Source organism: Parasphingorhabdus sp., assembly GCF_048269915.1.
Taxonomy (GTDB): Bacteria; Pseudomonadota; Alphaproteobacteria; order Sphingomonadales; family Sphingomonadaceae; genus Parasphingorhabdus.
On sequence record NZ_JBLWTY010000001.1, the window covers coordinates 532,762 to 590,287 of the forward strand.

The window sequence follows — 57,526 nt, forward strand, 5'->3', positions numbered from 1 at the left end:
GCGGTTGCGGCGGCAAAGGCGCTGGTCAATCGATCTTCACATTTCGTGGGGAGCGAGGCCATACAGTTGCATGGTGGCATGGGACTGGCGAGCGAATATGCCGCCGGGCGTTATTTCCAGCGACTAACCGTACTCGAAAATATCTTTGGCGATACGGATCATCATATGGGCGAAGTCGAGCGCGGCGGAGGGCTCACGCTCGACTGATCGCTATTCTGCTTTGCCTTTGTTGACGACGTCGAGCAACATCCGTGACGCTGTAATGGATGCAGGCCAGGAGGCGTAGAAGGCAAGGTGTAGCATCGCTTCGCCCAGCTCTTCGACACTAAGACCATTTTTCAGCGCCAGCCCGAGATGCGCTTCCAGTTGCTGATGACGGTTTGCTGTCATCAATGCCGCTACAGTAAGGAGCGAACGGTCCCGCTTCGAGAGGCCTTCGCGTTCCCAGACCTCCCCATAGAGAACGCGGTCCGTTATCTCGGTCAGGCCAGGTACGACGGCTGATAGCTCATCACCTTTTTTGCCGCTGGGACGTTTCATAATGCACTCTCCTCGGGGTTAGACCACGGTTTTTGTCGGAATCAACATTGCAGGCTAATAATTTCTGTTACGGATGCCGATCGTCGGCGATTTGTCCTATTTCAATTGAAAGAAGGCTAGCCGTCGCGATCGTAGTTACCAAGGCCCGGCTTGAAGGTTTTTTCATCAAGAAACTGCTTCAAGCCCTGATCGCGGCCTTTTTCTACGTCCACAAATGTTGTCTGGTCGCCTTTGGCAGTCAGATATTCCGCGGCCAGCTCCCAGTCCATCTCGCGCGCATATTTATAGGCCATACGCGCCTGACGCAGCACGGTCGGGTTCTTTTCGAGCAGGATATTGGCCAGCTCGCGCGTACGTTCTTTCAGCTGCGCCGTGGGTACAGCCTCGTTCACCAGACCAAGTTCCCTGGCATGCCTGCCGTCAAATTTTTCGCCGGTCATCACATAGTAAAGCGCCTGCCGGTCGCCCATCAATGTGGAAATGGCTTTCGACACAACGCCGCCGGGAATGATGCCCCAGTTGATTTCCGAAAGGCCGAAGACAGCATCTTCATCGGTAATCGCAAGGTCACAGCAAATCAGCGGCGTAAAGGCACCGCCAAAGCACCAGCCATTGACCATGGCGATAGTCGGCTTGGCATAATGCATAAGCGTCCGCCATTGCCATGCTCGGGTTTCCCGATAAGCGCGATGTCGCTCGACATCGGTGATGGCGTCCGTGGAGCGGAAAAAGCCCTGAAGGTCCATCCCGGCGGAAAAGGCTTCACCACTGCCGGTCAGCACAATCACGCCGCAACGATCATCAATCTCCAGTGCGTCAAGGACGGAGTTCATCTCCCGCGCCAGCTCGACACTCATGGCATTACGCTTTTCCGGTCGGTTGAGATGAACCCATGCGATCCCATCCTCAAATTTGACCAAAACGGTATTGCCACCAGGAACAGGTTTTTCCTCTGTCATGCTCATCTTATTTCCTATCTGTTCTTGTTATTTGTAATATGTTGCATCACCGTGTGACGATCAGCGCATCGAGCGCGATTGCGCCATCACCCTCTGCAAAGACCATCAGCGGATTGATATCGATTTCTTCTATGCCGATACCTGCGCGCATCGCGGCCCCCAGTTTGATAACGATATCGGCTACAGCATTCACATCCCTTGCGGGTTTGCCACGGAAAGGGCCAAGCAGCTTTGCGCCACGCAAGGTCATGATACGCTCGACCGCGCGGGCGTGGGAAATATCAGCAGGCAGGAGCGTAGTGGCTGCCAATGCTTCGGTGAGAACACCGCCAAGGCCGACCAGTATAGACGGGCCCCAATCGGGATGATCCCGCGCGCCGACAATCATTTCGAGACCCGGCCTAGACATGCGCTCGACCAGAACGCCGTCTATTGGTGTATCGCCTATATTGGCCATGAGTTGCTGCCAGCCAGCGCGCAATGCATCATCGTCTTTGAGGTTGAGGATAACACCGCCCATATCGCTTTTGTGGGAGAGAGCGGCAGCCTGAACCTTGAGCACAACCGGAAACCCTATGCTCCGGGCAATTTCCGAGGCTTGCTGCAGATCGTGCGCGAGCTCGCCCTCGGGCGTAGCAATGCCGATCTTGCGGAGAAAAGCCTTGCCTTCATATTCGGTTTTGACGCCAGCTTTGCCCATAGCCTCGAGCTTCGCCGCTGGCGGTTTATCCTCATTAACAATAGCCAGTGCTTGCGCATATTTTCCGACAGCAGCAAAGGCTCTCATGGCGCGCTCCGATGACCTGAAAAGCGGAGTCTCGCTCTCCTGCATTGCTGCTACGAAGTCGGGATCGAGTGGAGACTCGTCGCCGGTGATTGCAACAGCCACCGGTTTTGACGATGCCAGCGCCACGGGAATCACTGCACCTGCCTTAGCGCGCTGCTGGGCAGGGGCGCCGCCTGCCATAGGAAGCAATACGCTGCCAACACTCGGGTCCGCCAGCATGGCTGTCGCAGCTTTTTCGAATATGTCAGCGTTGACAAAACCGGTGGTGCCGACATCAATCGGATTGTCGATCTCCATCCCATCGGGTAACATTGCGGCAAGGCTGGCAAGCGTATCGGAGCTGATATCCGCAAGCGGCAAGCCAATATCTTCGGCAAAATCGAATGTCATCCCGCGTATGGCACCTGAATTGGTGACAACCCCCAATGCGCCTTGCGGGGGAGCGGGGTATCGATGCAACAATGCAGCCGCATCATATAACTCGTCCATAGTGTTGACCGCGATGACGGCTTCATTTTCCACTGCTGTACGCATCAATGCATAGTCGCCGACCATCGACCCGGTGTGGGATTGCGCTGCTTCCTGGCCGCGCTTGCTGCGTCCCGGATGCATCAATATGATCGGGATACCGGCACCACGAGCCATCCGCGCTGCTTCTAAGAAGGAGGCCGGATCGTGGATCTGTTCAGAATAGAGCGCAATGGCGTCGGCCGCACGTTCGGCGATCACAAAGCGAATGATATCGCTTGCCGAGATGACCGCTTCATTGCCGGTCGCCACCGATAGCGATACGGAGATGCCGCGTCCGGTCATGGCAGACCTTATACCGGATGCCGTCGCCCCGCTTTGAGCAATCACGGCAACCGATCGGCGATCCTGCATGGCTTTGGGCTGGACCGGCTCGAAGGTTAGTGCGACATTATCCCGATAGTTGACGAAGCCCAGACAGTTTGGACCCAATAAGGCCATATTTGCCTCGCGACATATCGCGGCGATTTTTTCCTGTTGTTCTTTGCCTGCCTCCCCCGCTTCGGCGAACCCGGAGGCAAACACGATAATCGAACCGACCCCTTTTCGTGCACAGGCTTCTACAGACGGCAATATGGCGGCATAGGGGATGTTTAATATAATGGCATCAACGCCATGGGGCATATCATCGATGCTCTTTATGCATGGCCGACCATTTATATCCGATCGGGTTGGGCTGATAAGATGAATCGGACCCGGGAATTTAAAACGTTCGCAATTGGCGAGAATGGAACCTCCCATTGTTGCAGCATCCGGCGATGCGCCTGCAATAGCCAGCGAGCGGGGGCGCAACATCCGAGATATAGGCTTGGCCATAGAGACAGCGTCGATATCAGTCTGTTGTCTCTGCAATTCACCCTCCAACGCCCGGCTTGATTGCGGGTCTGCCTTATGTTCATCATGGAGGCATTAAAGGTCCAATGCCTATTTTATACTCTTACGATAGGATCGCGATATGGGTCTATGATTAGGCAATTGATACCTGTAGGTTATGAAGCGGCGGCCGATAAGGAAACAGGCCTTAGCCCAAAGGTTGCCGCCTACCGATCAACGGTGCAACACGGTTGGCACAATCCGCAATAGGGACTGGCTGGACAAGAGCATAATATAAACTGCCGGGTTAGCCTATATTTGAAAGTCCCGGCGATACTGCGCGATTGCCGCCGAAATATGACAAGCGATTCTATACAATCACCCACAATGGCGTTCAGCGCCATGTTGCTACAATCGTTTGTTTCGAGAAAGTCTGCCGAAGCAGATTCCGAGCGCTATGCTGCTAGCCGCGTCCAAGATAGGGCTGAGCAACAGGAAGAATGGTCGCAGTCAACAGATTCGCTTCGTCGGGCATCGCAGCCATCGTAACGACTGCACTAGCGACAGTCGCGCCGGCCATCGTCGTCGGCCCGACTCTGGAATGGTCCTCGGGCTTTCCGGCAAGTTCACTGACGGTCGAGCCGGGATGGATGACAGAGACTGTAATACCGTGCTCGCGTCCTTCTAGCGCAAGGCCACGTGTCAGGCCCTCGACTCCATATTTGCTGGCAGTATAGGCAATTGCATTGTTGCGGGGGGCCTGCGCCGAAATGCTCCCGATATTGATAATACGACCACGGTTACGGGGGATCATGAGTCTCATAGCTTCGCGTGCGCACAAAAAAGCCGCCGTCAGATTAAGGTCAATCGTCTGACGCCAAACCTCAATCGGCATATCGACTGCTGAACCATGGGTCGTCGAACCCGCATTATTCACAAGCAGATCAACCGTCCCAAAAGCTTCTGCATCGGCGAAAAGCCCCTGCACGTCTTCTTCGCTGGTAACATCCGTCGGGCGCACCAGCACATTGGCATCACCCAACTCAGTGGCTAGCATATCCAGTTTTTCACGGCGGCGCGCAGCCAATATAAGGCTGGCACCTTCGGCGGCGAAAGCGTGCGCAACTGCTTTGCCGATACCCGAACTCGCTCCGGTTATTATCGCAACGCGCCCTGAAAGCCGGTCTCCCATTATTTATTCCCCTACACCAAAAATATGACTTCCAACGTGATTCCGAAACTCAATACGGCTATTACGAATCGCATTCTATATAAGCACACGGCCGTATAACCAAATCCCGGAACCCTTGTCTGTATAAATATTCGGCCAATCCGCGCCGTGGATATACACCAACGAAGGCGGCGCCTCGCTCAGTATAGCTTTTTACCATGACAGCCTTTGCCTTACTCGCTATTATTCGCCTGGCTGATAATAGCGAAATCAGGAGAAGGATGATGGAGAAACTGCTGCCCACCACTTTGGTTGGTTCTTATTCGATGCCGGAATGGCTGATCGACCGCGCAAAACTAGCGGGTCGCTTCCCGCCCAGAGTTCGGGCGGAGGAATTATGGCGCCCCGCGCCGGAATATCTTGAGGAAGCACAGGACGATGCCACAATCATGGCAATCCATATGCAAGAAAAGGCCGGACTCGATATCATCACGGACGGGGAGATGCGGCGTGAAAGCTATTCCAACCGCTTTGCCACAGCGCTGGAAGGCGTAGACCTCGACAATCCAGGCACGGCGCTTGACCGTAGCGGTCATCCCAACCCTGTACCGCGCATCACGGGCAAGATCCGTCGTAAATACCCGGTCCAGGTCCGTGATATCGAGTTTTTGCGCAAGCATACGGATCGGAAGATCAAGATCACCGTTCCTGGCCCTTTCACCATGGCTCAACAGGCCCAGAATGACTTTTATGAGAGCGAAGAAGAGATGGCGCTTGATTATGCCGCAGCGGTCAATGAAGAAATCCGCGACCTGTTTGCCGCAGGTGCCGATATCGTCCAGATTGACGAGCCCTATCTCCAGGCACGCGCAGAGAAAGCCCGGCGCTATGGTCCGCAAGTGATCGACCGCGCGCTTGCTGGTGTTAATGGCGTAACAGCATTGCATCTCTGCTTCGGCTATGCCGCGATCATCCATGGCGACCGGCCCAAAGGATATGATTATCTGGCAGAATTGGCGAGCACGAAGATTGATCAGGTGTCGGTCGAAACCGCGCAGCCCAATCTCAACCCGGAAGAGCTTAAACCGCTCAAGAACAAGCACATCATGGTCGGTGTTCTGGACCTGAATGATCCCGCCATCGAGACACCGGAACAAGTGGCCGAGCATATCCGCCGGGCCATGACGGAAGTGGCCGTAGAGCGTATCATCGTCGCGCCTGATTGCGGCTTCAAATATGTTCCGCGCGACATAGCCTTCGGCAAGATGTGCGCCATGGTGCAAGGCGCGGCACTGGTCCGCGACAGTCTTTGAGACTCGCTAGGCAGGGTTAGGCGGCGCGCGTTTTGGACAGGCAAAGCTCGCGCTACCTTGTGGCCAGATGCTGCCTGAAAAAGGGTTTCGAGGCCTCAAGCAGCGGCCCGAAACTATGCGCGGCAGAGGGAACCAGTGCAAAGTCACAGTCCACACCGATATGCGCATAAGCATCGCGCAGCTTCATGATCCGCTGCTGCCGATTGCGGCCATAAGCAGCATAAGCCCTCTCATCCATCCCCATTTCGGCGGCGCTATATATTTCGAAATCCAGATTATCCTCCGCGCCACATAGCAATTGAATTGGCAGTCGACGAAGCGCTTCCATATCAGCAGGCTGGCCGAACCGCGCTTCAAAGTCGCCCATGCCAGTCCACCAATCATGCTGGGGGTCCGGCAGCGTAACATAGCTGGGTGCTCCAAGAGAGACAGCGGTGATACGAGACGCATCAAGATAGAGCAGACGCTGGGCGAATTGCGCACCGCCCGAAAAACCGAACAGGAATATCGACGTGAATTGCGTCTGGGTTGCTGCAGACAATTCATCGACCATCGCCCACAACACATGATCATAGCGCAGCGTGTCACCGATCAACTGCTTATATTCCTCGTCCGGCACCACGGTATCAAGATCGAGCGGAAACAGAGGCGCCAAAACGAAGCAGCCGTGCTCTTCAGCGAAACCGGCATAAGCATCACGCAAATCCTTGGGATTCCGGCTCGAGCCATGAACGGCGATGATCAGTGGTGCTTGCGACCGCGCTTGCGCCATATGCTCCACTGGCACATAGGGGTAATAGCTGGTCGACGGAAACGCCCGGCAGCTTACAGCCGCCAGCGCGCCGGCGATGGGCTGCATCCGGGTCTTCGAAAAACGCGTCTCCGGGTAGATCGTTCGCAAGACATCCGGCGTGGTCCATCCGCGCATTTCTGGCGTCAACCGATCGAGCAGCGATTTTGAAAGCTGGTTCACCGCGATGAACCCCCTATCGTCACGCAGCAACTCCATTGCCATCATATCGGGGATCATATCTGCAAAGCCAGCCAGCTCATCACCCAAAATCCCGCGCAGGCGTTTGCGATCTATCGTTTCCTTTAACTGCGGCAACAAGATTCTCCTGTCTGTCATCACGATTCCATATCCGAATCAAATTATAAGCCAGGCTAATACTATATTGTCAGCCTATCTTATGATATAGCCGTTCCCTCCCTAACGAATGTGCTTCCAGCACCTCTCGAAATGACAGGCGTGAGCGTCCACCAATATAGGACAGCGGCGCGCCCGATCTTGCACGCGTGGCCCTTACTCTTGTTCCCTGCATCACTTTCTACTGATGTATCAGATGTTATCTTCGACCAAGAAATATGGCTTGCGAAACAAGAGGGTGAACAGCGAGAAGTTGTGAGAAATTATCGGTCCTGAGGGACGAGAGCATAGGGATAGAAGTTTCCAAGATGAAAGGTGCGCAAGCGACAAATTTTCTCAGTTATGCATTCATCATTGCCCGCACGATCGCTTCTTATACCATCATAAAGCCCATAAATTCGGGGGATTCTAGTGGGTTTCAATTTTTTTTCATATAGCTATTGATATTAGTCATAAGCAACTGCTATTCGTTATTTCAGAATTTTGTTGGAACCGCGACCGAGCAAGTTCAATCTGATGCCCGGTTAACAAGTTGTTCGGCTCGATAAAATTAATGTTCGACGGCGACGCCAAAAATGGCGCGTCAAAATTATTCTGGGAGGGGGAAGCTAATGTCACGAACTATAAACACATGCTCAATCGAGGGGCTTAACCTGCTCTGGGCTACAACGGCAATGACAGCTGTCGTGTTCGCAGCCACACCAGCAACAGCACAAGACGCCTCAACGGAGCGCAGTGACGCAGCGAATGAGGAAATTGTCGTCACTGCATCGCGTACCGCCCAAAATGGTCTTGACGCACCAACCCCAACACAGATCATCGGCGCCGACGTCATCGATCGTCAGGCCGCAACCACGGTCATGGAAGTTCTGAACCAGAACCCTGCATTCAAAGCCACTCGCTCTCCGGGGGCCAACGCAACCAACGTGTCCAGCCCGGGCCAGGCAACTGCCGATTTGCGCGCTCTTGGTGGACAGCGCACGCTCGTTCTTGTCAATGGATCGCGTGTCGTCCCGTTCGCCCCGGCCAGCAACCTGGGTGTGCCGACCACGACCGACCTCAACCTTATCCCCACCAACATGATTGAACGGATAGATGTTGTGACTGGAGGCGCGTCGGCGCTTTACGGTTCGGACGCCATATCTGGTGTCGTCAATCTGATCATGAAGAAAAGCCATGATGGCATCGACATCAAAGCCCAAAGCGGCATTTCGGATCAAGGCGACTATCGTACGTTCCGCATAGGCGCAATCGCTGGTACAAGCTTTGGCGATGACAGGGGCGATATTATACTGAGCCTCGATTATTCCGACAATAGTGGCGTCGGCAGCATCTATACGCGTGACTGGGGACGCAAGGAGGAACTCATCGTTCCCAATTCCGGGTCGGCAACCAACGGGCTGCCTGCGCAAATCCTCGCCGGCAATGTTGTAAACGCCCTCGGCCGGGGCGGCGTCATCGTGGGTGGCCCGGCCGCCCTTCTTGATATGACATTTACAGCGGACGGTCAGTCCATTCGTCCATTCGACCGCGGCACCATTACAGCTGGCCGCGTGATGATCGGTGGTGAAGGTCGCTCACTGATCGAGGACACGAGCCTCGTTCCCCCCGTCGAACGCTTTACCGCTTATGGCAGCATCTATTATGATTTTTCCGATAGCCTGACCGGCTATGTTGAAGGTGGCTGGGCGCGCACTGTCGGCGAACTGAATGGCGTGCCAATCCGGCTTACCAGCCAGCTCATCAAAAATGACAACGCCTATATTCCTGCTGCTGTACGAGCGCTTTTACCAGCAGGCACGGACCTTCGGATCAGCAAATTTGCCTCGGACTTCGGCGTTAACCAATATCGCGTCATCAACGAAACCCCGCATGGCACGATAGGCTTGAAGGGGGAAATTGGCGGTTCGTGGAACTGGGATGCCCATACCAGCTATGGTATCAACTATTACAAACAGCGCGGTACGCAATTGCCGGTCAGGGCAAATCTCGCCCGCGCGCTGGATGCCGTTGATGAGGGTGCTTTCCTGACCGGCACGGCAAATGGCAATATTGTCTGCCGCGACACTCTCAGCTCTGATGCGGCGGTCAGTGCCGCTGCGGCGGGCTGTGCGCCACTGAACTTCTTTGGCAACAGCAACTTCAGCCAGGCGGCATATGACTATGTCTTCGCGGCCAATGACGTCAATGTGAAATATACGCAGTTCACAGCGGCGGCGAATATCGTCGGTGACGTGTTTACACTGCCAGCCGGGCCAGTCAGAGTTGCAGTTGGTGGCGAATATCGTCGCGAAACCCAAAATCTTACTGCCGATCCGATAGCATCTCTGAATGGTTATCTCGGTTCCGGTAATGGCGTGCCTTATCAGGGCAAGTTCAACGTCAAGGAAGCTTATATTGAAGCAACAGTGCCTGTCCTGGCCGACATGGCTGGGTTCCAGCGCCTGGACCTCAATGGCGCAATTCGCTATGCGGATTATAGCACTGCAGGCGGCCAGACTGCCTGGAAACTCGGTGGTATTTGGGAGCCGGTCGAAGGCCTGAACATCCGTGTTAGCCGCTCGCGCGATATCCGCGCACCTGCTATCAATGAACTGAACAGCCCTGGCAGCAACGTGAATTCTACCATCACATTGCAGGTGCCCGGCAATCCGGTCGCGCGTACTTATGTGATCCCGCAAAACTCTTCGGCGGGCAATCCCAACCTCAATCCCGAAAAAGCCGACACCTTTACCGCGGGCTTCGCTTTCAAAGGCACGGATTCGCTCTCCGGACTGGGCTTGTCGGTTGATTATTACCGCATCAAGATCAACGGTGCGATCTCTAACCTGACAGCAGCGGTTGTGGCGGGGCTATGCGGTGAAGGTGATACCTTCTTCTGTGACCAGTTCACATACGGCCCCGACCCGGTCAATGTGGGCGAGCAAAGGCCAATTGCTCTCGTGTCCGGAACGCTCAATATCGGCGCCTTTAAACAGGAGGGCATTGATATGACGGTTAACTATCGGACCGATGCAGACTTCCTGGGAGACGGTGGTTATTACAGCCTCGGCGCCAGCGGCACCTACGTACTGCATTCCGAAGTTGACCCCGGCACACCCGGTTCGTCAGCCGTTGACCAAGCAGGAGTACATAATCCCTATACGCTTGGCGCGATCCCGACTTTCCGTGGCAATCTGTCCCAGACAGTGGGCAATGATAAATGGAATGCCACCTTGCAAACCATTTTCATCAGCAAGGGCATACAGGACGTTCGCTATGAAAATGGCGTAGCAAACGACAATTCCGTGCCCGCAGTGGCCTATTTTAATCTCTTCGGCCGCTTTTATGCTGGCGATGAAAAGAAGTTTGAGCTCTTCTGGGCGGTCAACAATCTGCTCGACAAGGATCCGCCGACGACCCCTTATTTCATCCTGAACGCCCCGGTAAACGGCCAGTATTACGACAAAGTGGGCCGAAACTATATGGTGGGTGCGAGGGTTCACTTCTAAGCTTAGATTCGATCCTGTTAAACTCTGCGCCCCTTTTTTGGGGCGCATTTTTTTGGGTCTGAAAAAGCTGCGGTTACGGAGAATCTATTGATTCGCATTCCGCCTGCGCTGTGCTGCCCCGGACAGCGCAGCGATGACGCAAAAACGAAAGCATAGGGGACACAATTACAACCCTTCGATCTCCAGCGATTCTGCGCGTTTCAGATAGTCACGCCCGGGAACGTCGTTTTTTTGCAATTTGGTTGAATTTTAGTCTTGTCTATTTACAAATGTTCGTCATAAACAATCGTCATTCGTTATTTCATAACTCATGTCAAGCGGATGCAATTGTGAAACTTGAAGGGTTAAAGGCCGGCGGATGATCGGCCTGACATATAATTCTCAGGAAATCGCGCCAACCAACTAGGCCGAACCTGTTTCAGGGAAAGGAGAGAGAAATGCCTTGCATATTCAATCAACATAAACGGATTCGTTCCAGCCGATTAATGGTTACAACTGCGATGACAGCAGCTGCATTGATGACGACTGCAGCTAACGCCCAAGACGGAAACCCTGCAGTTGATACTGATGAAACAGCAACCGATGAAATCGTCGTTACGGCATCACGTACGGCACAAAATGGCCTCCAAGCGGCCACTCCCACACAGATAGTGAGCGCTGAAGTTATTGAGAAGCAAGCCGTTACAACTGTGATGGAAGTTCTCAATCAGAACCCCGCATTCAAGGCCACGCGTTCACCCGGTGCCAACGCCACCAATACCTCCAGCCCGGCACAGGCAACCGCCGATCTCCGCGCTCTGGGCGGTCAGCGTACATTGGTGCTGGTCAACCAGTCACGCGTTGTCCCGTTCGCGCCGGCCAGCAATTTGGGCGTCCCGACGACAACCGACCTAAACCTGTTTCCCACGATGATGATCGACCGGGTCGATGTCGTGACGGGCGGCGCATCAGCCCTTTATGGTTCAGATGCGGTTTCCGGTGTCGTCAACATCATCATGAAAAAGGAATATGAGGGTATCAATATCACTGCCCAGTCGGGTATTTCCCAGCAAGGCGACTATCGCACACAGCGTGTCGGCTTCATCGGCGGGACCAATTTCAACAATGATAGCGGCAAGTTCGTACTCAGCCTCGATTACTCAAAAAATGATGGTGTTTCGGATATTTATACCCGCGACTGGGGCCGCGAAGAGTGGATGATCGTAAGCAACGGCCAGCGTGCAACCAATGGCCTTACGGCTTTCATTCTGGCACCCAATGTTCATAATAATCTGGGCCAAGCCGGTGTGATATTGAGTGGTAGAACCACAACCGGTTCTACGGTCAATAATCTCGCTGGCCTCACCGGCATGTCGTTCAATCCCGACGGGTCGCTCCGTCCTTTTGACAAAGGGGCCATTTTTGGCGGTTCGACCATGATCGGCGGCGAGGGCGCTTCAATCATCAAGCGCACAGACCTTGTCCCTGCGGTAGAGCGCTTTACAGCCTATGGCAGCCTTTATTATGACTTTTCCGATACGCTGACCGGCTATATCGAAGGTGGCTTTTCCAAGTCTATTGGCACGCTCGACGGTGTTCCGATCCGCCTTTCGCGACAGACGATACAGGTGGACAATGCGTTCCTTCCGGATGATGTAAAAGCTTTGCTTCCGGCAAATATAGCAAGCTTCGATATCAGCCGCATCGCCTATGATATTCCGAACAACATCTACCGAATTACCAACGAGACCCCCCATGTCGTCGCTGGGCTAGAGGGCAAATTGGGCGATGTATGGAAATGGGATGCACATATGTCTTATGGCGTTAATAATTACGCCTCCGAGACCACCCGAAACCCTGTACGAGCCAATCTGAACTTCGCTATCGATGCCGTCGATCAGGGCCTCTATCTCAACGGTGTCGCCAATGGCAATATTGTCTGCCGCGCTGTGGCCGACGGCGATCCCGCGGCTGCCGGGTGCGTTCCCTTAAATCTCTTTGGCGAGGGAAATTCGACGGCTGCCAGCAACGAATATATCTGGGGCGAAGGCCTAGCCAAGGTAAAATATGATCAGGTCACAGCAGCCTTTAACTTGGTCGGCGAGCTCTTCTCGACGGGGGCGGGCCCTGTCTCTGTCGCCTTTGGTGGAGAATATCGCAAGGAAACACAGGAGCTGACCGCAGATGCAGTAGCATCCGCCAATGGCTTCCTTACGGCCGGGAATGCCGTGCCCTATTCCGGCAGCTTTAACGTCAAAGAAGCCTATATAGAAACCACGGTGCCCTTGCTGACAGACACTCCCTTTGCAGAATCATTGAGCCTCAACGGAGCGGCCCGCTATGCAGATTACAGCTCGTCTGGTGGGCTTACGGCATGGAAGCTTGGCGGCGTGTGGGAGCCGACAAATGGTCTCAACATCCGTGTTGCACGATCGCGTGACATTCGCGCACCTGCAATCAACGAACTGGCAAGTCCGGGCAGCAATGTCACCAACAATGTTACCCTGGTGGTGGATGGCGTGACCAAGAACGCCGTAATCCCGCAAAATACCAGCGCAGGAAATCCCAATGCCGGTGCGGAATTTGCGGACACGTTCACAGCCGGTTTCGCTTATCAGGGCAGCGGCGCGCTGCATGGCCTCGGTCTGTCGGTCGATTATTATCACATCAAGATCAAGGACGCGATCACCAACCTATCATCGGTCAATATTGCGAGCCTCTGCAGCAGCGGCGAACAGTCTTTCTGTGATCTGTTCAGCTATGGCCCGGACACGAACACGGCTGATCCCAATGACCGTATCCACACCGGCCTGGTCTCAGGTTCGCTCAATGTCGGCGCTTTCGAACAAGAGGGCATCGACATGACATTAAATTATGGCAGCGATGTCAATTTTCTGGGAGATGGTGGCCGGTACAGTATAGCTGCCAGTGGCACCTATATTTTTCACGCCTATGTAGACTCAGGAACAGGCGCTGCACCGATTGACCGCGCAGGAGAAAATGGCTGGGCCAATCTTGGAGCCATACCCACCTTCCGCGGCAATCTGTCGCAGACTCTGGGCAACAATGAATGGCAAGTGACCTTGCAGACAATTTTCATCAGCAAGGGCAAGCAGGATGTCGTTTACAACACCCTGCCGACCAACACGATCAACGACAATACGGTTCCGGCGGTCACCTATTTCAATCTCTTCGGCAAATTCTTCGTGGGTGAGGAGAAGGATTTCGAGTTTTTCGGGGCGATCAACAATCTCTTCGACAAAGATCCACCGCCGACTCCCTACATCATCCTCAACGGCCCGGTGAATGGCCAATATTACGACAAGGTTGGCCGCAATTTCATGGTCGGCGTGAGGAAACGCTTCTGATAAGTAGTTTTCTCGTTTCGGGGGGCGCTTCTTGATCGAGCGCCCCTTTTTTACCGGAGTATCGCAGGCAAGGATATGATCCATAGATCAGGCACCAAGCTGACCAGCCATATCGGCCTGCCCTTCCTCGCAATCTTGCTAGCAGGATGTCAGACCATGCAGAATGATGCGTCCCAACCACTTTTCGATACACATGCCCATTTCTTTAGCGATGATACGGGGCGCTATCCGATCAATAGTAAAGGTGCCAAGGAAGGCGCCGAAGCCCTGCGCCAACGCATCATATCCCACCCTTCTACACCGGAGAATATACTGGCCCTGTGGGATGCCAGCGCAGTAACAGGCGGTGCCGGCGTACAATATAGCAGCGCGTACAAAACCGATAACAGCTATCTGCTGGACAGTTCAGATGCGTATCCCGACCGTATATCGGCGGTTGTAATCCTTGATGCAACGGCCCCGGAAACTCCGGCAAAATTACGGGACATGGTTACCCGGCATGGCGTGACCGGCCTGCGCTTGACCGGCTTCGCGGCAGAGGACGGCAGCTATCCGTGGCTCAATTCGGAAACAGCACTCGCGACATGGGCCGAGGCCAACCGGCTCGGCATCGCTGTCGAGCTGATGCCCCTACCTGCGCGCACGGCCACGACCGCGCTCGGACATATCAAGCACCTTGCCCGGTCTTTTCCCAATGTAAAAATCATAGTCGACCATATTGGTTGGCCCGACCTCAAGGGCGCACCCGACTATGGGATTAGTGAAGCTCATCGTGCACTACAGCCGCTCGACAATGTCTATTTCAAACTGACAACCATCAACCTCAATAATCTCGATCGCGAAGGACTATCGTCATCACAATTTGTGCGTCACGTCATCGATATATTCGGTGCAGACCGGGTGATGTGGGGTTCGGATTATGGCAACACGCAAGGTGAGTTTGTCGATATGGTGCACCGTGCCCGCACAGCAACCGAGCTGCTGAACGCAGTGGAACGCCGCAAGGTACTGCACGACACTGGCAAAGCCATATTAGGCCGCAAGTAAATAAAGCCTCAGCTAAAATTCAATTGTTGGCCGCCCTTGAAAAGATTTTCCAGTTCGCGGCGCGTGCACAGCCATCGCTCTTCCCCCTCATCCCAGCGGAAAGTCTCGGTTGCACGACTGATCCGGGTCGGGGCCGTGCTTTCCAGCGGGGCTTCGCCATCGGCTGCCCATAGCAGCATATACCAATTGGCGGTCGCGCCGCCCTTCCCGTCAAATTCCGCGCGAAAATTGCTGAAACCGTGTACTGCCACACGCGCGCCGCGCGCCTCTCGCCAGCTGTAGAATTCTTGAATCGCTTCACGCCCCTCACGATTGAGCTTGCCGGATTTATAAACGGCTTCAGGCGCATAATATTCGCCCGCATGCCGCCCCCAATTGGTATCCACATCGTGCCAGAAATCCGCCAGACCCATCTCTAGCTCTGCTGTGGCGATTGCGCGTTCTCTTCGATTCATGACCAATACTCCATCATTCAAAAAATAATTTGCGTGCCGTCTCGTCGATCATGGCCCGTGTGGCAGGGTCAGGGACAAGGCTGTGATAATATGCCAGCGCACCCGGGTAGTCAGACGTGTCTTCATGGTTGATGAAAGGCGCATCGCTGCCCCACAAGAGCCGCCCGGGACCGCCTTCCGCCAACAGACGTTCGGTACATCGCGCTGTCACCTCTGCAGGAATGCGAAAGCCCGCAGAGAGCTTGACCCATGTTCTTCCCTTGGCAACGGCCCGTAGCATGGCATCTGTACCAGCGTCATCGCCTCCATTTTCCTGGGGAGGCACACCAAAATGATCGAGCACAACATCAACGCCCTGCTCCAAAATCGCAGGGAGAAGCTCGGGCAATCGTGCCCCACCCGCTAGCAATTCGACATGTAGCCCGCACTCCGCCAGATGGCGAAAGAAGGAACGCCATGGATCGGACCGGACATCTGGCAAGGACTCAAGCCGCCGCCACACCAATCTGACCCCGACCACTCCTTTCATCGAAACAGCCCGGATAGTAGCCAAAGGCGTGTCTGGCTCCAGAATGATCGTCGCGCGCAAATTGGGATGGGCTGCGAGGCATTCCAGCGTATAGTCATTATAGTCGCCAAACAGGCTGGCGGCGGCAATGACACCATGGGTTAGCCCATGTTTGGCGAGGTCCGAAAGAAATGCCTCGACCGGATATTCATAGCCCGGCCGTGAATGAGCGCTGGCGGCAAAAGGCATATCCCTGGTGAAAATATGCGCATGGCAGTCTATTTGCGGCGCACCTCCGCGCCTTGCCGCTGGTTCAGTGCCCGACATTGGACCGCGTAACCTTTGGCGCACCCGGCATGGTCATCAGCAGAAACGAGAATATCCCGGCGCTAGCCAGTGGTACGGCAAGCAACATGAACAGCCCGGTGGCACTCATCCCAGACGTAACGATATAGCCGTACATGGGCGCGAAAATAGAGGCGACCCGCCCGGCACCATAAGCCCAGCCTATGCCAGTGGCCCGAACCTTGGGCGGATAAAGCGCAGCGGCAAGGGCTGCGATACCAGCCTGTCCGCCATGTTGGAAAACCGCCATGAACGCCACGGCTACAAACATGCCCCACCCTGGTGCCAAGACCCCGATCATCGAGACGCCTATCGCCGCCAACCCGAATGCGAGCGGCATGACCAGCCGGAAACCAAGCCGGTCGATAAACCAGCCGATCGTCAACATGCCAAGGAAACCGCCAATAGTATTGGTCGCATTAATTGCCGCAACGCCCTGCCAGTCCAATCCGATAACATCTTTGAAAATCGTGGATTTCCAGACCCCTGCCGTGATGAAGACAAAGCTCGAAATGGCAACGGCCCACATCATGAGAGTTTTTACCAGTTGTTTGCGACCAAATATCTCGGCCATATTGCTGCCGACATGTTCCTGCCCGGCTGCAACCTGCGCCGTAATGGTTACAGGTTTTGCGCCTTTAGGCTGCATACGCGCGACAATTGACGGAATTTTCGGGTCATCGGGATTGCGCGCTACGGTCGAGCGAAGCGATTCTGGCAGGAACAGCCAGATCATCGGAAGCATGACAGCAGGCATGAGTGCCGCAATCCAGAATGCGCCGTGCCATCCATAATCCTCAAGAACGAAAGCTTGCATGGCAGCACCAAACAAGGCCCCGATCATCGTACCCGAAACCGTGATCGTACTCATCGTCGAACGCAAGCGCTGCGGTGCCGCTTCGGATGCCAGTGTCACCAATACCGGTAACATCGCAGTTCCGCACAATCCTGCAATAAACCGTAAAATAGCGAATGGCACGAGCGAGCTCGTATTCAGAATCGCCAGAGCACTAAGCATCATGCCCCCATAGCAGACCAGCAAAACCCGCGGACGCCCCATCTTGTCCGCAAGGGGAGGAATGAAGAAGGCCCCGATAAGCATGCCGACTTGCTGGGCAACCATAGCGGAGGTCATCGCTTCACGCGGAACTCCAAAATCTTCGGCCAGCAAGGGTAAGATCCAGCCGACAACATATAGTTCGTAGCCATCTATCGCTGCAAGCACGGTGCAAAGGACCAGGACGATCAGATGGAAACGATTGAATTTCAACCCATCGACAAATTCGTCGACCCCCATATCATGCGTTCCGTCACCTGCCATGGCCTGCTCTCCTCACTGATTATATTTATCCTACCGACTGAACAGTGCCAGAGCATCTATGTCAATCATGTTTAACATATGGCATTTGCTATATACAAATAAATGATCCCGCGCCATATAGAGTGAGATAAGAATTTTTAGGAACTGCCCAAGGCATTGCGGCAGCAAGAATGAGGATCAAATGCGTATGAACGCTGCCACCGCACCCGTATTTGATGTCATCGCAGACTGGGAAAAGCTGCCTGCAGATGTGTCTCATAAGGATGTGACAGGAGTGGCAGTCGATTCGAAAGACCGCGTGTATCTTTTCACGCGCTTCCCCCACCGCATATTGATCTACAATCGTGATGGACATTTCATAAAGTCATGGGGGGATGACCTCTTCACCATGGCGCATGGTTTGACCATAGGCCCGGATGATCGGGTTTATTGCGTCGACAATGGCGACCACAGCATCCGCGTCTTCACGCTGGATGGCGAGCCGGTCATGACGATAGGTACGCCAGGAGAGCCCTCCGACACAGGATATGAACGCCTCCCGAATATCGAGGTGCACGCCTGTGAATGTATTCAATATCCCGGCGGACCGTTCAACCGCTGTACTAACCTTGCTGTTGCGCCGAATGGCGAGCTTTATGTAGCGGACGGATATGGGAATTGCCGTGTGCATCGTTTCACGGCGGACGGCGAGCTCATCCAGTCATGGGGTGAAATCGGTGTCGGACCGGGAGAATTTCACTTGCCTCACGGCATCGCCTGCGATGCGCAGGGCCGTGTATTGGTCTGCGACCGGGAAAATGACCGCATCCAGATTTTCTCCCCGGATGGTGAATTTCTGGATCAATGGACCGATATTTATCGCCCAAGCGACCTCACCATAGACGCCGATGGGCTCACATATGTAGCCGAGCTTTGGCGACCCAAGGGCAAGAAGAGTTTCGTCCATGGAGAAATGATGGTCGATCACCCCGGCAGGGTCAGTGTGCTGGACGATACAGGCCGCGTCCTGGACCGCTGGGGCGGCTCCTCCGACGAGCGCCATATGCCGGGTAATTTTATCGCTCCCCATAGCATCGCAATCGACAGTCATGGCGACGTCTATGTCGCCGAAGTACCCTATAGTTTCGCACTACGTCCCGGCTGGATCGATGAGGCCCACGCCGATCACCAAATACAAAAATTCATCCGCCGGAGCTGAAACCAGGCCCGCTATTTTAAAGGAGAAGATAATGCGTCGTTCAACAGATCATATTTTAACCACTCATGGTGGCAACCTGCCCCGCCCGGATGATCTCAACGCCCTGCTCGCACAGGCAGATGAAAATCAGGAAGCAATACAACAGCGCTTGCCGCTTGCAGTAAGCGAAGTGGTCGACAAGCAGATCGAGTGCGGAGTGGATATCATCAACGACGGCGAATATGTCAAAGCCGCCAATATGGGTAGCTACACCAGCTATATAGCTGCGCGCGTTCAGGGACTGGAGGCCCTCCCTCGCGATCCCGACGCTCAGCCCAAACGCGCTGGCCCGGGCGAACGCGACCGACTTGATTTTCCCGGCTTCTATGAGTCCGGATTATGGTTTGCTGGCGCAGGCGGTCCGGTTCGCCCGGGATTCATGACCCCCGGCAAGAAACCGCAACCAAATCCGAATGAGAAAGTCTGTACCGGCCCGCTCAAATATGTCGGCCAAGAGGCTATCGGAAAAGATATCAAGGCGTTGAAAAAGGGCATTGAAGGCAAGAGCAATGTCGATGGCTTCATCGCTGCACTAGGTCCGCTCAGTACCGGCGCAGGCGGCCGTAACGCCCATTATCGCGATGAGCGCGACTATATGATGGCGATCGCGGAAACGATGCGCGAGGAATATAAGGCGATTACTGACGCCGGCCTGATCGTCCAGCTTGATGAACCGGAATTTGCCACGACATGGATGTTCTATCCCGACTGGTCGGTTGAGGATTATCGCAAACATCTCGAATTTGCTGTCGAAGTGATCAACCACTCTATCGAGGGCCTCCCTGAAGAGCAGATCCGTTTCCATATGTGCTGGGGCAGCGGCCATCGTCCGCATGTTCATGACATCGAATTCCGCCACATTGTGGACCTGATGCTCAAGATCAATGCTCAATGCTATACATTCGAGGCGAGCAACCCGCGTCATGCCCATGAATATCATGTATTCGAGGATGTGAAGCTCCCGGATGGCAAGATTATCTGTCCGGGCGTCGTTGGTCATTATACTGATCTGGTGGAACATCCCGAGCTGGTTGCCGAGCGGCTTGTCAACTATGGCAAGATCGTCGGCATGGAAAATCTGCAAGGCGGTACAGACTGCGGCATCGGTTCGCGTGTCGGACATGAAGAGATTGTCTGGGCCAAGCTCAGCGCGATGGCTGAAGGGGCGGCAATCGCCAGCGCGCGTTTGAAAGGCAAATAGACTTTTGCATTAGACAATCATCGGTTGATGGACATGCCTCCACGGGATAGCGCCATCAGCCGATGCTGTTAAATACTGGACACAAAGCCCATGTTCCTACAAATAGAAGAGCATGAGGAAATCAGATAGTCCAAAAATTACGGCCGATGCACCCTCAATCCTATATTTGATCAAGCAAGTCCAATACCGTGCCTTCGTTCAGCTGGAATCTGTGCTTCAGCCCCTTGGCATTACTGCCGTTCAGTTTCGCGTATTGACGACTATATCCTCTCGTCCGAGCATTTCCTCTGCCGAGTTGGCCAGAGTATATGATGTGAAACCGCAGACGATGATCAAGCAGATCGCGACGCTTGAATCCAAAGGCCTGATCGCTCGCCAGACCAGCGAGAAGAATAAGCGTCAACTGGATTTAACCCTGACAGACGCAGGAAAAGCATGCCTCGATACATGTCGAACGGGTGCGCAAGCTTTGGAGAAAAATCTCATGGCTCCGCTGAACGACGCAGAGCAGGACGAGCTCCGCAAATATCTGTTGCGCCTGAGTGAATCACTTGCTCCACCGCAACCCGAAAGCAGCCAACGAGACAATGAAGAGTTTAAACAGGAGTTTCGACGCGCCGGTGTGCAGCGTGTCTGACCTCCGCTTATTTTTATATCACCGCCCCGATAAGCGTTAAATATATCAAATCGCAACTCCAGCTATTATTCTGCACAATTTCCGAGCCGACAGGAATTTCCTAGCAGGCCCGGTATGGCTTCCTAGTGCGCAGGTGAACGATGCGCCGGATTCAGTGGCTTGATGGTTAGCAACAGCCATATGGCGAGCGCAGCCAGCGACAACGGGCCGGCAAGCAGAAAGAAATAGCCGATCGCCCCCCAGCCATGCTCCAGGGCAAGGGCTCCATAAACCGGGCCTATGATTGAGGTCATGCGCCCCGCCCCGTAGGCCCAGCCCACGCCAGTAGCCCGGTTGCGCGTGGGATAGAGAGTCGACGCTATCGAAGCGAGCCCCGCGTGGGCCGCATGTTGTGTCGCAGCATTCACCGCCAGAGCCACATACATGCCCCACGCAGGTGCTAACAGCCCCATTGCTACCGCAGCCAAGGATGCAGCGAAGAAATAGGTCGGTACGATCACCTTAAATCCAAAACGGTCGATCATCATACCGATAGTCACCATACCGATACCGCCAAAAACCGTGCCGATACCAGTAGCAAGACCAACCTGTTCCCAGTTCAATCCGATCACATCGTGAAATACCGTGGTCTTCCACAATGCAGCACTTATGAAACCGAAGCTCCCTATGAAGCCGAGCCAAAGCAATAATGTCGGGATCCTGAACTCCGGGCGAAGCAGGTCTGTAACAAGTCTCAAGCCGCTAAGTTTCTTGGTTCCAGCGGACGTCGCGACAGGGACAATCTCGATAGTCTCGCCCTTGGGAATAAGCGTCGATATAATCGTCATGATCCGGGGATCATGGGGATTTCGCGCAGCGAGAAATTTGGGTGACTCCGGCAGATACATGAAAATTATCGGCAACAGAAGAAGCGGCAACGCGGTGCCGATCCAGAAAGCAATATGCCATCCATAAGGTTCGAGCAGAAATGCCTGCATAGCCGACCCCAACAAGGCGCCGGGCATCGAACCCGCCAATACGATCGTGACCATAGTCGAGCGTTTTCGCGAAGGAGACAATTCTGAAGTCAAGGCGACCACATTAGCGATTACCGAACTCGCGAATATCCCCGTCAACAGCCGGCAGACGGCCAGCTCCATTACACTGGTCGTGAATATCGATAGGAAGCAGCTAGCCGAGACTGCCGCCAGGCACAGCGTCAACAAGCGCTTTCGCCCGACTCTGTCTGCAATCGGCGCTACAAAATAGGCCCCCAGCACCATGCCTGCCTGCTGCGTCATCAACACCCAGGTCAGTGACGTACGCGACACCCCAAAATCGTCTGAAAGCTTTGGCAGTACCCATGATAGTAACGCTAGGTCGAACCCATCGACCATCATCGCCATCGCACCAATGAACATCACCTTCCAGTGGAAGGGACCAAATTTAACATCATCAAGAAACGACTCGATATCTATGGACGTCTTCCCACCAAGCTCAGCCATTTTGAATCCTCTCATTCCTCATCGGCGGTGCCTCGTTGCAGCCTATGCGCGACTGAAAACACAAGCCTGAAGGCTTATAGGCACACCAAAATCAGGAGGCTCCCCCTCCCCGAAGGGTGTCGGAATTATCTCATTTCCCGATAGGGCTTCTTGCCCTCTTCACATATAACAGTCTGTCTGTTATAAGCCTGGCTGTCAACAGGTAGTTGGTGGCCGGAAAACATGGCAAAAATGCCGATAGGATACCGAGTCGCACTGACATTTTTACAAAGTGTCAAATATCAAGGAGGAGAGTAGCTATGCAATTCGGACTATTTTATGAGCATCAGTCGCCAGCGCCATTCAGCGCCGAGCAAGACCATCGTGTCTACCAGAACGCATTGACCGAACTCGAAATGGCCGACCAGCTTGGCTATGATTATGCATGGCTGGTCGAACATCATTTTCTTGAAGAATATTCCCATAGCTCTGCTCCAGAAGTCTTTCTTGGCGCGCTCAGCCAACGCACCAAGCGTATAAGACTTGGCCATGGCATTTGCGTCATGCCGCCATCTATTAACCATCCAGTCCGTGTCGCCGAGCGCATTGCGACACTCGACCTTCTGTCAAGCGGCCGTGTCGAATGGGGCACAGGAGAAAGCGGCACAGCAATGGAACTGGAAGGCTTCGGTGTGGATGTCGACACCAAGAAAGAAGCCTGGCGCGAAGCAACCGAGCAATGCGCCAATATGCTGACAATGAATCCTTACCCGGGTTATCAGGGAGAATATTTCTCGATGCCCACGCGCAACATAGTGCCCAAGCCCCTCCAAACTCCGCACCCACCGCTCTGGGTTGCCTGCTCACGCCGCGAGACCATTCTCGACGCCGCACGTAACGGCATGGGCGCCTTGGTTTTCGGTTTTGCTTCTCCGGAACAGGCCGGCAAATGGGTCAAAGAATATTATGATATTATCAAGTCCGACGAATGTGTCCCGATTGGCCATTCGGTCAACGCCAATTTCGCTATCGTGACGGCATTGTCTGTCAACGAAGATGAGCAGGAGGCCATAAATCGTGGCACTGAGGGCTTCAAGTATTTCGGCTATTCTCTCGGCTTTTATGCCTCTTTCGGCAAGATGCAGCCTGGACATTCGACGGTCTGGGAGAATTTCAAGAAAGCCGAAGATTCGATTGATGACAATCATGGCAACGGCGGGATCGGAACACCCGATCAGGTCTATGAACACTGCAAGGGCTATGCCGATGTCGGCGTGGACCAGATCATTTTCGTCCAGCAAACCGGTCCCGCCAACCATGAACATATTTGTGAATCGCTCACCCTGTTCGCCGACACGGTCATGCCGCGCCTTAAGCAGGATGAAGACGAACGGCTTGCGAAAAAAGCAGTCGAACTGGCACCTTATATCGAGGCGGCCTTAATGCGAAAATCCAAAATGAAACCGCTCAGCAAAGAAGAGATTGAAGAGGTTCGCTCCTTCGGGCTGCGCAAGAAGGAAGCGGGAACATTCGAAAATGTCCGCTCCGATCGTGGCGGTGGTGTCGCCGTGGTCGCGAACGATCCGCTAGCCCCGGTTGCCAACGCTCCCGAGAAAAAGCCGGCTTGAACCGTTCAGTCGCTTGGAAATGGCTCGTCAAAGCCAGCCGATTTAATGAAGTTGGCCAGCAGGGCGTAATAGCCGGCAATCGCGATCAATTCGGTCGCCCGTTTGCGGTCCAGTTGCGCCACCATGTCGGCCAGAAGGTCGGCAGGTGCCGCGCCACTGGCAGCGACTGCACGACACAGCGCAATGATCGCCATTGCCGGCTGGCTAAGCTGATTTCCGTCTATCGCCGCATCAGGTCTTGTTGCAGCGATGACGGTGGCATCTACTCCCGCAGCGACAGCAATAGGCCGGTGGTAATTCCATTCATAGCCACAGCCGACCGCACCAGCGGTGGCGAGGATGGCGACTTCCCGGTCGGCATCGCCGAGAGACGAAGAAAAGCGCAGCACAGCACCAACCTGCTGTATGGCTTCAGCAAGCAAAGGGGCATCCATCATAGCCAGAAACGGGAGTGGAACAGAACCGCGCGGCCCCGCTGTCATCAGTTCGATGAGGCGCATTTGCTCGGGGCTGGCTCCTTCGAGGTCCGGCGCCAAACCAATAGGAGGGATACTGCCGCCTGCATTGTCTTTTCTGCTCAACATGATCTCTCCTCCCGGCCCTCTTCTCTCATGATGGTCGCATAATATGCATAATGGAACCAGCCATAATCCCTCCTTGCTGCAATCGCTCGGCTATATTGGTGTAAAAACCGAACGGTTTGATGAATGGTCTGCTTTCGCCAAGGACTTGCTGGGCATGCAGGTCGACAGACCAAGCAAACGGAATATATCGCTGCGCGTTGACGACCACGCCCAGCGTCTTTTCATTGAGGATGGCCGTGATGAGAATGTCAGCGTCACGGGCTGGGAGGTTGCTGATGCGAACGCATTGGCCAAGCTCGCTGCCAAATTATCGGATGCGGGGCAGGAGGTCAGCCTTGAGCCAAGAATAATTGCCGAACAGCGTCGGGTAAGTGAGTTGATCAGCGCGAAAGACCCGCTTGGCAACCGGCTGGAATTTTTCCATGGCCCTGAACAAGCCACATCTCCTTTCGTGGCTGGCCGTGCCCTCAGCGGTTTCAGGACAGGACAGCTCGGCCTTGGCCATGCTGTGCTGACAGCTGAGAATCTCGACGCAGTCATGCCTTTTTACACGGATCTGCTCGGTTTTCGTCTGAGCGATTATGCCCTGCGCCCGTTCAAGGCCTATTTCTTCCACCTGAACAGCCGCCACCATAGCTTTGCCATTGTCGAGACAGGTGTGAATGGTTTTCATCACCTGATGGTCGAACTTAATTCACTTGATGACATCGGCCAAGCCTACGACCTTGCCCATCTGGAAGAGAATCGGATCGGCGTGACCCTTGGGCGGCACACCAATGACTTTATGACCTCCTTTTACGCCCGCACACCTTCGGGATTCATGGTCGAATATGGTTGGGGCGGTCGTTCTATCGACCCGGCCAACTGGCAACCATTTGAATGTGATTATGGCCCCAGCTTCTGGGGCCATGAGCGCTCATGGCTCGGTCCGGAAAAAAGAGCTGAGGCGTTGCAACTCAGGCTGGATGCCGCCGCACTAGGACGGCGCGCTCCGGATTTTGTGCGAGGAAATAAGTAAAAACCGCGGGAGAGAAGAATTATGAAACTGGCAAGTTTCGAGCTGGATGGGCGCCAAAGCTGGGGCATTGTCGACGATGCCCATATCCATGACATGGGCGCAGCAATGCCTGGAATCCCTTCTCTCAAACAGGCGCTCGATGAAGACAGGCTAAAATCCGCGAGCGATGCGCGCGCTTCTGCGCCGATAGTCCAGCTTGACGCCATCACATTCTTGCCGGTCATCCCGGACCCGGCCAAGGTCATTTGCTGTGGCCTGAACTATCATGAACACAGGATTGAAAGCGATAATCCGGAAATCGGATATCCCACCCTGTTTGTGCGTTTTGGCGACAGCCAGACAGGTCATCAATGCCCAATCGAATATCCGCAGCAGACCACAAAACTCGACTATGAAGCAGAGTTGGCAGTCATTATCGGGCGCCCAGCACGACATGTCGCACGCGAAGATGCGTGGGATTATGTCGCTGGCTATAGCTGCTATAATGATGTCAGTGTGCGCGACTGGCAAAAACACACTACGCAGATGACGCCAGGGAAGAATTTTCCCACGACAGGACCATTTGGGCCATGGATGGTGACGCCGGATGAAGCGGGCGATCTAGCAGGCCTCAGCATAGAATCACGCTTGAATGGCGAGGTGATGCAAAAGGCATATCTAGGCGATATGATCTTCGATATTCCACATCTGATCGAATATATTTCAACCTTTACCATGCTCTCGCCTGGCGATGTTATCCTCACCGGCACACCCGGCGGGGTCGGCTTGCGCCGCGACCCGCAAATCTTCATGAAACCGGGCGACCGGGTTGAGGTCGAGATTGAAAAAATCGGGCTATTGTCCAACCCGATCATATAATAGTCACTTCACGAAAGCTGCTATTCCGCCTGCATCATTGGCGAGCCCATGCGCTGGGAAATGGTTTCTGTTGCGTCCAGCAGCAATTTGCAAAATTGTTTTTGCCGTTCGCCGACAATAAAATCGGTAGGGCCGAGCAATGTAAGTGTGGCAGCTATCTGATGGCTATAATCGAACACCGGCGCAGCAATCCCAGCGAAATTGCGATGATGCATGTCAGCAGTCGAACCATAGCCGTCACGCTTGATCTTATCGACCCGCTCAGCGGTTGCCTTGGCCGATGGACCGGCGTCCCTCGACATACTTTTTCTGTAAGCAGCCTGTGCCTTCAATGCGCGGTCGACTTCTAGCTTTGGCAAATGTGCCAAAAAGACAAGCCCTGTCGCCGTTGTGGTCAATGGCAACACATAACCAAGCCGGATCGAGAAAGCGCCTTGCAACACGCCATCCGCCTTGGAAACGATGCATGGTCCCTGATCGCCCCACAATGACAGATAGACAGCACAGTCGGTCTCGTCACGAAGCTTCATCAATATATCTGCCGCAAATTCAACAACATCCAGTTGCCGGATTGCCGCAAGCCCAAGCTGAATGGCAAAATTCCCAAGACCATAATGGCCGGTCTTAATGTCCTGATATGCCATTTTTTCACGGACAAAACTGACCAGGTAGAGATGGGCTTTGCTCGGAGGCATTTCAGCGCGCGCAGCAATTTTCCGCAACGGCAGTGCGCCTTCGGCAGTCAACAAAACCCGCAAGACGCGAAAGCCCACTTCGATCGACTGGACCCGGCGCTGAGAATGCTCCGTATTTCCCTTGGCTGCTCTTACCACAAAAAGACTCCCACGATTCAAACCACTCTACTGCCGCATCACCAATATCATGTCTACCGGAATGGGCATTAAAAGAAGTATAGAATCATGAAAGACAATAGCTATGCTAAGTTATAAGTTAGCCTGCTGCGGCAAGCTTCCTTTTCTTCCAAGTCTCCAGAGTCTCATGTGCTTCAGAGGCAGCCTTGGCTAGGAAGCCCGGCTCTTCGGTCCGCGCCGCAATCTCCAAGCGAAGCCCGTTGGGATCAAAGAAATAAATGGACCGCACAAAGCCGTGATCAACAAGGGGTGTAGTCTTGACGCCATATTCAGCCAAACGCTGCTGCATCGCTCGCACGCTTTCAACAGAGTCCGTCTCGATCGCAAAATGCTGCACCCAGTCAGGCGTGTTCGGAGAGGGTTCGGGCAGTTCATTCCCCCCCAGATCAAAAAAGGCAATATAAGATCCATCGCCCATCTCGAAAAAGAAATGAACATAGGGCTGGTTTTCGCCGGTACTCGGCACAGTTTCGGACAACATGCAGTTGACCAGCGGAAGCCCTAATATATCCTCATAAAAATGCCGTGTTTCTTCTGCGTCGCGGCATGGATAAGCGAAGTGATACATGCCATTGAGCGGACGTGCCTTGTTCATCACTCTCTCCTTTCGATGGAGAAAATAGCAGAGTCCTGCCGCCACCATGTCACCCCGAAAGGGGGACAATTCTATGTCCCGCCCTTGCTATTCCGATACTTCCAAAGCACTGTGTTGCGCCATGACGTCGACAAAACGCTTCAAGGCCACCGATTGATCACGGCGGCGCCAGGCAAGCAAGACGTTGAATTTCAATCCCAGGTCGCTGATCCGTACCAGCCGGATATTCTGCGCCAGGGGTGCTGGCTCTGCTGCCGTCACAAACCCAATTCCCATGCCTACCGCAACAAGGCTGAACATGACGGAGTTAGTGGTACATTCCTGAACAATGTTCGGCGCGCTGCCGCTTTCCACGCAAGCAGACATCAGGCGATCATAATAGGTGGGTGCAGTCTTGCGTGCTGGTCCCAACATCGGTTCATCAGCCAGCTCCGCCATGCTCACTGCATCGCGGCTGGCAAATGGATGCCCCTCATGAACGGCAAGCATGGTTTCGCCCACGCCGATCTGCGCCGTCTGCAACAAATTGCCATCACCACTTTCGAGATGCGCATCATAGATGATACCCGCATCAAGCGTACCTTCATTAAGCGCCAGCACCTGCTGGATCGGCCCGATGGAGCGCAGGTCGAGCGTGACGTCCGGCGCGCATGCGCGAAAGTTGAGCAATCCGTAAGAAATAAAATCAAAGGCTGCGATAATTTCGCTCAGGCCCACGCGGATCGTACCCAAATGTCCGCTTGCAAGCCCTTTGGCTCGATCGACCGCGCGATCTACTTGTGATAATATTTCTTCCACTTCCTCCAGGAACACGCGCCCCGCATTCGATAGTCGTACGCCCCTGGGAAGACGCTCGAACAGCTCGACACCGAGCTCCTGTTCAAGGTCGCGTATCTGACGCGTAAGGGCAGGCTGCGCGATGCGCAAACTAATGGCAGCCCGACCAAAATGCTCTTCCCGACCAATAGCCCGGAAATATCGTAAATGCCGTAATTCCATAGGCGACCCATACTAATATGATATCAAAAGCTCAAGAACAAAGAATTGGACTTATCGGTTATAAAAAAACATCTTTTGCCCATAAATGACAGTTGAGGAGAGAGCGATGGAGACGGGGTGCCTGGACGAGTTGGACTTTGGGGAAATGTCGCGGCTGGACATCAACGGTACCGATATTGAAATGTTCATCGCAGGAACTGGCGCTCCCTTGCTATATTTACACGGCATAGATGGCGTGGAAGAAGCGGCAGATTTTCTCAAACCACTGTCGCAACACTTTACCGTATATGCCCCGACACATCCCGGTTTTGGAACATCTGCCCTGCCCGAGCGGTTCGACCGTGTTGATGATCTCGGTTATTTTTATCTGGACATGATGGACATCTTGTCCCTCGATCAGCCCGTGATCGTCGGAAGTTCATTTGGTGGCTGGGTCGCTGCCGAGATGCTTACAAAGGAAAGCAATCGCGCTTCCAAAATGATTCTGATCTCCCCGTTCGGGCTGAAAACCGCTCAGCGCCGCGAACAATATGTCGCTGACATATTCATGATGTCGAAGCAAGAACTGGGCACCAGCCTGCAGCTTGGCACACCCCCTCTGGGCAGCGACTTCCAGACATTGGCGAACTTACCCGAAGACCGGTTGCGACGGCTGATGCGCAATGACGAAGCGTTGAGCCTCTATGCGTGGACGCCTTATATGAACAACCCAAAGCTGGGCGATCGGCTGCACCGCATCCATTGCCCCAGCCTTGTTATTTGGGGTGCGGAAGACAGTCTGATCACGCCAGCCTACCGCGCGGCGTTTGGCAACGCCCTGCCCAGCGCCGAAACAAGTGTTTTCGAAAAGGCCGGCCATCGCGTGCATGCAGACCAGCCCGAAAAGCTGGCCGCGCAAATAGCCGCATTTGCAAACTGAAACAAAGACAGCACGGGAGAGTAAAATGATTATATGGCAGTTCAGCGAGCAGGCCTATTATCCTGCCTTTCAGGTGCCCGGCGCAATGCGGGTTACCTTGCCGCAGCAACATTGTGATCCTGTGGAAGCGGGGCAGCTGCTCAATCGCTATCTTGACGAATATATGCTGGCCGATGAGTTGGGGCTCAATATCATGATCAACGAGCATCATGCTGCCGCTACCTGCATGTCTACATCGTGCATGACAACATTGGCGATACTTGCGCGACAGACGCAGAACGCCCGCCTTCTGGCTCTGGGCATTCCACTTGCCAATCGCTCCAATCCTCTGCGGGTTGCAGAAGAAATTGCCATGGTGGACTGCTTGTCGGGCGGGCGGCTAGAAGTCGGCTTTGTCAAGGGTGCTGCCTATGAGTTGTTCATGTCCAACCGGCAACCTACCGGCTTTATGGACAGATTCTGGGAAGCACATGATCTCATTCTTGAGGCACTCGGCAATGAGGGCGAAAATTTCTCTTGGGACGGCGAACATTTCCATTACCGGACGGCCAGCCTTTGGCCGCGTCCCATCCAGCAACCCCATCCCCCGATCTGGATGACGGCATCAAGCGCTTCGAGCGCAAAGGTCTATGGCAAAATGGGCTATACATGCGCCACATTCCTGTCCGGCGCAGTCGCACGTTCCGTTTTCACCGGCTATCGCGAAGCCTATTTCGAGGAGTTCGGTAAACAGCCCGGTCTCGACAAGCTGGCTTATCTTGCCGTCATTGCCTGCGCCAATGATCGAGAGACCGCTTTTAAACGGGCCGAAAGCATGAAAAGCTATTTCACAACGGCGGCGCGGCTCGACCCGCAATTTCGTAACCCACTGGGCTTTAACCCGGTAGACGCCAATGTACGTATGCTACAAGCAGGCCCGTCAGCCATGCGTCCGCGCATGCGTAACGGCAAACCGCTCCCGCTCGACGGATCGATTGAAGAATATATGGATGCCGGTCTGATGTTCGTGGGAACGCCCGACGACGTTTATGAACAGCTTGCGCGTTTCCACGAGGAGACGGGTGGATTTGGCAATCTGTTGATGATGGGCCAGGCCGGCGAACTCAGCCATGAAGATACGGTCGACAATTTGACGCTTATCGGGCGCGAAGTCGCACCGCGACTGGCGGAGCTGACCTCAATCCCCCTGGAAGTCCGATACGAAGCTGTTGGCTAACCCGCCGGAACACCTCCATCGCCCCACATATAAAATCGCGTGATGGAAAATGATAAAGAGGAGAGGAGCGGAAGTGAAGAAAGACGAAGCTTATGATCGCGGTCGGGCCATGCGGTTCGACATGTTTGGGGAACCGGGCGTTGCCGGCATTGAGCAAGCAGACGATTTTCAGGAGCCTTTGCAGGATATGGTCACACGCCTGTGTTTCGGGGATATATGGAGTCGGCCCGGACTGGACCGCAAGACGCGTAGCATGCTCACCATTGCTCTCATCATAGGTCAATCAAGGCCTGACCAGCTCAAAAACCATATCAAGGGCGCAATCGCAAACGGTGTCACGAAAGAAGAGATCCGCGAGATATTGGTCCACGCGACCATCTATGTGGGCCTGCCGGCCACTTCCGACAGCTGGCGCCATGCACGTGAAGCGTTGATTGATGCAGGGGCATATTGACACGGAGGGAGCAACGCTATGAGCACAATCGATATCGCGACACAGAAGCACACTTCTTTAGCGGAAGAAATGCGGCAGGGATTGCGCCGTTTTGGCAAAGCCGTTGTCGTCGTCACTGCGTGGCATGAGAACAAGCGCTGGGCAATGACCGCCACGGCCGTAAGCGAATTGTGCATGGACCCGCCATCGCTTCTTGTCTGCATCAACAGGAGCGCGAGCTTATATTCGCCGCTCACGACCGGTGCCAATTTTTGTATTAACATTCTGCATGCCGAACAAGAAGCTATCGCCAACAATTGCTTTGGCGCAATCAAGGGAGAAAAACGCTTCAGCGAAGGCTGCTGGGACTCCGCGGCATGCGGCACACCCTATCTGCGCGGGGCGCAAGCCAGCTTCATCTGTGAATATGAGCAGCATGTCGAATATGGTACACATGCAATCGTCATCGGCGCCGTCAAAGAGGTTCAGCTCTATGGCGATGTCGCTCCGTTAATCTATCTCGACGGACGCTTCACAAAGGCTGTTGCAGCATAATGAAGGCCCGCTTGCAATCAGCAGACAGTTCATTGGGAACCCGCTGCAGACCTGGACAATAGGGCGACAAGGAAAAGTTAATCGATAACGATGGATGACACTGAAGCACTTCTTACGCAGATTGAACATGCTTGCCGACGCATGAAAATGGCGCAGTCCACATTCGGTCGCCTGTCTGTCAATGATGGCAAGCTGGTTTCTCGTCTACAGCAAGGGGGCCGCGTTACAATACAGACTGTTGATCGCGTGCATCGTTTCATTGAAGAACAGGGAGGGACCTCCGCTGTTGCCCTGCGCTCTGGTATCAAGGGTTTGCGCGAAAGCATCGAACCTCAACATGATTTCCGTTTCTACAGCAATCGCCAGAAATATCTTATGTTCGTCAACACGACGACAGAGAAACACCTCATTGCCGATCGCGTCGTTCAGGAACTGTCGGACACCCAGCCTGTCCCACCTGCAGTCCGCATTCTTGATGGAGGTGCCGGCGATGGCACGGCGCTCGCAAAGACATTGCGCGGGTTGCACCGGCGTCATCCCTGGGTTCCGTTTTATGTGGTGGCGAAGGAAATCAGCATGGAGAATATCCGGCTGACGCTTGAGAAAATGCCCGACCGGTTGCGCGAACATTCCGCCACAGTGCTTGTCCTTACCAATATGAAATATTCCGAGACACCGCTTCTTCAACCCGGTTCGCCCGGCGCTGCCAGCGCGATGGAATGGCATGAAGTGGCGCTGGAAGGTACCAGTGCAGGCGAATTTGAAGAGCAGATCACCGCGCTTGAACCCTTCCTTGCTAGCCATTGGCAAACCAGTATCAGCAGCGAGAGTGGCAACCCTGTCTATAAGAAACCCGTCGTCCTGATCCTGTATCGCAAGGACCATGGCTTCATGCTCAACCCCATAATTCCGAGACGCGGATATGCCAAAGCGGATTTTGATTTCGTATTGCTTTCCCAGCCCTATCGCGCCCGCGCGCCACTGGAATTCAAAGCCAAGAAAATCGTCGCGCCGATGGTCAAGGCCTTGCGCCCGAACGGCAAGTTAATGGGCATTCAAAGCTATGGCAATGATCCCGGAATGGAGATCATCAGAGGAATATGGCCGGATGAAAACCCGTTTACAGCAGACAGGCACGCTATCATGGCTGCAGTCAAACAAGAGCTTGGCCCCGCAGCAAACTCTTATCAGTTTCATGATATGACAGATTTAGAAGCATCATTCCGCTATGATCTCAGAACCTTGCCAACAGAAATTGGTCAGGGCCAGTCTATCGGCAGCTCAACTCTTTTCGCAGCATGGAACGCGGCTAGCTATGTCGCGCAGATAGAAGAACAGCGCCTTGCGCAAGCGCTCTCAAATGACCAGTATCTCGATGTGACGCGCCATGTTCTGGAACGCCATGGAGAGCTGTGGTTCAACGATGAAATCTATATGATCTCGCGCAAGCCCGATCTCCATTGATTTTTGGCCTCTGTCGTCAGCTTCGAACCCAATGAATGGAGAGCCGATTTCTCAATGGAAAAATCATCAGCCAATTCTGAAATTGAAACAGCTCAATGCCCTTTTTGTGGGGCACAATGGAGCGAAGCCATGCTGTCTCTATATGACCAGTTGAGCAGCCCCGGCGGATGTGCCTGCTGCGGGCATATACCGCATGGCGAAAGCGCAGCGCTTCCAACAGCGACCCAGGATATTTGCTGCACAACATGTGGCAAGCCGATTTACCGGGCCTTTGTCGCCCATGAAGGACCCGAAAAATGAATAGCATCGATTTCGATATTATTGACGGGCAAATTCATCAGCCTGTCCCCCCTGTTCCGCTCAGGGATGATATGGACGATGCGACAAAGCTGCTGCTCAATGTCGAAATTGCGCGCGAAGCAATGGACAGTGTCGGCGTTGATGCGGCACTGATCGTCGCCGCCCTGCCCTATATCGAGGCATGCGTCAGCCGTTATCCGGAGCGCTTCATCGGCGTCGAGACTTTCATGCTGACGGACGGCGAACTGGCAAAAGCGATTGAGCGGGCACGCAAGGATGACCGGTTGGCGGCCGGACGATTGCTCGTCACAAATTTTCGCACCACCGAATTACAGGAGAGTTTCACATCCGGAGCAATGAATGCTGGCTTCGCAGCGGCTGAGGCGGTCGGCCTGCCGCTGTTCCTCTCCACACATGGGCAAACGGCCGCGATGCGTCCCATCATCGAACGTCATCCTCAGCTTGCGATAATTATCGACCATATCGGCCTTTCCCAGCACCCCGTATCACCGCCGCAGGATGACCCCTGGCATCCCCTTGAAGACCTGCTGGAGCTGGCGCAATATCCGAACGTCCATGTGAAGCTATGCGGCATTCCACTGCTTTCGAACGACAGCTATCCGTTTGCAGATGTCTGGCCAAACCTGCACCGTATATTCGATGCTTTCGGCGCTGAGCGCCTGCTCTGGGCCAGCGATTATACGAGGCTCCGCATGGCCACAGCCGGTGGACCCATGCGCAATCGCGGCTGCCTCTACAGCGAAAGCCGCGACATGTTGCTCCATAGCGAAGAGATCAGCACCGCAGCCAAGGAGGCCATTTTCGGTGGCACAGTGAAACGGCTGCTCAACTGGTCACCTGGATCAAATTGAAAATCGCAAAGCAGGGGGAATGAATGCCGATTGAAAGACTGGATCCGCGCATCAACGCCATCATCCCTGACGGGATTGACTTTGAACAACTGGGCAGCGGCTTTGGCGGCCCGACCGGTCCCGCCGAAGGCCCCGTATGGATTCGCAGTGGCGGCTATTTGCTTTTCAGCGACATCCACAACAGCAAGCGCATGAAATGGCACCCGGCAGAGGGCATCACGGTTGACCAAGATGATACCAAGAATGGCAATGGCCAGACGTTGGACCGCGAAGGCCGCCTGGTTGTCTGTCATCATTTCAGCCGTTGCGTCGACCGGGTCGAAGCGGATGGCAGCGTCACCGTCATCGCCGACACTTATCGCAACATGAAGCTGAATCGTCCCAATGATGTCGTGGTGAAATCGGACAGCGCGATCTATTTCACCGATCCTCCACCAAAAGTGCCCTTCACACCGGTCGATCATCCGCCGGAAATTGATTGCGCCGGGGTTTACCGAGTGTCGCCAGACCTGAAGCGCATCAATATGGTGGTGCGTGACCTCATCAACCCCAATGGTCTGTGTTTTTCGCCGGACGAAAGCATTCTCTACGTCAATGACAGCAACAAGCACCGCAAACTTATCATGGCCTATGATGTGGAGAAAGACGGCATGGTCGATCTGGGCAGCGCCCGCCTCTTTTGCGACATGCGCGATGACGACCGCGTCGGCGGACCGGATGGCATGAAAGTCGATGTCGAGGGCAATGTCTATTGCACAGGACCGGGCGGCATATGGATCATGGACCCATCAGGTGTGCATATGGGGACGATAGCCATTGAAGGGCGCGCCTCCAATCTCAACTGGGGCGATGACGATTGGCGCACGCTCTATTTTACCGGCGCACGCACACTCAATCGGATCCGCCTCGCCATAGCCGGAATCCCTACTCCGCGCGGCAACATCGAATGAAGTGGATGCCACCCCACATCATCTCAGTCTGAATCCGTTTCCACGATATTTTTGAGCTTGCGTGCTGCTGACACAGCTACCGGCCAGCCTGCGTAAAAAGCGATATGGGCTATCGCCTCGCCCAGCTCCTCGACGCTCAGCCCGTTCTCCATGCCCAGCTGCATATGTCCCTGCGCCTGGTCCCGGTTTAGCGCGATCAGACAGGTGATGGTGATCAGGCTGCGGTCGCGCTTTGAAAGCTGCTCCCGCTCCCATATTTTGTCATATAGGATATCCTCGGTCAGCTCATTGAGCAGTGGCGCAACGGACGCCAGTTCCTTGCCGCGTCCTCCTGATGGTCGTTTCATATTTCTCTCCTAACCCTGCTATCAGGATGTCCGATAGGGTGCGAAATTCTGGGAAGCGGACGAAAGCGCTGCCCGCATCATCCCCATGTCAGACAGCCACGCAATATATTTGACCCCGCGCGCGACATAATGCTCCAGCTGCTCTGCACTACCCACGACGGTTCCGATATGTTTGCGCCCTGCGGCCACCTCAATCACCTTGTCTATCGCCGCCACAACATCGGGATGCTTGGCATCGCCTGGATGACCCAACGACTGGCTGAGGTCTCCCGGCCCAATGAACAATACATCCAGATCTTCTATCTCGCACAAGGCATCGACTTCCTCGACCATCTCCTTATTCTCAATATGCACGCTGATAAGCGTATCGCGATTGGCCCGCTCTTCATAGTCCTTGCCCGAAAGCCCATAGCCCGCCGCGCGGCAAGCACGCGCAGATCCCCGCTCGCCTTTCGGCCAATATTTGGCATGACGAACAACCTCACGAACCTGTTCGGCGCTCTTGAGAGATGGCACCTGAATCCCGGTCGCTCCGCTATCGAGCACATGCAGGATATTCGCTTCCAGCGCGTCTGGTGTACGCACGACGCTACTCATCTCCATCAGCTCACAGGTGCGGATGACATTCTCGATTTCTTCATGCGTATAGCAGCCATGCTCGGCATCTATGATCAGAAAGTCGAAGCCGCAAAGCCCAAATAATTCCACCAGCGGTGGCGAATTCAGCTTGAAAAAGCTGCCCAGTACGACCTCGCCAGCCTCAAGCTTGCGTTTGATTTTTGCGTTCAGCATTCTTTTTCCTCAACATATGGCCAATAAACTTCAGTTGCTATTTACAAACTCCATTCAGAATGACATAATATTACCGTCAAGCCAAGCATTGATATTGCGCCATCCATATTGCCGTCAATGCCATATAGAATGAAGTGACAGGAGAAGATGTGCAACGCAGTATTGACCGCATTCTGACCACGCATGTCGGTAGCCTGATCCGCCCGCTCAACATCCTTGAAGCCATGATGCACAAGACTCTGGGCGAACCGGTAGATGAAGCGCAATTTCAAAAGGCTATCACACAAGGCGTCGCTGATGTCGTCGCCAAGCAAGCAGAGATCGGCATCGATATTCCCAGTGATGGCGAAATATCAAAGCCCAGCTTCCACAATTATGTCGTGGAACGATTGGGCGGCCTCGCCAAGCAGCCGCCTGAGGAAAAAGGCCCCTATTATGCCCGGCTAAGCGATGAATTTCCGGGCTTCATGCAACAATATAATGCCATGTACAAAACGATGTGGATGGCCCCGGAGCTGGACGCTGACAAAGTCAGGGAAGCAATTTCTGTACCGCTGCCGCGATGCAAGGTCGTAGCGCCGATCACCTATGTCGGCCAGGAGGCACTTCAGACCGACCTGGACAATTATAAAGCGGCGCTGGCCGGCAATGATTTCGTCGAGGCTTTCATGCCATCGGCCACTCCTGCCCGCGACGATGCTGACGCCGGTGAAGTCTATGAAAGCGAAAGCGCTTATCTCTATGCACTCGCCGACGCCATGCATGAAGAATATAAAGCCATTGTCGATGCGGGTTTCATCGTGCAGCTCGACCTTGGTCTGCCAGCCCGCAACCAGGTGCTCCCCGGCAATCCCAACCCGACACCGGAAGATTTGCGGCGCGCTTCCGAGCGGCAAGTCGAAGCCTATAATCATGCGCTGCGGGATATTCCCGAGGACAGGGTTCGCTATCATATGTGCTGGGGCAGCATGAACACACCGCACACGACCGACGTGCCTTTGCGCGAGGTGGTCGACATTATCCTGAAAATCAAAGCACAGGCCTATGTCATCGAAGGAGCCAATCCCCGCCATGAACATGAATGGATGGTGTGGAAGGATGTAAAGCTGCCCGAAGGCAAAATCCTTGTTCCCGGTGTCATCAGTCATCAGACGAATGTTGTCGAACATCCGGAACTTGTCGCATGGCGTATCAAAAATTACGCAAGCGTCCTTGGCAGGGAAAATATCATTGCAGGAACGGACTGCGGATTTTCGCAAGGATGGAACATGGCGCGCGTCCACCCCGAAGTGCAATGGGCGAAACTTTCGGCCCTGGTCGAAGGCGCCGCCCTCGCGTCAAAGGATTTATGGTCCTGAATATGGCTGAAGAGTTGAAACTCGCCGACGGCATCAGCGAATATATTGCTGCATTCCGGTCGACCAATGCCGGTGGGACCGTATCTATGAATGGCGGACGTCTGCGCTCGGACCTGAATGCCGCCGCCCTCGCCTATCCTTGCCCGGACGGCATGATGATCTGCAACAGTTTCGTACCGCGCGAAGGCGGCGAGACCGCAGTACGGATATATCGGCCAGCCCCTGCAAGGCAATCGGGCGCAGCCATCGTCTATTTTCATGGAGGGGGGTTCACACTCGGCAGCATCGAGACATTCGAGCCGCTGGCCATGGCGCTCGCAGAGGCGAGCGGCGCTGCCGTTATCAGCGTCCAATATTCCCGCCTACCGCAAGCAACGCCGCATATGATGATGGAAGAAAGCTATACCGCATTGTGCTGGGTGGCCGAAATGGCCGAACTTCTGTCAATCGATCCGGCGCGCCTTGCTGTCGCCGGAGATAGCGCTGGTGCCTTTATCGCAACCTTGCTTGCCGTGATGGCAAGGGACCGCAACGGCCCGAAAATCGCGTGTCAGATCTTATGCTACGGCGTGTTCGATATTGATGAAACACGCCAATATTACAATATAGCGCGAGACCCTGTACTGGTGCGCCCTGTCATTGAGGCGATGGTCAAGACCTATCGCTCCTGCAATGCGCGCGCCCCATTCAGCTACCCTCCCCCATTACATATAGACGACCTCAGCGCCCTGCCCCCGGCCCTCCTTGTCGAGGCGGAGCATGACTCTATGCTGGAAGAAGGCCTGCAATATGCCGGGCGGTTACGCGATGCAGGCAATGAGGTCAGCGTCCAGACCGTCTCGGGCATGATCCATGGCTTCTTTCGGGCGGTCCGATTCTCGCAACCTGCGCGCGACGAGATGAAGCGTCTGGGTGCAAGCCTTCAACCCTATCTCCAACCCTAAAGGATATCATCATGGCACTTAAAACCAATGACCCGGCATTTCAGGCCGGCCGGGAAATGCGCAAGGCCCTCTTTGGCGAGGCAAGCGTCGAACGCCTGGATACGGCCGATGATTTTCACGAGCCGCTCGAAAATTATGTGACCTCCGCCTGCTTTGGCGAAACATGGACGCGGGAGGGACTCACATTGCGCGAACGAAGCCTGATCACCATGGCGATCTGCGCCGCGCTAAACCGTCACATTCCGCTCAAGCGGCTCGTCAAATGTGCCGTCACCAATGGTGCGACAAAAGAGGACATACGCGAGACGCTTTTGCAGACCACCCTCTATATCGGTGTTGCAGGTGGCGTTGAAAGCTGGGGGCTTGCAGCCGAAGCACTCAAAGAAATTGACGCCTATTGAGATTTATGGGGCGGCAGTCGTCAATCCCGCCGCCTCAACCCCTGCCGTACCGCATGTGGCATCCTCTTCAGATTTAGCGCCCGAAGTCCCTACGCCGCCCAGCAACAGACCGTCCCTGGTATAGATGGGCACACCGCCCCTGATCGTAGCAACGCCAGGCATATTGGCCGGTGGGTTAAGGGCCGCCAATGCCTCCGTCGACCTGCCATATTGGGACGATGCCCTAGCCTTCCATTGTGCCACTTCGCCGATGACAGGCTTTACTCCATCCATATGCGCAAATGTCACCAACATGCCATGCGTATCCATGACAGCTATGGCGACTTTCAGATCATGCTCTGAAGCCCATTTTAGGCATGTATCGCGGATCGTCGCAGCGGATGAATAGTCGAGCGTCGGCTTTGCTGTCTGCGCATGAGCCCCAATGGACAATGCGCCCGCGACAACCATTCCGCTCAATATCCTGTGAACCTTCATATCCCGCTTCTCCCCGCTTCATCACTGGCAATTATTTATTGGCTTCTAGATAGTCGATAATATCTTTGCGCTTGGCAGCATCTGCGACCCCCGGAACGACCATCCTTGTTCCGGGAACGAGCCCTTTCGGATCGGCAAGATAGCTATCCAGCTTAGCCCGTGTCCACTGAATGCCAGAATCCACCATTGCAGGAGAATAGGAATAGCCTGACCTGGTTCCCGCCTTGCCGCCATAGACGCCATGCAAATTGGGACCGATGCCGGATGCGCCACTTGCCTTCACGCTGTGACAAACCGCACATTGGGCAAAGGCCGCAGGCGGAGCAGCAGCAACTGCTGGTTCTGCTTTAGCGGCAACAAGCGCCGAAATCAGGCGGGGTGTGCCAGCAGCCTCAACCCGGGACTCTTGCTTCGCCTCTTGCTTCGCCTCCTGTTTGATTACTGTAGTGGTAACCTCGGCTATATTTGCCGGCACAGCTTCGGTTTTTGACGATAATGATGCCGCCACATTGCTTTCCCCATCTGCCAATTTTGCCACGCTTGGAAGCTCGCCCGAAGCCATGTCTTGGTCAGCAGAGCCACGATTGGCAGAATCCACGGCGTTATTTCCATTTTTTCCACTATTTCCATCGCATCCGGCCAATATAAACACCGCGAAAACTGCTGCTGTTGCAACATAGGGATATCGCGCTTTGATCATTCTTAATTCCTTCGACATATTTCAGGTTAATACATCATCGATTCACAGCATCCGGAATAGCAGTCGGGCCAGTATCGAGCCTCATGCTGCAAGATGAAGCCCCACACCGCCCACCTCAGGTTACTGCATCAATTCCTTCCCCGTATTTTCCGCTATTGGTTTTTTCTGGCTTCCCCAAACGATCAGCAGCGCTACAACCGGCACCGCAAGAATTGCTGAAAATACACAGAGCACCCATAAACGGTCTGCACCAGTCCCGATCACCACACCGCCCAACAAGGGGCCGAGGATACCACCAATACGCGAGCAGCCCAGCATTATGCCCAATCCCGCGTTGCGCAGGGACACGTCATAATGGTTTATCGTGACGAGAATGATCGCGGTATAGCTGCCGATATTGAAAAACCCCCAGACGGTAACAATGACCGTCAGCGGAATCATGGCACCATTCGGTACGATCCCGAAAAGAATGAGCGCACATGCGGTGGCAATCAGGAAAATAATCGCAATTTTGAATTCACCGACATTCCGGGCCAATGCGCCGACCACCAGATGCGCAATGACACCTGCCCCGGAAGAAAACATACCTGCTATGCCTATCTGCGTCATTTCGAGTCCTGACATATCCAGCAGATGCGGTTTCCAGCTCGCCATGAACGCGCCGCTGGTGGTGAAGAAAAAGCCGGCGATACTCAAAAAAATTGCACTTGCCCAAAGCGAGCGCGGGATGATGGACATGGCTTTGTCCTTTGTCACCGTCGATGGCTGCTTGGGCAAGGGAAGCTCTTCATATTCGGCATGTTTCATTAGCCGAAACTGCCGGTTGAGCTTTTGCAGAGAATTTTTGCGGCGGCTGTTGATCAAGAATGCCGGAGACTCCGCCAGGATAATAACGGCCAATACGAAACTGATGATATTCAAAATTGCCGCGGCATAAAAAATTGAACGCCAGCCATAAGGTTCAATCAATATCGCCGCCAATCCGCCACACAACATACTACCAAAGCTGTAACCCGTATGCAGCAGGCCAATATGAAAATTGGACCGCTTTTCATTGCTGAACTCGGAGACGGTGACATTCAGGCAAACGACCAGCGCGCCCAGACAGACACCGGTCACAAATCGCAAAATCACCAGAATCAGCATCGACGTGCTGGACGCCGTCGCCAGCATGAAAATTATCAACAGGCCGAGCAGCCATAATACCAGGACGCGCCGCCCTATCTTGTCAGCAAGAGGGGCTATAAAGAATGAACCCAACGCTATCCCGACAGGAGTGGCGCTATATGCAAACCCGAATGTCTCGGGGGATATGTTCCACTCCTTCATCATGACCGGTGCGGCGTAGGACAATGTAACAACATCAAGACCATCTGCAGCATAGGTCAATACACATATCGCTATGATCATGTATTGATACCAGCTCATCGGCGACCGCCTTATGAGATCATTCGGGTTAGCCGCCTGCGTCATGACTGGTGAGGTCCTTTGCGTCCCGGAACTGCAACAGTTCCGTTATGATATCCCGGCGCAAAGCCACGCGCCGGGATTAGCTCATTTAAACAGGACAAATGACGGGTCAGAAACGTACCCGTACACCGCCGACAAAATAGCGACCCATTTTGTCGAACATCTGCGAGTTTGAAATCGTCGGCTGGACGATGAAATTCGGCGCCACCGGCGGATCGACATCGAACAGATTGTCTATCTTGCCATAAAACTCGATACTGTCCGTAATCTTGTAGGAAGCCGAAAGGTTGGTATAGAGTCTGCCACTGATGTGGTTCTGATCTGCCGGCAGGTTCACATCATCCACATAAGTGGACCGGAACTTGCCCCCGCCAATATAACGGAGGAACAGGCCAACACGCGCCTTCTCCAGGTCATAGGTCAGGTCGAAATTCCATTTCCATTCCGGCTGGCCCGAATAGTCCGTTGCAAGGTCGCCGACATAATCGATCCGACCGCCTTCCGTACCCAGATAGAGCTTGTCGACCCAGTTGATCAGCAACCGCGAGCCAAGTGTGCCCGGCCCGACTTCCCGTCTATAAGATGCTTCGAAGTCGATACCCGACGTTCCCGCGACATTGGCATTGATCAACGTCGCCTGCACACTCGATATTAGATTGGTTGCCGGGTCCAGCGTGATATAATCACAATAGGACTGAATATTGGCAGTGAAGCAGTTGTTGATGATCGTTGCCGATGGCAGGCTGGTAATCGCATCCTCGATTTTGATCTTGTAATAATCGATCGACAGATTGAGCCTGGGTACAAAACTTGGCTGCAGCACGACACCGAAAGATATTGTATCGGCCTTTTCAGGGTCAAGATTGGGATTACCACCGGTAAGCGACGTTATGAAATAGGAGGCCGGAATACCGTTGGTCGACGTAGAGCGGGGATCAGGTTCACCGCGGATCACCTGATTCTGGCCCGAGAATAGTTCATTGATATTTGCCGCACGAATATCGCTCGAAATTGTACCACGGAAACGAATGTCCGGGATCGGAGAGTAGTTGAGACCGATCTTCCACGGCACCACGCCACCACTCGAGCTGTAATCAGCATAGCGGATAGCCGCATTCAGTTCGAGATGATCGGCCATCGGCACATCATCAAGCAGCGGCACCGCAACCTCGGCAAAAACTTCCGCAACATTAAGCTTGCCGCTGAAAGACTGCTGGTTGATCGAACGCCAGCCGCTTATCATCGAAATCGGATCGGAGACGCTGTCAATTTTTTCGTGGCGATACTCACCACCAAATGCGACGGCGACCTCTCCAGCCCAGGTCGAGAAAGGCTTGCCGCGAATATTGAATCCGACCACATCCTGATCCATGTCTGCGGCGTAGAATGACGTACCGCGATAATAGCCCAGTGCTGCGTTGCTGATCGAGCCGGCACCGAAAACATTGGCCGGCATGCAGGCTGGATCATCATTTGTCGCATCGGCGTCTACATTGATACGGCAGGCCGCCTGACCGGTCGCCGGATCAATCACTGAGTCAACCGCATTGAACCACCGGCTCTGAACGCGATTGTTGACCGATTCCTGATAAAATGAGTTGCGCGAAATCTGGCCAAAGACATCCCAGTCCCAGCCCCCGAAACTGCCTTCCGCTCCCACCGCGTAACGACGAACGTCGGTCTCGCTGTTATTTTCCGACTCGCCATCATCAAAAAGCTGCATACGGCCAAATGCAAACGACGGTATATTATTGGCGATCATGATGTCGCGAACCGATTGCGGCAAATACGCATTGTCCTGATAGATCGTCAAATTGCCGTTGTCATAGTTGGGCGCGAGATTGGACTTGACGTCGACATGACTATATAGAGCCTCCGCCCAGAGCGTGAGCGCATCCGAAGCCTCATATGACAATCGACCATAGCCGGAATAGCGTGTGATGTGGACACCGATGTTGCCCAAATCGGTAATATTGACCCCATCGCCCCCAAGCTGGAAAACAGGCCCGACGAGAGGACCGAAGTTGAACGGCTGGGGCTCGCCGTTCGGACCGAACTGGATGCCATGAAGCGGGCTTGATGCCGGTGCGTTTATCAGACCACCAAAAGTCATCTTCGAGAAGGTTGCAAAATCGGCGATCTGCTGCAGCGTGTCACAGCATCCCGCAGGGTTGGTGAACAGGACAGTCTGGTTTTGGCCCCAGGGACGGGTGGCCACACTTGTCTGTCCCGTGTTGCGATAGAAGTCACCCGCCACGGTCACGTGCAGACGATCGTCCAGCATTTTGCCGCCATAGGCGGCCGAGAGAATCGGGCGCTTGAAGTCGCCATATTTGGACTCGCCATAAGACGCGTCTATTTTCACACCTTCCAGATCCTTGTTGAGCTTGAAATTGATGACACCGGCAACGGCATCCGAACCATAAGCCGCCGAGGCTCCTCCTGTAACAACGTCAACGCCACTTATCAGGGCTACCGGGAACACATTTGTATCGATGCCGCCGAAGGGGTTGGTTGCGGCCATGCGTCGTCCATCGAGCAGGATTAGCGTCTTCTCGCGACCGAGGGCGCGAAGGTCAGGCTGGTTCTGACCGACCGGTTCCGACGAACGGCCGATATTCCAGTTAAGACGCAGCTGCGGAATGTCATTGGCAAGTTCCGCCACGGCTCCGAACACGCGCGCTTCTATCTGCCCGGCGCTAACAGTGGTTACTGGTGTAGGAGCGTCAAATCCCTGCCCCAGACGAGAGCCGGTGACAACGATTTCGCTTTCTTCAGCCGGAGCGGCTTCTTCCTCATCGATTGTCTGCGCCTGTACTGGTGACGACAAGCCAAACGAAGCGAATGCGATAGCCAGAGCACTGGTTCCGGCGTAACATACCGAACTTCTCGCACCACATATATAATCGAAAACGCTTTTCATAACCCCTCCCTCTCCAATAGTAGAACTGCTCGATCGAGCATCGATCCTGCCCCTCAGACCTCACAATGTTGTTCTTGCTGGCTGGGGCATGTTCGCTTTGCTTATTACAATATAACGAACATCGATTGTTTATGACATATAAAGGGGTTGGCGCAACCAAAAAATGTGTTAATTACGAATTACATTAGTTTTAGATGAAAATTAAGAAGGGCGGACGGTAGAGCCGCTTCAACAAGAGGATGAGCTATTGACTGAAGAACCCCAAACAGCCCAGTGGCCACCACAATCGATGAGCGTTTATCAATATGCGGTCATCGCATTGTGCTGCATGGCCAATATTGCAGACGGGTTTGACGTGGTGTCCCTGGCACTGGCCGCTCCCGTGCTCACCAAGGAATGGGGAATAACGCCACAAATTCTGGGAACATTGTTCAGCGCTGCTGCCGTTGGATTGACCATCGGTGCGTTTCTGATTGCGCCAATGGCTGACAAGATCGGCAGAAGGCCGATCATGTTGGGTGCCATGGGTACGTTGGCGATCGCGTTGCTGGCCACCGCATTTTCCACAACGATCACTCAGATACTTATATTACGCTTCATCACGGGCATCGGCCTTGGAACGCTTGTGGTCTGCCTCAACACATGCATCGCAGAATTCGCATCTGACAAAAGCCGCAATATTTCACTCGCCATTCTGCACACTGGCTTCACAATAGGAATGATGCTCGGCGGTGGCATTGCTGCATTGCTGCTCGAAACCGTCGGATGGCGCGCCATATTCACCGCCGCTGGCATCCTCAATGCCGTCACCTTTCTGCTAAGCCTGTTCCTTCTGGCCGAATCACCGCATTTTCTGATGATGCGCCGTAGAGAAGGTGACCTGTCGCGCCTGAACAAGATTCACGCAAAAATGAAAATGTCGGCCATGACTGTATTTCCTGCTATGGCAAAGCAGAGCAAAGCCAAGCTTTCTACTTTTGATGCGTTGCTGGGGCCAGGGATGAGAAAGCTGACGATCTTGATATGGATCACGGCCATCACCTACGCCATTGTCGGCTATTTCCAGCTCAATTGGAAGCCGACAATCCTGGCCAATGCCGGCCTCAGCCCCAGCTTGGCTGCTGCCGCCGTGATCATTACCGGGGCCTTTGGTACCCTGGGACATCTTATTATCGGTATACTTGCCCGCCGTGTTGGTGAGAGCAGAATAACGACGATCTTTTTTGCAATGGCCGCTGTCAGCCTGACAATATTCGGACTGCAGCCGCCGAATCCTATCGCCTTGCTCGTGATGGCGGGTGTCGTGACATTCTTCGTCGTCGGCGCATATACCGGCCTGTTTCTGGTCGCTGTCATCATCTATCCGCCCGCTGTGAAAAATGCCGGTGTCGGATTCATCGTTGGGTTCGGGCGCATTGGGGCCATTGCAGGCCCCATGATCGGCGGTTTTCTGCTTGGTGCAGGACTGGACCGGATGGCAACCTATTTCGTGTTTTCGGCAATAGCTGTGATCCCTGCAATAGCCATGTTTCTGGCTAGCAAGATTGCCGAACGACCTGTCGTTCAACCATGACCATGTCTGCAAAAGCCATCACGCCCAATCCCGATTTGCGATTATTCGATACCCATGCCCATTTTTTCACCAGTGACACGACCGGCTACCCCGTCAATGTGACCGGCGCACGCGAAGGGGAAGAGGTGATCATCCATCGGATCAAAACCGGTCCTGCAACGCCGGAACATATATTCGGACTGTGGGATGCGTGCGGCGTCACTGGCGGTGCAGCGGTGCAATATCACAGCATCTACAAGAAGGATAATAGCTACTGTATCGCCGCTGCAGACAAACATGCCAAGCGCCTTTCAGCTGTTCTGATGCTTGATGCCACCCTGCCGGCTACCCCAAGCATATTATGTGAGCTGACGAAGAAGCATAATATTTGTGGCTTGCGTCTATTTGGATTTCCGGATGCTGAAGGCAATTATCCATGGCTCGATTCCACGGCCGCTCTCGAAAGCTGGGAAGTTGCCGCAGATACGGGGCTGCACATGGTTGTTATGTATGCACCCGGCCAGCCTTCCTTGGAAGTTTTGGGGCGGGTGAAAGCGCTTGCACAACGCTTCCCGCAAACCTCGATCTCGCTCGATCACCTTGGCTGGCCAGCTCTGGACGCTGATCCCGACCAGGCAATAACGCCAGCTCATAAATTTCTGGCTGACCAGGATAATATCAGCTTAAAATTCACCCAGATCAACTTCCATCGTTTCATTGAAGCTGGCACGCCGGCGGACGCTTTCCTTAGGCGCGCGGTCGATATTTTCGGACCGCATCGAATCATGTGGGGATCGGACGTTGGCAACACCAAAAACAGCTACAAGGAGATGGTCGCCAATGCCATATCCTCGACCCGCCTTCTTACCGACACGGAGCGCGCCATGGTACTTCATGATAATGGTGCAAAATTATTTGCACGACGGGCAATCTCATGACCGGCGCTTTTATCGAGCCGCCGATCATCGATACACATTGCCATGTGTTCGTGAAATCCATGCCATTCACCGATACGGCATGGACACGGCCTGACTATGAATATCCTGCAGAGGCATATCTCAAGGAGCTGGACACCCACGGCATTGCCTTTGGCGTCGTGACAGCCGCAAGCCTTTATGGTGACTATAATGACTATACGCTCGCCGTTCTTGCTCAGCATAAACGCCTGCGCGCGACCGTGATGCTGGATCCTGATACAAAGCCGGCCGAGCTCGTCACTCTCAGACAACAAGGGGTCTGCGGTGTGCGTTTCCAGATTTCTCCGCACGACTCCTTGCCGGATCTTGAAGGTTATCAGTTTCGCCGCTTCATACGGCGGCTTGCCGACGCGGGCATGCATATCGAGCTTAATCTGAACGGACCGCAACTTGCCCGGATGCTCCCCGCGCTGGAAGCCCAGGGGATCGACGTCGTCGTCGATCATTTCGGACTGCTGCGCAGCGAGAAGGAAATGGAGGGAGAGGGCTTCCTCGCCATGCTCCGCGCGATAGACAAGGGCCGGACATGGGTGAAAATCTCTGCCGGCTTCCGACTGCCTCCTGACAGCCTTCAGTCCTATGCGCAGAGGCTGCTAGAGGTTGCCGGGCCAGAGCGGATGTTCTGGGGAAGCGACGCCCCCTTTGTCGGATGGGAAGACAAGATGAGTTACGCGCAGACGCTGGAAACCTATTATCACATCATCCCCGATGCTCGCGTCCGGCGACAGATATCCGACGCCGCGATGCGTTTCTATTTCTACTGAAGCGCGCGGCGGCGGACAATATCTGCATCAGGCCGCTATCGTTGTTGCTGCATTGATGATGTGTGCCTGAGTATATTCATGAAATCCTTCGATGCCGGATTCACCGCCAATGCCCGAACTCTTGGCTCCGCGAAACGGGATGTTCGGGTCAATCGACTGAAGCTGGTTGATCCATACAGTTCCGGTGTTGATCCGCCGGGCGACTTCGAATGCACGCGCAACGTCATTGCTCCAGACCGTACCCGCCAAACCATATTCGCTATCATTCACGCGCTGAAGAAGCTCTTCGACATCACTATATTTCAGAACAGGCAAAACCGGCCCGAACTGCTCCTGACGCACCAGAGGTGCATCATCATCAAGATCGCGTATTATCGTCGGCGAAATGAAATAGCCTGGCCGACCAAGCGGCTCACCGCCGGCGATGATGGTGCCGCGGCCTTTGCTATCTTCGATCAGAGCAGAGACTTTTTCATATTGCTGGCGATTCTGAACCGGACCGATTTGAGCGCCTTGATTGGCACCATCATCAACGACGACCTCCCTCGCCAGTCGCGCCAGTTCTTCGCAAAATACTTCATACATTGCCTCCGGCACATAGACGCGCTTGATCGCGACGCAAATCTGTCCCGCATTGCGCATTGAACCCTGGAAGACCTTTTGTGCCACCTGCACCGCGTCAACATCATCAAGCACGATGCTGGCATCATTTCCACCCAGTTCCAGCGTCACACGCTTCAGCCCGCCCGCGGAAGATTCCATCACCTTCTTGCCGGTCGCTGTCGAGCCGGTGAACGTGACCTTGTCGACATCCGGATGAGAGGTGAGCGCTGCGCCCAATTCATTTTCGTCACACAGGATGTTGAACACACCGGGCGGCAATATCGGCTGACAAATTTCCGCAAACAGCAACGAGGTCAGCGGCGTGGTCGGCGCGGGCTTGCTGATCATCGTATTGCCTGTGACCAATGCCGGTGCAAATTTATTGGCGAGCAGGATCAGCGGGAAATTCCAGGGGGTAATTGCAGCCACGACACCCAGAGGCGTGCGATGCTCGATCACCTTCTTCTCATTGTCCTCACTCAGAACTCGCGTTTCCAGTCGCATTTTTGCAACCGTACGGAGCACGTTGACGGTGCCCAGAACTTCGCCTTTTGCCTGATCCAGCGGCTTGCCCTGTTCCCGCGTCAAAAGCGCTGCAAACTCGTCGGCACGCTGTTCCAATGCCTCGGCAACCTGCTCGACCAGACCGGCGCGCTCCTCAATCGGCATCGCCGACCATGATGGATAAGCACGCTTGGCAGCCGCCACGGCTTTATCCAGCATCGCTTCATCTGCCTTGGGACACTTGGCGAAAGCCTGACCTGTGGCCGGGTTCACGACATCAAAACTGGTAACACCGCTATGCAGCACCCCATCGATCAGTAGTTTAAATTCTCGGTCCATGGTCATTCCTCGATATTGGGAGAGATCAGGCGGTCTGGGCTTGCTTCACAGGAGCCGTTTGCACGTCCGCATCGTCCAGGCTGAGCAATTTGGCAGCGTTCCCGCCAATCAGTAACCGAATATCATCATCCTCATAGCCAATATCAATCAGCATCTGAATGACGTAGCGCAGGCCCTCAACAGGCGTTGGATTGCCTACCTGTCCAAGGTCGGAACCGATAATCGTCCCCGCTACGCCACCGGCTTCAATGACAGCTTTCAGACCCTCGGCGGTATAATTTTTGCCCTGAACCCCGGCCCACATGCAGCAGCTATGCTCCAGATAGGCACCCATTTTCGTCAGCTCCGCCATGTCCGCATCGCTGCACCCGATCAGAAAGGTCGGATGATTGACAAGCAGGCGCGTAATGCCGCGGGCTTTTGCCTCATTGAACAAAGGCCATATCTCGCTGATATGCAAATGTCCGGCGGAAAGCACTGCATCATATTCTGCAATCTGATCGAGAATGACTTTGACTTCATCCTTCAACACGCCGCGCTCATCCACGACAGTGAGCATCGTTGGGGCCAGCATTTTATCTTTGGTCGGCAAGAACTGCTTGCGATGCGAATGGCGAATATGATTGGCCGCCGAAAATGTCGGCATCCATACCAGGCGTGCGCCCAGTTTGAAGCCATGTTCAACCGCATAGGGGTTAAAACCGCCGGTCGTATTATTAAGCGGCACACCGGTGAGCAATTTCACCTTGCCCGGCATGATCTCGTCAAGCAGCGCCGCGACGGGCGTGACAGAATAATAATGATCCTTGAACAGGATCGCACGAAGTCCCGCCGCCTCGCCTTGCTTGATCGCTTCGACATGGTTTAGGCTGCGTGGCATGACCGACGGGCCGCTATGGCAATGGAGATCAATCGCGCCTTCAAGCAGCGCATCTATTCTATCAGACATCTCGTCTCTCCTCCTCAATCTTCTTTGTCCGGCATAGGATATTCATCGGCGTTGAGTACCCATCCCGGTTTTTGCGAAAAATCCCGGCGTGGCGGACAAAAGGCATCGAGCAACCGGTTAAGGCCATCTGTCGTGCCTTGCGATGTATGGGTTGCTGGGGGAGGAATCACAGCAACAGAAGGCGCAGCACAACGCGCATGATCATCCTCTCGCCACTGCGTAGCATCGCTGATCCATGGCCATCGCAGATGATGAATATAGTCGCCATCCAGTGCGATCGAATATTGCTCGAAATCATCATGATGATGCGGGGAAAGATTCTCCGAGGCGCGAGGCCCAACACGGCCATCGCCGAAATTTACCATGATCGTTGACCCGCGATACAGTCGCCCGAACCGCCCCTCCTCGGGAGCAACGCTGCCGGAATAAACACGGACCTTACGGCCACCTATCGGGTCAGGCCATGCCTCGAACGGCGCCACATTCGGATCGTCCTGTGCATAGCTTGCAGCATTGGGGCATTGCGCCACCAGATCCGGCGACCGCGTCGTGAAGAGGCGCAATATACGTCCCGCCTTCTTTACAATGACCTTGCTCTCACCGGACGGAACGAACGCAACGCTCTTGCCCGATGCGGTCACCGTCGCTTCATCGCTGATGATGTCCACTTCAGTATCTTCATCCGGCAGAACAACGGCATATTCATCAATCTGATCGGTGCGCTCGAACTCTGCACCTTCTTTCACTTCACTATAGGCAACCACCATGGTCTGGCCACGAACGAACCATGTCTCGGCAGAGGCGGTGCTTTCCTGCGGTGGCTCTTCATAAAAGCGGGCATAGCTGGCTCCCATGAAATGAGTGGGTGCGGCCTTGTCCTGCTTGGGTGCGAGGGTCGTCCTCAAATCATTGCGTCCGTACATTACCTCTCCTCCAGAAAACATAATTATGTTCATGAGCGGGTTACGCCGCCTCTTCTCCCCATTCTAGGCCCTCCGAACGGTGAAGGTCTAATTCCTTATCGGCAGCTCCTTCATAACGAACAGGTATCAATCATAACATAATCGACCCATATCGCGATCCTATCGTAACTGTCTATAATCGGCATTGGACCTTTTGCGCCCCCATGATGAACATAAGACAGGCCCGCAATCAAGCCGGGCGTTGGAGGGTGAATTGCAGAGACAACAGACCGGTATCGACGCCGTCTCTGCGGCCGTCCTCATCTCACAAATGCTGTGCTCCGCTCGCCATGTTGACCGGGGTATAAATTGGTCCGGACGCGGCCCGGATAATCAAAAAAGCATATTCAAACTGACCCAAATCAGGAACAGATGATGCGAAATTCGGCTCTGGACTGTAATGACTGTAATATATCGGCAATCGATATTTCCTGCGCTCCGGAAGCCTCGGCTATCGTTGAAGAGCGCCCGGTGATTGCTACCCCGCTGGAAATCATTGAAGAAGCCCGACAAGGCAGAATGTATATTCTGATCGATGACGAAGAGCGCGAGAATGAAGGTGATCTCATCATTCCGGCCCCGATGGCGACAGCTGAAGCTATTAATTTCATGGCCAAATATGGCCGGGGCCTCATCTGTCTGGCGCTTTCCCCCGAACGCGTCGAGCGCCTGGACCTCCAGATGATGTCGAAAATGAATCAGGGGCGCCATGAAACGGCCTTCACCGTATCGATCGAGGCCCGCGAGGGTGTGACAACGGGTATTTCGGCCAGCGATCGCGCGACCACTATACAAGCCGCTGTGCATCCCGATGCAGGTCCGGAATCTCTGGTTTCTCCGGGCCATATATTCCCCTTGGCAGCGCGCAAGGGCGGCGTATTGACTCGCGCTGGCCATACGGAGGCTGCTGTCGATATCTCGAGGCTTGCCGGGCTGGATCCGTCGGGAGTGATTTGTGAAATCATGAATGAGGACGGGACAATGGCCCGCCTCGATGACCTGGTTGAATTTGCCCAAACTCATGGCCTCAAGATCGGGACCATTCGTGATTTAATCGCCTATCGGAGAGTGCATGACAGCTCGATCCAAGAGATAGCAGAATTTGAATTTACGAGCCGCTGGGGCGGAAACTGGACCGCCAAGACCTTGCGGAGCGGCGCAACACAGGAAGAGCAGATTGCTCTCGTCAAGGGCGAAATTTCTGCCGACAAACCAACGCTCGTTCGCGTCCATGCCCTGTCGGTCTTTTCTGACATATTGGGCGAAGTTGGTGCCAGAGAAGGTTTGCTGAACCGGGCAATGTCGGCCATTGCCGAGGCCGGGGCCGGTGTGGTCGTGCTTGTTTCCGATCATTGCACCGGAAGCCAGCCCTATAATAAACAACTGAACAGGAATGTGCGTCGCTCGAATGAGTGCGGCGAACAGCGCGACTATGGCGTTGGTGCCGAGATTCTCTCCTATCTGGGCGTTAAGAAAGTCATTCTCATAACCAATTCGCACCATTCCATGGTAGCTTTGCAAGGATATGACTTGTCGATAGTGGAAGAAGTACAGATTCCTTGAGTTGGATCTGGGCGGGAACAAGCCCTGTTCATCGGTGAGCGGTCGCCAGCGCTTTGGCACCATTTCTGAGCTGCACTCCGGGCGGCCCCCACTTGCGGCACCGCTCCGCGATGCAATCATCGCCGTGCAGATTTTCCAGCCATACGGGATAGCAAAAGGCTATACCGGATAAAAAATGGCGGAGCCGGAGGGATTCGAACCCTCGATAGGTTGCCCTATACACGCTTTCCAAGCGTGCGCGATCGACCACTCTGCCACGGCTCCGCAAATACCGTCTGACCCGTGAATCCGGTCGAACATCAGACAGCGAGGCTTCCCTAATGCGGGAAACGGGCTTTCGCAAGCGATAGTGTCAGGTTAGGGTGATGGGTAACGGAATGTTGGAATTGAACCGTTAGTCCTGAGCCTGTCGAAGGACGCCTCGCGACGAACGGCGTGGTGCGACAGGCTCACCACCAACGGCAGGAAATGGGAAAACCTGTATGAACAAACTGATCTCTCTCACCTCACTCGCGGCGCTAACCATAGCAACACCCGCCCTCGCGCAGGACACCGAAAAAGCCGAAAACCCCAGCCCCAACGCCATTGTCGATGCGGCCCAGGCCAGCGACTGGGTCAAGATCGCGCCGAGCGACCTGCTCGTCATGGACCTTGCGCCCGATGCAGAAGGCCCTTCGACAAGCTCAGGACTCCGCCGCGTGGTCATCCAGCTGATGCCGGAGCCTTTCTCGCAGGGCTGGATCCGCAATATCCGCAAGCTGGCCGCCGCCCATTGGTGGGACGGCACCAGCATCAACCGGGTGCAGGATAATTATGTCGTGCAATGGGGGGATGCCGGTTACGACAATCCGGAATCGGGCGAGACCGAGCAAAAGGCATTGCCGGAGGGGTTGGAGACGGTGCCGGAGAGCGAGTATTCTGTGAGCGACAATGATATCTCGAAGCCTAGAGAATTTATTCAAGCCAATGTGCATAGCACCAAGTTGATCCCATTGTCTCGGAACGGAATAGACGCCTATGCTCAGACAACCATGAGCTACAAAGGCTGGGCAATTGCTAGATATCATGATGGAACCAACGCCCCCGTCCACTGCTACGGCGCGGTCGGCGTTGGTCGCAACCTATCCCCCGACACCGGCAGTGGCGCTGAACTTTACACTGTCATTGGCCATGCGCCGCGCCATCTTGATCGCAATATTGCCGTGGTCGGGCGGGTGATCGAAGGGATCGAGCATCTCTCCAGCCTGCCGCGCGGCAAGGGGCAGCTGGGCTTTTACGCGGACGCGAGCAAGCGCGTGCCGATCACTTCGATCCGCCTGGCCAGCGAATTGCCGGTGACGGACCAGCCACGGTTCGAATATCTGGACACCGAAGGAGAGACTTTTGCCAAATATGCCGATGCCCGCGCCAATCGCCGCGATCCGTTTTTCATCAAGCCGGCGGGCGGAGCGGATATTTGTAATATTCCGGTGCCGGTGCGCCGGGTAAGCGGCGAGTGATTGCAAGCTGAAGGACAAGTGCAGTTTTGTTCTCCCGCGAAGGCGGGAGTCCATCTCGGATCCTGTGCTCGAGACGCCATTTCAGGAGATGGGCCCCTGCCTGCGCAGGGGCACGATTTTGGCTTTCCTACAGTGCGCCAGATCGGTTAGTCTGGCCGCATGACCCAGCCCCTTTTTTCCTCCAGCAAACGCCGGTTTTCGGCAAGTTGCGCCCGAAAGATATCCTTTGCCATAGGGGGTTTGACCCTGTGTGATCCAGAGAGCATTTCTCTCCATACGGCGCTGCACAGGGGCGGAAAGCTTTCTTTTTCTTAACAGTGTAAGGTTTGTAAGGTTCAGCAAGGAAAGAGTCGCATGAAAAACTATTTACGATCCGCGCACATCGCCTTTTGGGCCTTGGCCGCAGCCTGTTTTGCATTGCCCTCTCCGGCACTGGCGCAAGAGGAAGTCGCAGACAAAAGCCCAGCCGAAATACTCGCCGCCGCCCCGGCAGACCACTGGCTGCCCATCCCCCTCACCGACCTGATGATCCTCACCCTGCCCGATACCGCTGACGGCACAAAACGGCAGGCGGTAATCCAGCTGCTCCCGGCCGAGCTTTCCGGCGGTCATGTTCGGAATGTCCGCACCCTGGCAAGGACCCGCTGGTGGGATGGCACCAAAATCTATCGCGTCGCCAGGGATTTCGTCACCCAGTTCGGCGGCAATCCCGATGCCAAGACGCTGCCCAAGGGGCTCGAGACCGTGCCGGAGAGCGAATATTATAACGCTGCACTGGGCGCGAAACGCGACGCCGATATGGCGGCGCTTCAGGCAGCGGCCGACTATAGCAATGAATATCAGGGCACCAACATCCGCCCGCTGATGAAGATGATCTATGAAAATGGCGGCGCACAGAAAGTCGGTTTCGGCGGTGGCTGGCCGATTGGCAGCAAGACCATCGACGGCGAGACGAAATATTATCCGCTGACCTGTCGCGGGTCGCTGTCGCCCGCCCATTATGATCCGCCGGACACGGGGAGCGGCTCGGAAATATCGGTGATCACCGGCGAAGCCGCTCGCAGTCTCGATACGACCTTCGGCATGGTCGGCCGGGTGATCGACGGGCTCGAGCATTTGCAGAATCTGCCGCTGGGTACCGATCCGGGCGGTTTCTATGCCGACAAATCACAGCATATCAAAATCCAGTCGATCCAGCTGGCCAGCGAACTGCCGCTCGCCGAACAGCCGGCCTATGAATATCTCGCCAGCTACAGCCCGGCGCTGCTGCAATATATCGAGGCCCATGGCGGCTATGGCAATATCTGCACCGTCCCGACGCCTATTATGAAAGTTTCAAAATAGGGCAATAATATTACAAAGCATCTCGCACCAACCGTCATTTGCTGGTAATGCAACAGGGTTAGACTCGATAGAACAGGAGCTCCTCCATGCGCGTTGGTACCCCCAGAGAAATCAAGAATCACGAATATCGGGTCGGCCTGACCCCCGAATCGGTCCGCGAACTGACCGCCCATGGCCATGATGTGCTGGTCGAGACCGGTGCGGGCCTTGGCATTGGCGCAGAGGATGCCGAATATATCGACGCAGGCGCCACCATCGCCGCGACCGCCGCCGAAATATTCGAAAAATGCGAAATGGTGGTCAAGGTCAAGGAACCGCAGCCGGTCGAGCGCGCCATGCTGCGTGAAGGCCAGATATTGTTCACCTATCTCCATCTTGCCCCCGATCCCGAGCAGACCGCTGATCTGGTAAAATCCAAAGCAATCTGCATTGCCTATGAAACGGTCACCGGCACCGGCGGCCTGCCCTTGCTCAAGCCGATGAGCCAGGTGGCCGGACGCATGTCGATCCAGGCCGGCGCCACGGCGCTCGAAAAAGCCCATGGCGGCCGCGGCATATTGCTCGGCGGCGTCCCCGGCGTGGCCCCCGGGAAGGTCACCGTTATCGGCGGCGGCGTGGTCGGCTTCAATGCCGCGCAAATGGCGGCTGGACTCGGTGCGGATGTCACCATTCTCGACCGCAATCCCGATGTACTCGAGTCGCTGGGTCACTATTTCGAAGCCCGCGCCAAGACCCGCTTCTCGAACAAGGCCAATCTCGCCGAATGTGTCGCCGAGGCCGATCTGGTCATCGGCGCGGTGCTGATCCCCGGTGCCGAAGCGCCGAAGCTGGTGTCGCGCGATATGCTGAAGACGATGCGCCCCGGTTCGGTATTATGCGACGTAGCCATCGACCAGGGCGGCTGTTTCGAAACCTCGAAACCGACCACCCATGAAGACCCGACCTATGTGGTCGACGATATCGTCCATTATTGCGTCGCCAATATGCCGGGCGCGGTCTCCCGGACCTCGACCTATGCGCTGAACAATGTGACCCTGCCCCATACGCTCGCCATCGCCAACAAGGGCTGGGAAGCGGCGCTACGCGATGATTCCCATCTCGCCGAAGGACTGAATGTCTGGAATGGTCATGTGACCTACAAGGCGGTCGCCGAGGATCTGGGCTATGAGTTTAAGCCGGTATCGGAGATTGTGGGATTGAAGGCTTAAGTCTGGTTGAAGGCGGTCGCCACATTGTTCACCTGCGCAGGCGGGTGCCCAACTCCAGATAGTGCAGCCAGACGCAATAGTTGGAGATGGACCCCGGCCTTCGCCGGGGCACTGAATGAAGGAACAACGAATGGCAGCAGCAGACCAGAAACCGCTCGGATCGGGATTTCACGCAAAGAGTGAACCGCACGAGATACTCGCCGGCATCGATCTGACCGGCAGGACTGCGATTGTTACCGGCGGCTATTCCGGCATCGGTCTGGAAACCACCCGGGCG

At 54.6% G+C, this 57,526-nt stretch carries 51 protein-coding genes and 1 tRNA gene (2 of these 52 running past the window's edge); 29 read left to right on the forward strand and 23 right to left on the reverse strand.

Annotated features, from left to right (window positions below):
• Positions 1–207, forward strand: the 3' end of a protein-coding gene (locus ACN0WX_RS02475; protein WP_417620688.1) for an acyl-CoA dehydrogenase family protein. It extends 891 nt beyond the left edge of the window; 207 of the gene's 1,098 nt are visible here — the last part of the coding sequence; its start codon lies off the left edge, out of view; it ends in the stop codon at positions 205–207.
• 3 nt (positions 208–210) lie between these two features.
• Here the strand turns inward: ACN0WX_RS02475 and ACN0WX_RS02480 are convergent, their stop codons facing one another.
• The 4 genes from ACN0WX_RS02480 to ACN0WX_RS02495 all read right to left on the reverse strand — a co-directional run bounded on the left by ACN0WX_RS02480 (position 211) and on the right by ACN0WX_RS02495 (position 4,819).
• Positions 211–540, reverse strand: a complete 330-nt coding sequence (locus ACN0WX_RS02480) for a carboxymuconolactone decarboxylase family protein (RefSeq protein WP_417620689.1) — start codon at positions 538–540, stop codon at positions 211–213.
• Positions 541–656: 116 nt separating this feature from the next.
• Complete coding sequence (locus tag ACN0WX_RS02485; protein WP_417621191.1) at positions 657–1,499, reverse strand: p-hydroxycinnamoyl CoA hydratase/lyase; 843 nt, start codon at positions 1,497–1,499, stop codon at positions 657–659.
• Between the two features lie 46 nt (positions 1,500–1,545).
• A complete protein-coding gene (locus ACN0WX_RS02490; RefSeq protein ID WP_417620690.1) occupies positions 1,546–3,630 on the reverse strand; it encodes an acetate--CoA ligase family protein in 2,085 nt (694 codons plus the stop codon).
• A gap of 460 nt (positions 3,631–4,090) precedes the next feature.
• A complete protein-coding gene (locus tag ACN0WX_RS02495; RefSeq protein ID WP_417620691.1) occupies positions 4,091–4,819 on the reverse strand; it encodes an SDR family oxidoreductase in 729 nt (242 codons plus the stop codon).
• A 260-nt stretch (positions 4,820–5,079) separates the two neighbouring features.
• Here ACN0WX_RS02495 and ACN0WX_RS02500 point away from each other — a divergent pair, with 260 nt between their 5' ends.
• Positions 5,080–6,111 (forward strand): 5-methyltetrahydropteroyltriglutamate--homocysteine methyltransferase, encoded by a 1,032-nt coding sequence (locus ACN0WX_RS02500; protein ID WP_417620692.1) that lies wholly within the window; start codon positions 5,080–5,082, stop codon positions 6,109–6,111.
• Between the two features lie 52 nt (positions 6,112–6,163).
• On the opposite strand, the gene ACN0WX_RS02505 is transcribed toward ACN0WX_RS02500, so the two are convergent.
• Entirely contained in the window at positions 6,164–7,240 is a 1,077-nt protein-coding gene (locus ACN0WX_RS02505) for a hypothetical protein (RefSeq protein WP_417620693.1), read from the reverse strand.
• Positions 7,241–7,869: 629 nt separating this feature from the next.
• Between ACN0WX_RS02505 and ACN0WX_RS02510 the strand changes: the two genes are divergently transcribed.
• From ACN0WX_RS02510 to ACN0WX_RS02520, 3 genes are all read left to right on the forward strand, one after another.
• Positions 7,870–10,749 (forward strand): TonB-dependent receptor plug domain-containing protein, encoded by a 2,880-nt coding sequence (locus ACN0WX_RS02510; RefSeq protein WP_417620694.1) that lies wholly within the window; start codon positions 7,870–7,872, stop codon positions 10,747–10,749.
• Between the two features lie 518 nt (positions 10,750–11,267).
• Complete coding sequence (locus tag ACN0WX_RS02515; protein ID WP_417620695.1) at positions 11,268–14,096, forward strand: TonB-dependent receptor plug domain-containing protein; 2,829 nt, start codon at positions 11,268–11,270, stop codon at positions 14,094–14,096.
• Between the two features lie 75 nt (positions 14,097–14,171).
• Positions 14,172–15,143: an amidohydrolase family protein gene (locus tag ACN0WX_RS02520; protein WP_417620696.1), complete on the forward strand. Its 972-nt coding sequence runs from the start codon at positions 14,172–14,174 to the stop codon at positions 15,141–15,143.
• 8 nt (positions 15,144–15,151) lie between these two features.
• On the opposite strand, the gene ACN0WX_RS02525 is transcribed toward ACN0WX_RS02520, so the two are convergent.
• The 3 genes from ACN0WX_RS02525 to ACN0WX_RS02535 are packed head-to-tail and all read right to left on the reverse strand — an operon-like array spanning position 15,152 to position 17,772.
• Positions 15,152–15,598 (reverse strand): hypothetical protein, encoded by a 447-nt coding sequence (locus ACN0WX_RS02525; RefSeq protein ID WP_417620697.1) that lies wholly within the window; start codon positions 15,596–15,598, stop codon positions 15,152–15,154.
• A 13-nt stretch (positions 15,599–15,611) separates the two neighbouring features.
• Positions 15,612–16,433 (reverse strand): amidohydrolase family protein, encoded by an 822-nt coding sequence (locus ACN0WX_RS02530; RefSeq protein ID WP_417620698.1) that lies wholly within the window; start codon positions 16,431–16,433, stop codon positions 15,612–15,614.
• Complete coding sequence (locus ACN0WX_RS02535) at positions 16,420–17,772, reverse strand: MFS transporter (RefSeq protein WP_417620699.1); 1,353 nt, start codon at positions 17,770–17,772, stop codon at positions 16,420–16,422. Before ACN0WX_RS02535 ends, ACN0WX_RS02530 begins: the two co-directional genes overlap by 14 nt.
• A gap of 181 nt (positions 17,773–17,953) precedes the next feature.
• Between ACN0WX_RS02535 and ACN0WX_RS02540 the strand changes: the two genes are divergently transcribed.
• From ACN0WX_RS02540 to ACN0WX_RS02550, 3 genes are all read left to right on the forward strand, one after another.
• Positions 17,954–18,970 carry a peptidyl-alpha-hydroxyglycine alpha-amidating lyase family protein gene (locus ACN0WX_RS02540; protein WP_417620700.1) on the forward strand — a complete coding sequence of 339 codons (1,017 nt, stop codon included), beginning with the start codon at positions 17,954–17,956 and terminating at the stop codon, positions 18,968–18,970.
• A 31-nt stretch (positions 18,971–19,001) separates the two neighbouring features.
• Positions 19,002–20,210: a cobalamin-independent methionine synthase II family protein gene (locus tag ACN0WX_RS02545; RefSeq protein ID WP_417620701.1), complete on the forward strand. Its 1,209-nt coding sequence runs from the start codon at positions 19,002–19,004 to the stop codon at positions 20,208–20,210.
• A gap of 112 nt (positions 20,211–20,322) precedes the next feature.
• Positions 20,323–20,847, forward strand: a complete 525-nt coding sequence (locus ACN0WX_RS02550; RefSeq protein ID WP_417620702.1) for a MarR family winged helix-turn-helix transcriptional regulator — start codon at positions 20,323–20,325, stop codon at positions 20,845–20,847.
• Between the two features lie 122 nt (positions 20,848–20,969).
• Here the strand turns inward: ACN0WX_RS02550 and ACN0WX_RS02555 are convergent, their stop codons facing one another.
• A complete protein-coding gene (locus ACN0WX_RS02555; protein ID WP_417620703.1) occupies positions 20,970–22,331 on the reverse strand; it encodes an MFS transporter in 1,362 nt (453 codons plus the stop codon).
• A gap of 299 nt (positions 22,332–22,630) precedes the next feature.
• Here ACN0WX_RS02555 and ACN0WX_RS02560 point away from each other — a divergent pair, with 299 nt between their 5' ends.
• Positions 22,631–23,938: an LLM class flavin-dependent oxidoreductase gene (locus ACN0WX_RS02560; protein ID WP_417620704.1), complete on the forward strand. Its 1,308-nt coding sequence runs from the start codon at positions 22,631–22,633 to the stop codon at positions 23,936–23,938.
• A 5-nt stretch (positions 23,939–23,943) separates the two neighbouring features.
• Here the strand turns inward: ACN0WX_RS02560 and ACN0WX_RS02565 are convergent, their stop codons facing one another.
• Positions 23,944–24,522 carry a carboxymuconolactone decarboxylase family protein gene (locus tag ACN0WX_RS02565; protein WP_417620705.1) on the reverse strand — a complete coding sequence of 193 codons (579 nt, stop codon included), beginning with the start codon at positions 24,520–24,522 and terminating at the stop codon, positions 23,944–23,946.
• Between the two features lie 43 nt (positions 24,523–24,565).
• On the opposite strand from ACN0WX_RS02565, the gene ACN0WX_RS02570 reads away from it, so the two are divergent.
• Both ACN0WX_RS02570 and ACN0WX_RS02575 read left to right on the forward strand, forming a co-directional pair.
• On the forward strand, positions 24,566–25,540 hold the full coding sequence (locus tag ACN0WX_RS02570; protein WP_417620706.1) for a VOC family protein: 975 nt from the start codon (positions 24,566–24,568) through the stop codon (positions 25,538–25,540).
• Positions 25,541–25,561: 21 nt separating this feature from the next.
• Entirely contained in the window at positions 25,562–26,398 is an 837-nt protein-coding gene (locus ACN0WX_RS02575) for a fumarylacetoacetate hydrolase family protein (protein ID WP_417620707.1), read from the forward strand.
• Between the two features lie 20 nt (positions 26,399–26,418).
• On the opposite strand, the gene ACN0WX_RS02580 is transcribed toward ACN0WX_RS02575, so the two are convergent.
• The 3 genes from ACN0WX_RS02580 to ACN0WX_RS02590 all read right to left on the reverse strand — a co-directional run bounded on the left by ACN0WX_RS02580 (position 26,419) and on the right by ACN0WX_RS02590 (position 28,864).
• Positions 26,419–27,231, reverse strand: a complete 813-nt coding sequence (locus ACN0WX_RS02580; protein WP_417620708.1) for an IclR family transcriptional regulator — start codon at positions 27,229–27,231, stop codon at positions 26,419–26,421.
• Positions 27,232–27,349: 118 nt separating this feature from the next.
• The gene (locus tag ACN0WX_RS02585) at positions 27,350–27,865 is read right to left on the reverse strand and encodes a VOC family protein (RefSeq protein WP_417621192.1); all 516 of its coding nucleotides are present in this window, start codon (positions 27,863–27,865) and stop codon (positions 27,350–27,352) included.
• Between the two features lie 87 nt (positions 27,866–27,952).
• The gene (locus tag ACN0WX_RS02590; RefSeq protein ID WP_417620709.1) at positions 27,953–28,864 is read right to left on the reverse strand and encodes a LysR family transcriptional regulator; all 912 of its coding nucleotides are present in this window, start codon (positions 28,862–28,864) and stop codon (positions 27,953–27,955) included.
• Between the two features lie 106 nt (positions 28,865–28,970).
• Between ACN0WX_RS02590 and ACN0WX_RS02595 the strand changes: the two genes are divergently transcribed.
• The 7 genes from ACN0WX_RS02595 to ACN0WX_RS02625 all read left to right on the forward strand — a co-directional run bounded on the left by ACN0WX_RS02595 (position 28,971) and on the right by ACN0WX_RS02625 (position 35,573).
• Entirely contained in the window at positions 28,971–29,783 is an 813-nt protein-coding gene (locus ACN0WX_RS02595; RefSeq protein ID WP_417620710.1) for an alpha/beta fold hydrolase, read from the forward strand.
• A 25-nt stretch (positions 29,784–29,808) separates the two neighbouring features.
• A complete protein-coding gene (locus tag ACN0WX_RS02600) occupies positions 29,809–30,999 on the forward strand; it encodes an LLM class flavin-dependent oxidoreductase (RefSeq protein WP_417620711.1) in 1,191 nt (396 codons plus the stop codon).
• A 73-nt stretch (positions 31,000–31,072) separates the two neighbouring features.
• Positions 31,073–31,453: a carboxymuconolactone decarboxylase family protein gene (locus ACN0WX_RS02605; protein ID WP_417620712.1), complete on the forward strand. Its 381-nt coding sequence runs from the start codon at positions 31,073–31,075 to the stop codon at positions 31,451–31,453.
• A gap of 18 nt (positions 31,454–31,471) precedes the next feature.
• Positions 31,472–31,987 (forward strand): flavin reductase family protein, encoded by a 516-nt coding sequence (locus tag ACN0WX_RS02610; protein ID WP_417620713.1) that lies wholly within the window; start codon positions 31,472–31,474, stop codon positions 31,985–31,987.
• Positions 31,988–32,077: 90 nt separating this feature from the next.
• On the forward strand, positions 32,078–33,451 hold the full coding sequence (locus ACN0WX_RS02615) for a hypothetical protein (protein ID WP_417620714.1): 1,374 nt from the start codon (positions 32,078–32,080) through the stop codon (positions 33,449–33,451).
• Positions 33,452–33,747: 296 nt separating this feature from the next.
• Positions 33,748–34,623 carry an amidohydrolase family protein gene (locus ACN0WX_RS02620; RefSeq protein WP_417620715.1) on the forward strand — a complete coding sequence of 292 codons (876 nt, stop codon included), beginning with the start codon at positions 33,748–33,750 and terminating at the stop codon, positions 34,621–34,623.
• A gap of 23 nt (positions 34,624–34,646) precedes the next feature.
• On the forward strand, positions 34,647–35,573 hold the full coding sequence (locus tag ACN0WX_RS02625; protein ID WP_417620716.1) for an SMP-30/gluconolactonase/LRE family protein: 927 nt from the start codon (positions 34,647–34,649) through the stop codon (positions 35,571–35,573).
• Between the two features lie 23 nt (positions 35,574–35,596).
• Here the strand turns inward: ACN0WX_RS02625 and ACN0WX_RS02630 are convergent, their stop codons facing one another.
• Both ACN0WX_RS02630 and ACN0WX_RS02635 read right to left on the reverse strand, forming a co-directional pair.
• Positions 35,597–35,920, reverse strand: a complete 324-nt coding sequence (locus ACN0WX_RS02630) for a carboxymuconolactone decarboxylase family protein (RefSeq protein WP_417620717.1) — start codon at positions 35,918–35,920, stop codon at positions 35,597–35,599.
• Positions 35,921–35,941: 21 nt separating this feature from the next.
• A complete protein-coding gene (locus ACN0WX_RS02635; protein WP_417620718.1) occupies positions 35,942–36,712 on the reverse strand; it encodes an HpcH/HpaI aldolase family protein in 771 nt (256 codons plus the stop codon).
• A gap of 149 nt (positions 36,713–36,861) precedes the next feature.
• On the opposite strand from ACN0WX_RS02635, the gene ACN0WX_RS02640 reads away from it, so the two are divergent.
• The 3 genes from ACN0WX_RS02640 to ACN0WX_RS02650 are packed head-to-tail and all read left to right on the forward strand — an operon-like array spanning position 36,862 to position 39,415.
• Positions 36,862–38,070 (forward strand): cobalamin-independent methionine synthase II family protein, encoded by a 1,209-nt coding sequence (locus tag ACN0WX_RS02640; RefSeq protein WP_417620719.1) that lies wholly within the window; start codon positions 36,862–36,864, stop codon positions 38,068–38,070.
• A 2-nt stretch (positions 38,071–38,072) separates the two neighbouring features.
• Positions 38,073–39,014, forward strand: coding sequence for an alpha/beta hydrolase (locus tag ACN0WX_RS02645; protein ID WP_417620720.1), 942 nt, complete (start codon positions 38,073–38,075; stop codon positions 39,012–39,014).
• An 11-nt stretch (positions 39,015–39,025) separates the two neighbouring features.
• Positions 39,026–39,415: a carboxymuconolactone decarboxylase family protein gene (locus ACN0WX_RS02650; RefSeq protein WP_417620721.1), complete on the forward strand. Its 390-nt coding sequence runs from the start codon at positions 39,026–39,028 to the stop codon at positions 39,413–39,415.
• Positions 39,416–39,418: 3 nt separating this feature from the next.
• On the opposite strand, the gene ACN0WX_RS02655 is transcribed toward ACN0WX_RS02650, so the two are convergent.
• From ACN0WX_RS02655 to ACN0WX_RS02670, 4 genes are all read right to left on the reverse strand, one after another.
• The gene (locus tag ACN0WX_RS02655; protein ID WP_417620722.1) at positions 39,419–39,892 is read right to left on the reverse strand and encodes a GlcG/HbpS family heme-binding protein; all 474 of its coding nucleotides are present in this window, start codon (positions 39,890–39,892) and stop codon (positions 39,419–39,421) included.
• A gap of 31 nt (positions 39,893–39,923) precedes the next feature.
• Positions 39,924–40,592: a c-type cytochrome gene (locus ACN0WX_RS02660; protein ID WP_417620723.1), complete on the reverse strand. Its 669-nt coding sequence runs from the start codon at positions 40,590–40,592 to the stop codon at positions 39,924–39,926.
• Positions 40,593–40,712: 120 nt separating this feature from the next.
• Positions 40,713–42,020 (reverse strand): MFS transporter, encoded by a 1,308-nt coding sequence (locus ACN0WX_RS02665; protein WP_417620724.1) that lies wholly within the window; start codon positions 42,018–42,020, stop codon positions 40,713–40,715.
• Positions 42,021–42,171: 151 nt separating this feature from the next.
• Positions 42,172–44,985, reverse strand: a complete 2,814-nt coding sequence (locus ACN0WX_RS02670) for a TonB-dependent receptor plug domain-containing protein (protein ID WP_417620725.1) — start codon at positions 44,983–44,985, stop codon at positions 42,172–42,174.
• 247 nt (positions 44,986–45,232) lie between these two features.
• Here ACN0WX_RS02670 and ACN0WX_RS02675 point away from each other — a divergent pair, with 247 nt between their 5' ends.
• The 3 genes from ACN0WX_RS02675 to ACN0WX_RS02685 are packed head-to-tail and all read left to right on the forward strand — an operon-like array spanning position 45,233 to position 48,278.
• Positions 45,233–46,558 carry an MFS transporter gene (locus ACN0WX_RS02675; RefSeq protein WP_417620726.1) on the forward strand — a complete coding sequence of 442 codons (1,326 nt, stop codon included), beginning with the start codon at positions 45,233–45,235 and terminating at the stop codon, positions 46,556–46,558.
• Positions 46,555–47,475 (forward strand): amidohydrolase family protein, encoded by a 921-nt coding sequence (locus tag ACN0WX_RS02680; RefSeq protein WP_417620727.1) that lies wholly within the window; start codon positions 46,555–46,557, stop codon positions 47,473–47,475. The genes ACN0WX_RS02675 and ACN0WX_RS02680 overlap by 4 nt, the downstream gene beginning before the upstream one ends.
• On the forward strand, positions 47,472–48,278 hold the full coding sequence (locus ACN0WX_RS02685) for an amidohydrolase family protein (RefSeq protein WP_417620728.1): 807 nt from the start codon (positions 47,472–47,474) through the stop codon (positions 48,276–48,278). Before ACN0WX_RS02680 ends, ACN0WX_RS02685 begins: the two co-directional genes overlap by 4 nt.
• 27 nt (positions 48,279–48,305) lie before the next feature.
• Here the strand turns inward: ACN0WX_RS02685 and ACN0WX_RS02690 are convergent, their stop codons facing one another.
• From ACN0WX_RS02690 to ACN0WX_RS02700, 3 genes are read right to left on the reverse strand one after another with little or no spacing between them, the layout of a single operon-like run.
• Positions 48,306–49,724, reverse strand: coding sequence for an aldehyde dehydrogenase family protein (locus ACN0WX_RS02690; RefSeq protein ID WP_417620729.1), 1,419 nt, complete (start codon positions 49,722–49,724; stop codon positions 48,306–48,308).
• A 25-nt stretch (positions 49,725–49,749) separates the two neighbouring features.
• A complete protein-coding gene (locus ACN0WX_RS02695) occupies positions 49,750–50,673 on the reverse strand; it encodes a DUF6282 family protein (protein ID WP_417620730.1) in 924 nt (307 codons plus the stop codon).
• 14 nt (positions 50,674–50,687) lie between these two features.
• Entirely contained in the window at positions 50,688–51,596 is a 909-nt protein-coding gene (locus ACN0WX_RS02700; RefSeq protein WP_417620731.1) for a hypothetical protein, read from the reverse strand.
• 411 nt (positions 51,597–52,007) lie between these two features.
• Here ACN0WX_RS02700 and ribB point away from each other — a divergent pair, with 411 nt between their 5' ends.
• Complete coding sequence (gene ribB / locus ACN0WX_RS02705; protein WP_417620732.1) at positions 52,008–53,198, forward strand: 3,4-dihydroxy-2-butanone-4-phosphate synthase; 1,191 nt, start codon at positions 52,008–52,010, stop codon at positions 53,196–53,198.
• Positions 53,199–53,374: 176 nt separating this feature from the next.
• Here the strand turns inward: ribB and ACN0WX_RS02710 are convergent.
• Positions 53,375–53,462, reverse strand: a tRNA-Ser gene (locus ACN0WX_RS02710).
• Between the two features lie 218 nt (positions 53,463–53,680).
• Here ACN0WX_RS02710 and ACN0WX_RS02715 point away from each other — a divergent pair.
• The 4 genes from ACN0WX_RS02715 to ACN0WX_RS02730 form a co-directional block, all read left to right on the forward strand.
• Positions 53,681–54,697 carry a peptidylprolyl isomerase gene (locus ACN0WX_RS02715; RefSeq protein WP_417620733.1) on the forward strand — a complete coding sequence of 339 codons (1,017 nt, stop codon included), beginning with the start codon at positions 53,681–53,683 and terminating at the stop codon, positions 54,695–54,697.
• Positions 54,698–55,051: 354 nt separating this feature from the next.
• Positions 55,052–56,041 carry a peptidylprolyl isomerase gene (locus tag ACN0WX_RS02720; RefSeq protein WP_417620734.1) on the forward strand — a complete coding sequence of 330 codons (990 nt, stop codon included), beginning with the start codon at positions 55,052–55,054 and terminating at the stop codon, positions 56,039–56,041.
• A gap of 86 nt (positions 56,042–56,127) precedes the next feature.
• Entirely contained in the window at positions 56,128–57,249 is a 1,122-nt protein-coding gene (gene ald / locus ACN0WX_RS02725) for an alanine dehydrogenase (RefSeq protein WP_417620735.1), read from the forward strand.
• A gap of 130 nt (positions 57,250–57,379) precedes the next feature.
• Positions 57,380–57,526, forward strand: the 5' portion of a protein-coding gene (locus ACN0WX_RS02730) for an oxidoreductase (RefSeq protein WP_417620736.1). 825 nt of this gene lie beyond the right edge of the window; the window shows 147 of its 972 coding nt (coding positions 1–147); the start codon lies at positions 57,380–57,382; its stop codon lies off the right edge, out of view.

Bases quoted from the DNA above. Each gene is read 5' to 3' on its own strand.
- ACN0WX_RS02565 (WP_417620705.1), bottom strand. From the start codon at position 24,522: ATGTTGAGCAGAAAAGACAATGCAGGCGGCAGTATCCCTCCTATTGGT.
- ACN0WX_RS02685 (WP_417620728.1), top strand. From the start codon at position 47,472: ATGACCGGCGCTTTTATCGAGCCGCCGATCATCGATACACATTGCCAT.
- ACN0WX_RS02510 (WP_417620694.1), top strand. From the start codon at position 7,870: ATGTCACGAACTATAAACACATGCTCAATCGAGGGGCTTAACCTGCTC.
- ACN0WX_RS02535 (WP_417620699.1), bottom strand. From the start codon at position 17,772: ATGGCAGGTGACGGAACGCATGATATGGGGGTCGACGAATTTGTCGAT.
- ACN0WX_RS02610 (WP_417620713.1), top strand. From the start codon at position 31,472: ATGAGCACAATCGATATCGCGACACAGAAGCACACTTCTTTAGCGGAA.
- ACN0WX_RS02615 (WP_417620714.1), top strand. From the start codon at position 32,078: ATGGATGACACTGAAGCACTTCTTACGCAGATTGAACATGCTTGCCGA.
- ACN0WX_RS02715 (WP_417620733.1), top strand. From the start codon at position 53,681: ATGAACAAACTGATCTCTCTCACCTCACTCGCGGCGCTAACCATAGCA.
- ACN0WX_RS02670 (WP_417620725.1), bottom strand. From the start codon at position 44,985: ATGAAAAGCGTTTTCGATTATATATGTGGTGCGAGAAGTTCGGTATGT.
- ACN0WX_RS02700 (WP_417620731.1), bottom strand. From the start codon at position 51,596: ATGTACGGACGCAATGATTTGAGGACGACCCTCGCACCCAAGCAGGAC.
- ACN0WX_RS02645 (WP_417620720.1), top strand. From the start codon at position 38,073: ATGGCTGAAGAGTTGAAACTCGCCGACGGCATCAGCGAATATATTGCT.
- ACN0WX_RS02555 (WP_417620703.1), bottom strand. From the start codon at position 22,331: ATGGCTGAGCTTGGTGGGAAGACGTCCATAGATATCGAGTCGTTTCTT.
- ACN0WX_RS02590 (WP_417620709.1), bottom strand. From the start codon at position 28,864: ATGGAATTACGGCATTTACGATATTTCCGGGCTATTGGTCGGGAAGAG.
- ACN0WX_RS02620 (WP_417620715.1), top strand. From the start codon at position 33,748: ATGAATAGCATCGATTTCGATATTATTGACGGGCAAATTCATCAGCCT.
- ald (WP_417620735.1), top strand. From the start codon at position 56,128: ATGCGCGTTGGTACCCCCAGAGAAATCAAGAATCACGAATATCGGGTC.
- ACN0WX_RS02630 (WP_417620717.1), bottom strand. From the start codon at position 35,920: ATGAAACGACCATCAGGAGGACGCGGCAAGGAACTGGCGTCCGTTGCG.
- ACN0WX_RS02695 (WP_417620730.1), bottom strand. From the start codon at position 50,673: ATGTCTGATAGAATAGATGCGCTGCTTGAAGGCGCGATTGATCTCCAT.
- ACN0WX_RS02665 (WP_417620724.1), bottom strand. From the start codon at position 42,020: ATGAGCTGGTATCAATACATGATCATAGCGATATGTGTATTGACCTAT.
- ACN0WX_RS02495 (WP_417620691.1), bottom strand. From the start codon at position 4,819: ATGGGAGACCGGCTTTCAGGGCGCGTTGCGATAATAACCGGAGCGAGT.
- ACN0WX_RS02525 (WP_417620697.1), bottom strand. From the start codon at position 15,598: ATGAATCGAAGAGAACGCGCAATCGCCACAGCAGAGCTAGAGATGGGT.
- ACN0WX_RS02595 (WP_417620710.1), top strand. From the start codon at position 28,971: ATGGAGACGGGGTGCCTGGACGAGTTGGACTTTGGGGAAATGTCGCGG.
- ACN0WX_RS02650 (WP_417620721.1), top strand. From the start codon at position 39,026: ATGGCACTTAAAACCAATGACCCGGCATTTCAGGCCGGCCGGGAAATG.
- ACN0WX_RS02560 (WP_417620704.1), top strand. From the start codon at position 22,631: ATGCAATTCGGACTATTTTATGAGCATCAGTCGCCAGCGCCATTCAGC.
- ACN0WX_RS02655 (WP_417620722.1), bottom strand. From the start codon at position 39,892: ATGAAGGTTCACAGGATATTGAGCGGAATGGTTGTCGCGGGCGCATTG.
- ACN0WX_RS02545 (WP_417620701.1), top strand. From the start codon at position 19,002: ATGCGTCGTTCAACAGATCATATTTTAACCACTCATGGTGGCAACCTG.
- ACN0WX_RS02575 (WP_417620707.1), top strand. From the start codon at position 25,562: ATGAAACTGGCAAGTTTCGAGCTGGATGGGCGCCAAAGCTGGGGCATT.
- ACN0WX_RS02485 (WP_417621191.1), bottom strand. From the start codon at position 1,499: ATGACAGAGGAAAAACCTGTTCCTGGTGGCAATACCGTTTTGGTCAAA.
- ACN0WX_RS02690 (WP_417620729.1), bottom strand. From the start codon at position 49,724: ATGGACCGAGAATTTAAACTACTGATCGATGGGGTGCTGCATAGCGGT.
- ACN0WX_RS02515 (WP_417620695.1), top strand. From the start codon at position 11,268: ATGACGACTGCAGCTAACGCCCAAGACGGAAACCCTGCAGTTGATACT.
- ACN0WX_RS02490 (WP_417620690.1), bottom strand. From the start codon at position 3,630: ATGGCCAAGCCTATATCTCGGATGTTGCGCCCCCGCTCGCTGGCTATT.
- ACN0WX_RS02500 (WP_417620692.1), top strand. From the start codon at position 5,080: ATGATGGAGAAACTGCTGCCCACCACTTTGGTTGGTTCTTATTCGATG.
- ACN0WX_RS02635 (WP_417620718.1), bottom strand. From the start codon at position 36,712: ATGCTGAACGCAAAAATCAAACGCAAGCTTGAGGCTGGCGAGGTCGTA.
- ACN0WX_RS02660 (WP_417620723.1), bottom strand. From the start codon at position 40,592: ATGATCAAAGCGCGATATCCCTATGTTGCAACAGCAGCAGTTTTCGCG.
- ACN0WX_RS02480 (WP_417620689.1), bottom strand. From the start codon at position 540: ATGAAACGTCCCAGCGGCAAAAAAGGTGATGAGCTATCAGCCGTCGTA.
- ACN0WX_RS02505 (WP_417620693.1), bottom strand. From the start codon at position 7,240: ATGACAGACAGGAGAATCTTGTTGCCGCAGTTAAAGGAAACGATAGAT.
- ACN0WX_RS02600 (WP_417620711.1), top strand. From the start codon at position 29,809: ATGATTATATGGCAGTTCAGCGAGCAGGCCTATTATCCTGCCTTTCAG.
- ACN0WX_RS02585 (WP_417621192.1), bottom strand. From the start codon at position 27,865: ATGAACAAGGCACGTCCGCTCAATGGCATGTATCACTTCGCTTATCCA.
- ACN0WX_RS02540 (WP_417620700.1), top strand. From the start codon at position 17,954: ATGCGTATGAACGCTGCCACCGCACCCGTATTTGATGTCATCGCAGAC.
- ACN0WX_RS02680 (WP_417620727.1), top strand. From the start codon at position 46,555: ATGACCATGTCTGCAAAAGCCATCACGCCCAATCCCGATTTGCGATTA.
- ACN0WX_RS02530 (WP_417620698.1), bottom strand. From the start codon at position 16,433: ATGTCGGGCACTGAACCAGCGGCAAGGCGCGGAGGTGCGCCGCAAATA.
- ACN0WX_RS02570 (WP_417620706.1), top strand. From the start codon at position 24,566: ATGCATAATGGAACCAGCCATAATCCCTCCTTGCTGCAATCGCTCGGC.
- ACN0WX_RS02550 (WP_417620702.1), top strand. From the start codon at position 20,323: ATGAGGAAATCAGATAGTCCAAAAATTACGGCCGATGCACCCTCAATC.
- ACN0WX_RS02520 (WP_417620696.1), top strand. From the start codon at position 14,172: ATGATCCATAGATCAGGCACCAAGCTGACCAGCCATATCGGCCTGCCC.
- ribB (WP_417620732.1), top strand. From the start codon at position 52,008: ATGATGCGAAATTCGGCTCTGGACTGTAATGACTGTAATATATCGGCA.
- ACN0WX_RS02625 (WP_417620716.1), top strand. From the start codon at position 34,647: ATGCCGATTGAAAGACTGGATCCGCGCATCAACGCCATCATCCCTGAC.
- ACN0WX_RS02720 (WP_417620734.1), top strand. From the start codon at position 55,052: ATGAAAAACTATTTACGATCCGCGCACATCGCCTTTTGGGCCTTGGCC.